General features: G+C 64.4%; 53 protein-coding genes, 1 pseudogene and 1 riboswitch (1 of these 55 only partly in view). Of the genes and pseudogenes, 30 read left to right on the top strand and 24 right to left on the bottom strand.

Features of this window, described 5'->3' with window-relative positions; all coding sequences use genetic code 11:
* A protein-coding gene (locus tag L6D80_RS02830; RefSeq protein WP_176514004.1) for an NADH:flavin oxidoreductase/NADH oxidase family protein crosses the window boundary here: on the bottom strand, window positions 1-799 show its 5' portion. The gene continues 437 nt to the left of window position 1, outside the view; the window shows 799 of its 1,236 coding nt (coding positions 1-799); its start codon is at window positions 797-799; the stop codon falls past the left edge of the window.
* A gap of 111 nt (window positions 800-910) precedes the next feature.
* Here L6D80_RS02830 and L6D80_RS02825 point away from each other — a divergent pair, with 111 nt between their 5' ends.
* Window positions 911-1,345, top strand: a complete 435-nt coding sequence (locus L6D80_RS02825; protein ID WP_054899540.1) for a MerR family transcriptional regulator — start codon at window positions 911-913, stop codon at window positions 1,343-1,345.
* A gap of 55 nt (window positions 1,346-1,400) precedes the next feature.
* Here L6D80_RS02825 and L6D80_RS02820 read toward each other — a convergent pair whose 3' ends face one another.
* Window positions 1,401-1,607 carry a hypothetical protein gene (locus L6D80_RS02820; protein ID WP_054899539.1) on the bottom strand — a complete coding sequence of 69 codons (207 nt, stop codon included), beginning with the start codon at window positions 1,605-1,607 and terminating at the stop codon, window positions 1,401-1,403.
* A gap of 211 nt (window positions 1,608-1,818) precedes the next feature.
* Between L6D80_RS02820 and L6D80_RS02815 the strand changes: the two genes are divergently transcribed.
* Together L6D80_RS02815 and L6D80_RS02810 are read left to right on the top strand one after the other, a co-directional pair.
* On the top strand, window positions 1,819-2,607 hold the full coding sequence (locus L6D80_RS02815; RefSeq protein ID WP_176514002.1) for a lipopolysaccharide biosynthesis protein: 789 nt from the start codon (window positions 1,819-1,821) through the stop codon (window positions 2,605-2,607).
* 86 nt (window positions 2,608-2,693) lie between these two features.
* Window positions 2,694-3,194, top strand: coding sequence for a methylated-DNA--[protein]-cysteine S-methyltransferase (locus tag L6D80_RS02810; protein WP_054899538.1), 501 nt, complete (start codon window positions 2,694-2,696; stop codon window positions 3,192-3,194).
* A gap of 15 nt (window positions 3,195-3,209) precedes the next feature.
* On the opposite strand, the gene L6D80_RS02805 is transcribed toward L6D80_RS02810, so the two are convergent.
* From L6D80_RS02805 to L6D80_RS02795, 3 genes are all read right to left on the bottom strand, one after another.
* A complete protein-coding gene (locus tag L6D80_RS02805) occupies window positions 3,210-3,452 on the bottom strand; it encodes a hypothetical protein (RefSeq protein ID WP_054899537.1) in 243 nt (80 codons plus the stop codon).
* Entirely contained in the window at window positions 3,449-4,192 is a 744-nt protein-coding gene (locus tag L6D80_RS02800; RefSeq protein WP_054899536.1) for a carbon-nitrogen hydrolase family protein, read from the bottom strand. The genes L6D80_RS02805 and L6D80_RS02800 overlap by 4 nt, the downstream gene beginning before the upstream one ends.
* 78 nt (window positions 4,193-4,270) lie before the next feature.
* Window positions 4,271-4,786 carry a DUF3016 domain-containing protein gene (locus L6D80_RS02795; protein WP_054899535.1) on the bottom strand — a complete coding sequence of 172 codons (516 nt, stop codon included), beginning with the start codon at window positions 4,784-4,786 and terminating at the stop codon, window positions 4,271-4,273.
* Window positions 4,787-4,859: 73 nt separating this feature from the next.
* Here L6D80_RS02795 and L6D80_RS02790 point away from each other — a divergent pair, with 73 nt between their 5' ends.
* The gene (locus tag L6D80_RS02790) at window positions 4,860-5,585 is read left to right on the top strand and encodes a metallophosphoesterase (protein WP_176514000.1); all 726 of its coding nucleotides are present in this window, start codon (window positions 4,860-4,862) and stop codon (window positions 5,583-5,585) included.
* Here L6D80_RS02790 and L6D80_RS02785 read toward each other — a convergent pair.
* Entirely contained in the window at window positions 5,533-6,147 is a 615-nt protein-coding gene (locus L6D80_RS02785) for a LysE family translocator (RefSeq protein WP_176513998.1), read from the bottom strand. The genes L6D80_RS02790 and L6D80_RS02785 overlap by 53 nt on opposite strands.
* 77 nt (window positions 6,148-6,224) lie before the next feature.
* A complete protein-coding gene (locus tag L6D80_RS02780) occupies window positions 6,225-7,040 on the bottom strand; it encodes a helix-turn-helix transcriptional regulator (RefSeq protein ID WP_176513996.1) in 816 nt (271 codons plus the stop codon).
* Window positions 7,041-7,171: 131 nt separating this feature from the next.
* On the opposite strand from L6D80_RS02780, the gene L6D80_RS02775 reads away from it, so the two are divergent.
* A complete protein-coding gene (locus tag L6D80_RS02775) occupies window positions 7,172-7,795 on the top strand; it encodes a LysE family translocator (protein ID WP_054899531.1) in 624 nt (207 codons plus the stop codon).
* Here the strand turns inward: L6D80_RS02775 and L6D80_RS02770 are convergent.
* The 9 genes from L6D80_RS02770 to L6D80_RS02730 form a co-directional block, all read right to left on the bottom strand.
* Window positions 7,792-10,113: an autotransporter family protein gene (locus L6D80_RS02770; RefSeq protein WP_176513994.1), complete on the bottom strand. Its 2,322-nt coding sequence runs from the start codon at window positions 10,111-10,113 to the stop codon at window positions 7,792-7,794. The genes L6D80_RS02775 and L6D80_RS02770 overlap by 4 nt on opposite strands.
* A 138-nt stretch (window positions 10,114-10,251) precedes the next feature.
* The gene (locus L6D80_RS02765; protein ID WP_054899529.1) at window positions 10,252-10,527 is read right to left on the bottom strand and encodes a peptidylprolyl isomerase; all 276 of its coding nucleotides are present in this window, start codon (window positions 10,525-10,527) and stop codon (window positions 10,252-10,254) included.
* 116 nt (window positions 10,528-10,643) lie between these two features.
* Window positions 10,644-11,123 (bottom strand): serine protease inhibitor ecotin, encoded by a 480-nt coding sequence (gene eco / locus L6D80_RS02760; RefSeq protein WP_054899528.1) that lies wholly within the window; start codon window positions 11,121-11,123, stop codon window positions 10,644-10,646.
* A 55-nt stretch (window positions 11,124-11,178) separates the two neighbouring features.
* A complete protein-coding gene (gene hbdH / locus L6D80_RS02755) occupies window positions 11,179-11,949 on the bottom strand; it encodes a 3-hydroxybutyrate dehydrogenase (protein ID WP_054899527.1) in 771 nt (256 codons plus the stop codon).
* A gap of 81 nt (window positions 11,950-12,030) precedes the next feature.
* Entirely contained in the window at window positions 12,031-13,047 is a 1,017-nt protein-coding gene (locus L6D80_RS02750) for an ABC transporter permease (RefSeq protein WP_176513992.1), read from the bottom strand.
* Window positions 13,047-14,105, bottom strand: a complete 1,059-nt coding sequence (locus tag L6D80_RS02745; RefSeq protein WP_054899525.1) for a microcin C ABC transporter permease YejB — start codon at window positions 14,103-14,105, stop codon at window positions 13,047-13,049. Before L6D80_RS02745 ends, L6D80_RS02750 begins: the two co-directional genes overlap by 1 nt.
* Window positions 14,102-16,027, bottom strand: a complete 1,926-nt coding sequence (locus tag L6D80_RS02740; protein ID WP_176513990.1) for an extracellular solute-binding protein — start codon at window positions 16,025-16,027, stop codon at window positions 14,102-14,104. The genes L6D80_RS02745 and L6D80_RS02740 overlap by 4 nt, the downstream gene beginning before the upstream one ends.
* A 13-nt stretch (window positions 16,028-16,040) precedes the next feature.
* On the bottom strand, window positions 16,041-16,322 hold the full coding sequence (locus tag L6D80_RS02735; protein WP_054899523.1) for a peptidylprolyl isomerase: 282 nt from the start codon (window positions 16,320-16,322) through the stop codon (window positions 16,041-16,043).
* 80 nt (window positions 16,323-16,402) lie between these two features.
* Window positions 16,403-17,464 carry a 3-deoxy-7-phosphoheptulonate synthase gene (locus L6D80_RS02730; protein ID WP_054899522.1) on the bottom strand — a complete coding sequence of 354 codons (1,062 nt, stop codon included), beginning with the start codon at window positions 17,462-17,464 and terminating at the stop codon, window positions 16,403-16,405.
* Between the two features lie 649 nt (window positions 17,465-18,113).
* On the opposite strand from L6D80_RS02730, the gene benA reads away from it, so the two are divergent.
* The 12 genes from benA to L6D80_RS02670 all read left to right on the top strand — a co-directional run bounded on the left by benA (window position 18,114) and on the right by L6D80_RS02670 (window position 30,169).
* The gene (gene benA, locus L6D80_RS02725) at window positions 18,114-19,472 is read left to right on the top strand and encodes a benzoate 1,2-dioxygenase large subunit (protein ID WP_176513988.1); all 1,359 of its coding nucleotides are present in this window, start codon (window positions 18,114-18,116) and stop codon (window positions 19,470-19,472) included.
* Entirely contained in the window at window positions 19,469-19,954 is a 486-nt protein-coding gene (gene benB / locus L6D80_RS02720; RefSeq protein ID WP_176513986.1) for a benzoate 1,2-dioxygenase small subunit, read from the top strand. The genes benA and benB overlap by 4 nt, the downstream gene beginning before the upstream one ends.
* A 69-nt stretch (window positions 19,955-20,023) precedes the next feature.
* Window positions 20,024-21,037 carry a benzoate 1,2-dioxygenase electron transfer component BenC gene (gene benC, locus L6D80_RS02715; RefSeq protein WP_054899520.1) on the top strand — a complete coding sequence of 338 codons (1,014 nt, stop codon included), beginning with the start codon at window positions 20,024-20,026 and terminating at the stop codon, window positions 21,035-21,037.
* A gap of 46 nt (window positions 21,038-21,083) precedes the next feature.
* Window positions 21,084-21,845 (top strand): 1,6-dihydroxycyclohexa-2,4-diene-1-carboxylate dehydrogenase, encoded by a 762-nt coding sequence (locus tag L6D80_RS02710; protein WP_176513984.1) that lies wholly within the window; start codon window positions 21,084-21,086, stop codon window positions 21,843-21,845.
* Window positions 21,846-21,899: 54 nt separating this feature from the next.
* Window positions 21,900-23,222: an MFS transporter gene (locus L6D80_RS02705; RefSeq protein ID WP_054899518.1), complete on the top strand. Its 1,323-nt coding sequence runs from the start codon at window positions 21,900-21,902 to the stop codon at window positions 23,220-23,222.
* Window positions 23,223-23,252: 30 nt separating this feature from the next.
* Entirely contained in the window at window positions 23,253-24,374 is a 1,122-nt protein-coding gene (locus L6D80_RS02700; protein ID WP_176513982.1) for a muconate cycloisomerase family protein, read from the top strand.
* Window positions 24,375-24,389: 15 nt separating this feature from the next.
* Window positions 24,390-24,680: a muconolactone Delta-isomerase gene (gene catC, locus L6D80_RS02695; RefSeq protein WP_176513979.1), complete on the top strand. Its 291-nt coding sequence runs from the start codon at window positions 24,390-24,392 to the stop codon at window positions 24,678-24,680.
* A 39-nt stretch (window positions 24,681-24,719) separates the two neighbouring features.
* On the top strand, window positions 24,720-25,634 hold the full coding sequence (catA, locus tag L6D80_RS02690; RefSeq protein WP_176513977.1) for a catechol 1,2-dioxygenase: 915 nt from the start codon (window positions 24,720-24,722) through the stop codon (window positions 25,632-25,634).
* A gap of 117 nt (window positions 25,635-25,751) precedes the next feature.
* Window positions 25,752-26,951, top strand: coding sequence for a benzoate/H(+) symporter BenE family transporter (locus L6D80_RS02685; RefSeq protein WP_176513975.1), 1,200 nt, complete (start codon window positions 25,752-25,754; stop codon window positions 26,949-26,951).
* A gap of 54 nt (window positions 26,952-27,005) precedes the next feature.
* Window positions 27,006-28,256, top strand: a complete 1,251-nt coding sequence (locus tag L6D80_RS02680) for an OprD family porin (RefSeq protein WP_176513974.1) — start codon at window positions 27,006-27,008, stop codon at window positions 28,254-28,256.
* A 149-nt stretch (window positions 28,257-28,405) separates the two neighbouring features.
* Window positions 28,406-29,491 carry a metal-dependent hydrolase gene (locus L6D80_RS02675; protein WP_176513973.1) on the top strand — a complete coding sequence of 362 codons (1,086 nt, stop codon included), beginning with the start codon at window positions 28,406-28,408 and terminating at the stop codon, window positions 29,489-29,491.
* A 3-nt stretch (window positions 29,492-29,494) separates the two neighbouring features.
* Window positions 29,495-30,169 (top strand): TraX family protein, encoded by a 675-nt coding sequence (locus L6D80_RS02670; protein ID WP_176513972.1) that lies wholly within the window; start codon window positions 29,495-29,497, stop codon window positions 30,167-30,169.
* Window positions 30,170-30,185: 16 nt separating this feature from the next.
* Here the strand turns inward: L6D80_RS02670 and L6D80_RS02665 are convergent, their stop codons facing one another.
* The 3 genes from L6D80_RS02665 to L6D80_RS02655 form a co-directional block, all read right to left on the bottom strand.
* Window positions 30,186-31,196, bottom strand: coding sequence for an aldo/keto reductase (locus L6D80_RS02665; RefSeq protein ID WP_176513971.1), 1,011 nt, complete (start codon window positions 31,194-31,196; stop codon window positions 30,186-30,188).
* A gap of 121 nt (window positions 31,197-31,317) precedes the next feature.
* Complete coding sequence (locus L6D80_RS02660; protein WP_054902574.1) at window positions 31,318-32,838, bottom strand: FAD-dependent oxidoreductase; 1,521 nt, start codon at window positions 32,836-32,838, stop codon at window positions 31,318-31,320.
* Between the two features lie 132 nt (window positions 32,839-32,970).
* A complete protein-coding gene (locus tag L6D80_RS02655; protein ID WP_176513969.1) occupies window positions 32,971-34,299 on the bottom strand; it encodes an MFS transporter in 1,329 nt (442 codons plus the stop codon).
* A gap of 163 nt (window positions 34,300-34,462) precedes the next feature.
* Between L6D80_RS02655 and L6D80_RS02650 the strand changes: the two genes are divergently transcribed.
* Entirely contained in the window at window positions 34,463-35,560 is a 1,098-nt protein-coding gene (locus L6D80_RS02650) for a sugar diacid recognition domain-containing protein (RefSeq protein ID WP_176513967.1), read from the top strand.
* A 111-nt stretch (window positions 35,561-35,671) separates the two neighbouring features.
* Window positions 35,672-36,811, top strand: coding sequence for a glycerate kinase (locus L6D80_RS02645; protein ID WP_176513965.1), 1,140 nt, complete (start codon window positions 35,672-35,674; stop codon window positions 36,809-36,811).
* Between the two features lie 9 nt (window positions 36,812-36,820).
* On the opposite strand, the gene L6D80_RS02640 is transcribed toward L6D80_RS02645, so the two are convergent.
* Both L6D80_RS02640 and L6D80_RS02635 read right to left on the bottom strand, forming a co-directional pair.
* On the bottom strand, window positions 36,821-37,996 hold the full coding sequence (locus tag L6D80_RS02640; RefSeq protein WP_176513963.1) for an MFS transporter: 1,176 nt from the start codon (window positions 37,994-37,996) through the stop codon (window positions 36,821-36,823).
* Window positions 37,997-38,027: 31 nt separating this feature from the next.
* Window positions 38,028-39,407: a 3-deoxy-7-phosphoheptulonate synthase class II gene (locus L6D80_RS02635; protein WP_176513961.1), complete on the bottom strand. Its 1,380-nt coding sequence runs from the start codon at window positions 39,405-39,407 to the stop codon at window positions 38,028-38,030.
* 295 nt (window positions 39,408-39,702) lie between these two features.
* On the opposite strand from L6D80_RS02635, the gene L6D80_RS02630 reads away from it, so the two are divergent.
* The 7 genes from L6D80_RS02630 to asnB are packed head-to-tail and all read left to right on the top strand — an operon-like array spanning window position 39,703 to window position 47,639.
* The gene (locus tag L6D80_RS02630; RefSeq protein WP_176513959.1) at window positions 39,703-41,019 is read left to right on the top strand and encodes an AMP-binding protein; all 1,317 of its coding nucleotides are present in this window, start codon (window positions 39,703-39,705) and stop codon (window positions 41,017-41,019) included.
* Window positions 41,016-42,731 carry a prenyltransferase/squalene oxidase repeat-containing protein gene (locus L6D80_RS02625; RefSeq protein ID WP_176513957.1) on the top strand — a complete coding sequence of 572 codons (1,716 nt, stop codon included), beginning with the start codon at window positions 41,016-41,018 and terminating at the stop codon, window positions 42,729-42,731. The genes L6D80_RS02630 and L6D80_RS02625 overlap by 4 nt, the downstream gene beginning before the upstream one ends.
* 9 nt (window positions 42,732-42,740) lie before the next feature.
* On the top strand, window positions 42,741-43,148 hold the full coding sequence (locus L6D80_RS02620) for a hypothetical protein (RefSeq protein ID WP_176513956.1): 408 nt from the start codon (window positions 42,741-42,743) through the stop codon (window positions 43,146-43,148).
* Window positions 43,145-43,429 (top strand): acyl carrier protein, encoded by a 285-nt coding sequence (locus L6D80_RS02615; protein ID WP_176513954.1) that lies wholly within the window; start codon window positions 43,145-43,147, stop codon window positions 43,427-43,429. Before L6D80_RS02620 ends, L6D80_RS02615 begins: the two co-directional genes overlap by 4 nt.
* A gap of 38 nt (window positions 43,430-43,467) precedes the next feature.
* Window positions 43,468-44,421 carry a class I adenylate-forming enzyme family protein gene (locus tag L6D80_RS02610; protein ID WP_220462621.1) on the top strand — a complete coding sequence of 318 codons (954 nt, stop codon included), beginning with the start codon at window positions 43,468-43,470 and terminating at the stop codon, window positions 44,419-44,421.
* A complete protein-coding gene (locus tag L6D80_RS02605; protein ID WP_054902563.1) occupies window positions 44,408-45,793 on the top strand; it encodes an amidase family protein in 1,386 nt (461 codons plus the stop codon). The genes L6D80_RS02610 and L6D80_RS02605 overlap by 14 nt, the downstream gene beginning before the upstream one ends.
* 10 nt (window positions 45,794-45,803) lie before the next feature.
* A complete protein-coding gene (gene asnB, locus L6D80_RS02600) occupies window positions 45,804-47,639 on the top strand; it encodes an asparagine synthase (glutamine-hydrolyzing) (protein ID WP_176513950.1) in 1,836 nt (611 codons plus the stop codon).
* Here asnB and L6D80_RS02595 read toward each other — a convergent pair.
* The gene (locus L6D80_RS02595) at window positions 47,628-48,599 is read right to left on the bottom strand and encodes a LysR family transcriptional regulator (protein WP_176513949.1); all 972 of its coding nucleotides are present in this window, start codon (window positions 48,597-48,599) and stop codon (window positions 47,628-47,630) included. The genes asnB and L6D80_RS02595 overlap by 12 nt on opposite strands.
* A 270-nt stretch (window positions 48,600-48,869) precedes the next feature.
* On the opposite strand from L6D80_RS02595, the pseudogene L6D80_RS02590 reads away from it, so the two are divergent.
* Both L6D80_RS02590 and L6D80_RS02585 read left to right on the top strand, forming a co-directional pair.
* Window positions 48,870-49,505 (top strand): annotated as a pseudogene (locus L6D80_RS02590) (SDR family NAD(P)-dependent oxidoreductase); the annotation flags it as partial.
* A complete protein-coding gene (locus L6D80_RS02585; RefSeq protein ID WP_371263314.1) occupies window positions 49,485-50,594 on the top strand; it encodes an SMP-30/gluconolactonase/LRE family protein in 1,110 nt (369 codons plus the stop codon). The pseudogene L6D80_RS02590 and the gene L6D80_RS02585, both read left to right, overlap by 21 nt.
* Here the strand turns inward: L6D80_RS02585 and L6D80_RS02580 are convergent.
* Window positions 50,584-51,534 (bottom strand): site-specific integrase, encoded by a 951-nt coding sequence (locus L6D80_RS02580; protein ID WP_176513947.1) that lies wholly within the window; start codon window positions 51,532-51,534, stop codon window positions 50,584-50,586. The two genes, L6D80_RS02585 and L6D80_RS02580, sit on opposite strands and share 11 nt — an antisense overlap.
* A gap of 98 nt (window positions 51,535-51,632) precedes the next feature.
* Window positions 51,633-53,948, bottom strand: a complete 2,316-nt coding sequence (locus tag L6D80_RS02575) for a putative bifunctional diguanylate cyclase/phosphodiesterase (protein WP_176513945.1) — start codon at window positions 53,946-53,948, stop codon at window positions 51,633-51,635.
* 139 nt (window positions 53,949-54,087) lie between these two features.
* Window positions 54,088-54,202, top strand: a riboswitch (TPP riboswitch).
* A gap of 79 nt (window positions 54,203-54,281) precedes the next feature.
* Between L6D80_RS02575 and L6D80_RS02570 the strand changes: the two genes are divergently transcribed.
* Together L6D80_RS02570 and tenA are read left to right on the top strand one after the other, a co-directional pair.
* Window positions 54,282-54,929 carry a TenA family protein gene (locus L6D80_RS02570; RefSeq protein WP_176513943.1) on the top strand — a complete coding sequence of 216 codons (648 nt, stop codon included), beginning with the start codon at window positions 54,282-54,284 and terminating at the stop codon, window positions 54,927-54,929.
* Window positions 54,926-55,591 (top strand): thiaminase II, encoded by a 666-nt coding sequence (gene tenA, locus L6D80_RS02565; protein WP_082422843.1) that lies wholly within the window; start codon window positions 54,926-54,928, stop codon window positions 55,589-55,591. The genes L6D80_RS02570 and tenA overlap by 4 nt, the downstream gene beginning before the upstream one ends.
* Window positions 55,592-55,716 lie beyond the last annotated feature (125 nt).

Here is a 55,716-nt window from a genome sequence, read left to right as displayed (position 1 = left end):
CCTGCATCGCAGGTGCCTCGTAACTGCCGCCTGACAGCTCTACCAGGTCTACCGGCAGTTCATTCAGCCATAACACTACCTGGCGCGCGTCGGCGGGTTCGAAACCGCCGCGCTGGAAGTCTGCCGAGTTGAGCTTCACGGCCACGGCAAAACCTGGGGACACTGCTGCACGTACGGCCTTGACCACCTCCAGCAGCAAGCGCGCGCGATTCTCCAGGCTGCCGCCCCAGCGGTCCTGGCGCTGATTGCTCAGAGGCGACAGAAACTGGCTCAGCAGATAACCATGCGCAGCATGGATCTGCACACCGTTGAAGCCGGCCTCTTCGGCAAGGGCGGCGGTGCGGGCGAAACGGTGGATCAGCGCGGCGATTTCCTCTTCATCCAAGGCCCGGGGCAGGGGGAACAGCCTGGACAGGCTTCCCATGTCCAAGGCAATGGCCGAAGGTGCCACGGTAGGTTGGCCCAGGTGCGCGCGCATTTGCCGCCCCGGGTGGTTGATCTGCATCCAGAACTGCGCACCCTTGGCGCGGCCAGCCTGAGCCCATTGGCGAAAACGCTGCAATGGCTGGCTGTCATCGAGCATGACGCCGCCGGGACCGGTCATGGCGGCAGGGTCGATCATGACATTGCCGGTCAGCAGTAGCCCAGCGCCGCCCTCGGCCCACGCTTGGTACAAGCGCAGCAATTGATCGGATGGGGTCTGGTCCGGGTTGGCCAGGTTTTCCTCCATGGCCGCCTTGGCAATGCGGTTGGGAATGACACTGCCATTGGGCAGACGCAGGGGTTGGAAGGGGCGCATGGTGATCTCTCCAAAAAATGCCGTGCATCGGACCGGGCCGCGGCAGGGTTGGGTTTTGGAGAAGGCTAAGGTTAAAGTAAACCTTAAGGTCAAGAGGGCATTTTACCTAACATGAAAATTGGCGAACTGGCCCGGCGCACCGGGCTGAGTGCTTCACGCATTCGTTTTTATGAAGCCAGTGGGCTGATCGAAGCCCGGCGCCTGGGCAACGGCTATCGGGATTACCCCGAACAGGTGGTGCGGTCGCTGGAAATCATTACCTGTGGCCAGCAGGCAGGGTTCAGCTTGGAGGAAATGCGCACGCTCACCCAGGCATCGGGTGCCGGTGCCGCACGTCATGACCTGTTGCTGGCCAGCCTCAAGCGCAAAGTGGCGGAAATCGAAGCCATGCAGCAGCGACTGGCGCAGAACCGGGCGCAGTTGCTGGCGGTTATCGCGGGTATCGAGCGCAAGCCGCAGGGGATGGATTGCGAAGCGAACGCCGAGCGGCTCATTGCCGGATGGCAGGCGGGCGAGGACGAAGATGTACCCCACAGCACCCTCTGACACGCCAGTTCGGTAGCCTGCGCGGGGGTAGGGCAACCCACCCCCAACACAAGCGTCAATGCACCTCGCCGGCCAGGTTCATGCGCCGGCACTGCACTTCTGCCGCGGTCCTGCTCGGGTAGCTGGGCTTGAGCCGCTCCTTCGCATAGTTGTCGTAGATGTCGAAGCCTGCGCATACGGTAGCCGCACAGTACCTGCTACCGATGCGCAAGGACTCCTTTTCGAGGGGTACAGCCGGTACGATAACGAATCTCGGTTGCATACTTGGTGCCTCCCCAGGCAGAGCCCTAAGTATTAGTCTGGTAGCAGATAACCATCAAGGCGACTCATGAATAAAAGCGCGGCCTGCTGCCGACTGGCCAAGACGTTTTGAGACCCGCTGGTCGATTCGTGTAAGGTTTTTGTAAAAAAGGTCGCGGGTTGTTCAGGGGTGGTTATTCTGTTTTGTATAAACAAAACAGAAGATGTACCTGATGAACCCACTTCCGTCGCAGCTCAATGCTGAACGCGGGGCGTTCTCCAGTTTTGAGGCGTGTCGCAATACCCAGCAGGGTACCGTGGTGATTCTTGCGTCCGGCGCCTCCGCCCGGCATTTTCCGCTGGGTGAGTTCGCTCACCTGCCGATCATCGCCATGAACGGCTCCGTCGCGCTCACTGCCGCCTGTGCCGTGAAACCTTTTTTCTACGTGTGCACCGACAAGAGCTTTCGCGATCAACAGCCTGCGCTATTTGCCCTCGCGTTGCGTGACAGTGAACGCCTTGCCTTATGGCCTGAGCAGTTCGCGGGGGCCGACATCCCGCCGGGTACCGAGTGCTACCCGCTGCACAAGGCCGCCAATCCTGGGGTATTCGACTGCCTGCGCGGAGGCGGAGCCAGCCATGTCTGCAGCCGGGCGTTATGGAGCAAGCGAGGCCGTTCGATCGCGTTCAGCAAGGACCTTTCCATTGGCTACTACGATGCTCGCACGGTGGTGTATGTGGCCTTGCAACTGGCCTATCACCTGGGTTTCGAGCAGGTGCTGCTGGTCGGGGTGGACCTTGACCAATCGGTGGGCCGCTTCTATGAAACCGATGACGGCGAACATTCACCCTGTGGCCTCGATCAGCATTGGCACAGCCGTATCCTGCCAGCGCTGACCCTGATGGCCGAGCAGGTGATGGATGAACATTTTCGTGTGTACAACGTATCGGCCAGTTCCCGCATCCCCCCGGCGTTGGTCCCGCGGATCAACCTGGCAGAGGCTCGCCGTATTGCCGCATGAGCAATTGCTTGCGCAAGAAAGCGGGTGCGCAGGCCCAGGGGGCGGCGTTACAGTGCGCTGACTTTGCCACAGAACGAGAACGTCGCATGTCCAGCGCCTACACCTTCATGCCATCCCCAGTCGGCTGCCTGACGCTGGTGGCTCGCAACGAACGGCTGGCTGCCGTGCTATGGGAAGAGGAACGGGAAAACCGCGTGCGCCTGGGCGAGTTGCACCGCGATGACCAGCACCCGGTGCTGCGCGAAACCGCGCACCAGCTGGGTGAGTATTTCGCAGGCTCGCGCCGGTGTTTCGAACTGCCCCTGGACTTTGCCGGCACCGAGTTCCAGCGCCAGGTATGGGCGGCGTTGCTGACCATTCCCTTTGGCCAGACGCGCAGCTACAGCGACATTGCCCGCCAGATTGGCAACCCCAGCGCGGTACGGGCCGTGGGCGCTGCCAACGGACGCAACCCCATTTCCATCATCGCGCCGTGCCACCGGGTGATTGGCGCGTCCGGGGGGCTGACCGGGTTTGCCGGCGGCTTGCCGGCCAAGCAGTACCTGTTGGCGCTGGAAGGCCGCCAAAGCTTGGCGCTGGACGTGTAGCCGGGTGTGCCGCCCTCAGCTCAACCCGTACACAATCAGGCAAACGACCAAGGCCACTACTGACCCCGCCATCAGCGTGTACTGCCGGTGCGCCCGACGGGCCTGCGGCCTGACTTCGCGCAGGTATTGCCCGGGAGTCGGCGCATCGGGCCGGTGCCGCAACCCTTCGGCGATCTCAGCCAACTGGCCCTGGATCAACAGGCCAACCAGGTAGTAAGTAGCGGCAAAACTGGCCAACGTAAAAAGCAGGTACTTCATACAATAGAGGCATCCAGCGGCACGCCGAGGGCGCTGTTGTTCGCGATGTCGAGCAGGACCAAGCCTTCCTGTCGGTCGTCCAGAACGGCCAGCAGGTTGCCGTGGTTATCCCAGGCCGCCGAGCCGCCGGCACCTGTGAAGTTGTCGGTGGGGCCCACGCAGTTGGCCATGAGCACCGGGATACCCAGGCTGCAGGCGACCTGCCGATAGTGCTCATGGCCTTCACGAATGCCCTTGGCAGTCTTCGCCACGCTGACAAGGTAAAGCTCGGCGCCCAGCGCCTGTGCTGCTTCGGCATGGGTCATGAACATGGATTCATAACAGATGGCAGGCGCCAGCTGCCGCTGCCCGACCGCAAACACCATGGGCTGGTCACCCGCCGTGAAGAACGGCAGTTCGTCAGCATGCAGGCGTTGTTTGGCATACGTCAGGCGCGGTAGGCCAGGGCGCAGGATCGGCATGCCGATGCGGATGCCTTCGGCGGTCGACAGCGGCAGGCCTACGGCTGCCGTGATTCCCAGCCGGTCACAGAGCGCCTGCAGTGGCGTGAGTAGATCGGTGCTGGCGGGCAATGCCAGCGTTCGGGCCAGCGCAGGTTCATAGCCGGTCAGGGACAGTTCGGGGAACACCACCACGTCGGCACCTAGCGTCGCAGCCTGCTCGATACAGCGCAAATGGCGGCTGAGATTAGCGGCCAGATCGCCCTTTTGCGATGCCCATTGCACGGCACAGAGTTTCATCAATGCGTCCCTTCCCTGGTACAGGTCGAAGGCCCGAGCATACTACCGGCACGTTAGCCTGTACCAGTGAAGGGTAATTCACGAAGCCGGGTGGGCAGCGAAACGCTGGCGGAACCAGTCATCGAGCATGGCTTTCTCGGCGTACAGGCGGTCACTGTTGCTGGCACTGCGGCCAGGGCGGCTCAGGTACATCTTGTCGCTCACCCGCTCCTTGGCCTGCTGGTCGGGTTTGCCGGGCTGGCTCAGGGTGTAGCTCAGGTCGATGCTCGGCCAGGTGATATCGCGCATGAAGCGCACGTCGTAGGCGCGGCTGTGCCAGGGCTCGAAGCGGCCGGCCAGGTCGATGTCACTGATGTCGATGACCAGTTGCTGGCCGGGTTGCAGATAGCGCAGGCCAAGTTTCTGCAGGTACTGGGTGAGCGTCGTCATGACGTAGCTGTCGGCGCCGCGCTCGTAGCCTGCGCTGTCCAGGCTCGCGTCGCGAAATTTTTCCGGATGGTTGAAACGCACCTCGACCTGCGCAGCAGGGGTGCCTTGTGCCATGCTGTTGACTGATAGCGCCATGAGCACGGCACCGACGAGAGCGATACGCATGATGCACCTCCGGGGCGGGCTGCGGTCGCTCCATTTTACGCCTGCCAAGGGGCTGCGACAGAGGAAGATTGTAATGAGCCGGTTTCGGCGGGTAGCCGCCAACAGCAAGGGGCGTGACCTGGCCGTGGGTGATATCCACGGGCATTTTCGGCGCCTGGAGCAGTACCTGGCCGATGTGGCGTTCAACCCGGAAGTGGACCGGCTGTTCAGCGTCGGAGACCTGGTCGACCGCGGGCCGCACAGTGAAGACGCGCTTACATGGCTCGCCAAGCCCTGGTTTCACGCCGTGCAGGGCAACCATGAGGCGCTGGCGATCACTTACCTGCGTGGCGGGCGCCTGGACCTGGACATGTACCGTGCTGCGGGCGGTGGCTGGTTTCTCGACAAACCCCGATCGGAGCAGGAAGTGTTCGTCGAGCAGTTTTTGCAGTTGCCGATTGCCATAGAGGTGCAGACAGCGGCGGGTGCGGTGGGCCTGCTGCATGCCGACAGCCCGTTCACTGACTGGCCCACGTTGCGCGATAGCCTCCTGTTCGATGACGACCCCCACGTGCGCGAGGTGTGCCAGTGGTCACGGCAGCGCCTCAAGGACGCTGACACAACGCCCGTCGATGGGCTCAGGGCCTTGCTGGTTGGGCACACGCCCGTGTTGCAGGCCAGGCAGTTGGGTAATGTCTGGCACCTGGACACCGGCGGCTGGGCCAGCGGCTGTTTCAGCCTGATGGACCTGGCCAGCCTGACGCTGGTCAGCCCCGCAGCAGATGCACCAGCAGCGCAACGGCCAGGGCAACAAGCATGATCCCTGAAGCCCGTTCCAGCCAGGGCAGGGCGCGCGCGAAGCGCCGCAGCACGCGCTGGTTGCCGATGGCCACAGCGACCAGCAAGTCCCATAGCAGCACGACCGCGAACATCCACGCGCTATACAGCCACTTCCAGCCGGCGCTGCTGCTGGCGACCATGCTGGCGAGGCTGGCATAGAACAGCGCGTTTTTCGGGTTGAGGATACCCGACACCAACCCCATGCCCAGGCCACGCCACCAACTGGTGGTTGCCCGGTGCGTATGCACTGCGGCCAGCTCGGTCTGGCCGGCATGGCGTACGAACAGCGTGCCGATGTACAGCAGGTAGGCTGCACCGGCCAGTTGCAAGCTGATGAACAAGGTGCTGCCTTCACGCAGGATGGCCAGGCCCGCGAAGGCCACCGCGATGAACACGCCATTGGCCAGGGCAATGCCCAGGCAGGCACCGCTGGCGATCCGCCACCCGGCATTGACCGAGGTGCGGGCGACCAGAAAGAAGTCCGGACCCGGCGAGAGCAAGGCAAGGAAGTGGGCGAGGGCGACGATCAGGAACTGCTCCATGGGTAGGCTTTCTCAACGGGGAAAGCGGCAGTGTGGTGGCGGCCCGACGTGACGTATTGAAGAAAATTGCAGTGGTGTCAGCCCAGCCGGTATTGCCCTGGCGTCACGCCCACATGCGCCTTGAACACCCGCTGGAAATGGCTCTGGTCGGCAAAGCCCAGCTGGTAGGCCACCTCAGCCAGTGCCAACCCTTCACGCAGCAGTATGCGCCCTCGATTGACCCGGGCGTTGACCAGATAGGCATGGGGTGTAAGCCCGGTGGCGGCGCGAAACGCCCGGATCAACTGATAACGGCCCAGACCCGCCTGTTCGGCCAGGGTTTCCAGGCCCAGCGGCTCGGGCTGCTCGGTCTCGATGCGCTCAATCAGGCCCCGCAGCGTCGGCATTGCCAGCGTCGGGGCAGGGGCCGCGGCCAGTGCAGGATGTACCGAAAAGTCATGATCACCCATGAACGCCACGACCGCAGCTTCCTTTTCGGTGTTGTCAGCCGCGGAAAACAGCAGTGCATTGAGCGCACAAAACGCCCGATAAAGCGCCGGTGCGCCGCTGATACGTGCGGGGGCGCCGGGCTCGGCCGCCTTCAGCCCCGACTCCAGCCGCAAGCGCGCCAGCCAGTCGGCCCCTACATGCAGCATCTGGTAACTCCACGCCTGGCCGGGTTCGGGGTTGCAGGCGTGGACGCGACGCGCCGGCACCAGCACCAAGGTGCCGGGCGTCAGGCGCTGCGGCCCGCCGCTTGCACCGCTAAAGCGGCTGTGCCCGGCATCCACTGCCCCGATGGAAAAGGTCGGGTGGCTGTGCGCTTTATAGCAGGCACGGCTATGGCAGGCACGCCGGCTCTCGACCCAGGGCAATGCGGGGTCACGCCAGAGTTGGGAGCGGGTACTGGGCATGCAGAAGTCCTCGGCAAGGCCGCAAGCTTAGCAGTGCAGGGCGCCTGACCGTACAGTTTTTACCCGCGGCTGTACCTTGACCGCACCGTGCTCAGGCATCGACAGTAGCGGCAGATTTCCTGGAGAACAAAATGGACCTGTCGAGCCTGTTGCTATTCATCCCCGCCTGTTTTGCCCTGAACATGGCGCCGGGGCCCAACAACCTGCTGTCGCTGCATAACGCCAGCCGTTATGGCTTGCGTACCGCGTGCGTGGCTGGCGGGGGGCGCATCATCGCCTTCAGCGGCATGATCGCCCTGGCGGCGATGGGCCTGGCGGTGGTGCTGCACACCAGCGAATACCTGTTCCTGGTGATCAAGGTGGTCGGCGCGGCGTACCTGTTCTACATCGCCTGGCAACTGTGGCGCGCCCCGGTGGGCGAGGCCGTGGTGGCGAGCGATCACCCGCGTGGCACCTGGCGCTTGGCCCGGCAGGAGTTCTGGGTGGCGGCGGGCAACCCGAAGGCCATCCTGATTTTCACGGCCTTCCTGCCGCAGTTCGTGTCGGTGGGCAGCGCCACCCCGGTGAGCGAGCAGTTCCTCTGGCTGGGGGTGCTGTTCCTGTTGCTGGAATGGGCGGCGATCGCCCTCTACGCCGGCCTTGGCACCTATCTGCAGCGCTGGTTCAACCAGCCCGCGCCGCGCCGGCTGTTCAACCGCGTCAGCGCCGGGTTGCTCGGTTGTGCAGGCCTGGGCTTGCTGGCGGCACGTCGCTAGAACTGCCAGCGTACGCCCAGGTTCACGCCACTGGCTTGCTGCTGGCGGCTGTCCAAGTTGCTTGAGTACTGCACGCCGCCGTGCAGGCTCAAGGCCTGGTTCACTTGGGCAACCACACCTGTTTCGAGCTGTACCGAGGTGTAGCGGTAGTCAGTCTTGACCTTGTCCACGTTATCGAACACCAGGGTGTCCCTGCCGCCGTCGCCATGCCACAGGTTGAGCTGGGCGTAGGGTTGCAGCAGGCGGCCGCCGCTGCCGCTGAAGGCGCCCTCCAGGCGCACGCCCAGCCGCCCGGTCAGTTCGACCTGGGCGTCGTATGAAATACGCGAGACACTGTCGCTGGCACTGTCCAGCGAGACCTTCTGAGCGACCAGTTGCGCCTGCGGTTCCACGCTCCAGCGCTCGGCCACCTGGATCGGATAGCCGGCTTCCAGCGACGCGGTCCAGGCGTGGCCGTCGATGTTCAGCTTGTCACCGCGATCGGAGCGTGCACGGCCATCGAGCGCGGTGTATTGCACCACGGCATCAAGGTATGCCTGTTGCGGACCGACCAGCGTCCAGTAGGCCCCCGCGCTGTCGCCGTCGAGCTTGAGGTCACCCACGCTGCGGTCTTCGACCGCCAGGGCAAAGCCTTTGACATCAGCGTCCAGGCGGCTATGGCTGACGTACACCCCCATCTGCTGTCGGTAGCCGTTGTCGCCGACGTGCGCATACAGGTCTTGGCCAACCTTGAAACCATACACATCGCCCTCCAGGCGCGGGCTGACCGTACCGCTCCATTGCTGGCGCAGCCCACCGCCGTACGCTTGCCCCCAGGCGGCAGGAACGCCGCCCTGGCCGCTGAGCAACTGCTGATCCCCTTGGCGCTGGTGGAAAGTGCCCAGCGCCTGGCGGGCGATGATCGCCGCGCCGCGCGGCGCGGCGGCGTACACTGGCACTTCGGGGCGATACAGGGGCGCGCTTTCTCCGGCCACCGGCGCAGGCAGTTCGGCCTGGCCAGGCGCAGGGGCTGCCACCGGGGGCGTGATGGCCGGTGCCACCCCCGGTGTACCTTCTTCAACCGGTGGCGTTTGCGCTGCAGGGGGCGGGGCTGCGACCAGGGTGGAGCGCAGGAACCAGCTGTTCTCCGAGCCTGCGGTCACGCCCCCCTTGAACAGCCGGTAATCGAAGGCACCCGCAGACAGTGTCTGGGTCTGGACGAACGCGGTTGCAGTGCTGGTAGCGCCGTCGCGGGCCTCGACGACCTGGATGCCGTTTTGCGGCGTGGCAGCGCCGGCACCGCCCAGGTTGTTGACCAGCAGTTGGGTGCGGCCGCTGAGCGTGCCTTGGCTGACCACCAGACGGTCCGAAGGGGCGTTGTCCCCGGCCAGCACGCTGTTCACCCGTAGCACGCCGTCGTTGCCTTGGTAGTTGCCGTTGATGACCAGGCGGCCCTGGGCATCGTTACCACCACTCAGGTCGAGCATACCGGCGTTGATGACCATCGTAGGCTGCGACGGGTTGAACGCCGTTACCGTACCCTGGCGGGACAACAGCACGCTGCTGGCATCCAGGTTCAACGTGCCGGTGCCACTGTTGCTGTCGCCCAGGGTAAGCGTGTCATCGAGCGTGAGGCGGCTGTTGTCGGCCAGGCTGATCGCCTCCCAGTTGCGGTAAAGGGTACCGCCGAGCACCTGGCTGTTGGCAAAGCGCAAGCTGTCATTGCCGTCGCCACCGTCCAGGACAATGGTGAGGGTGTCGGTATCCAGATTGCTGATGTTCGCCTGATCGTTGCCCAGCCCCATGTCGACCCGGCCGCCGAGGGTGCCGCCAGACCAGTTGAATACATCATCGCCTGCGCTGGCCAGGACATTGCCGCGTAGGCTGCCGCCACTGATGGTGATGTTATCCACGCCACCGCTGGTGCTGATGTTGCCCCCAATGGTGCCGCCACGAAGGATGAGGGTGTCATTGCCGAAACCACTCACCAGGTTGCCATCGATGCGTGTTTCGACAGCGGTGTCCTGGGACATTTCAAAGTAGTTGTCGGCCAGCTTGAGGTCCACCCTGCCAATGCGGCCGCCGCTGAAAATGGCCCGGTCGCCATCCTCGAAGGCGCCGATGATGTGCCCGCCCGACATGTTGAAGGTGTCGTAGCCCTCACCCTGGTTCAGCGACTGGACCGTACCCCCGGTCATGGTGAAGTCGTCGACGGCCGGGGTTTGCGAAACAGCGCCCAAGGTGTCGCCGGCGGACACTGTCAGGTTCTGCCCATGGCTGGGCAATGGAAGGGTGAGCAAGGGCAGGGCGGCGATAGCAATCAGAGGGGTGTAACGCATTGGCAGGTCTCCGTGTCCGTTTGAACCCGGCCACTACCTGGATACGCCGATGGGCGCCGCTCCGGCCCTGTATGCGTTGTAGTTAAATACGCGCAGTACGGCAACTGGCAAAAATGCCAGGTGGCGCGCCGCTATCAATCAATCGCGATAGAACGTCTGCACCAGGTGATACCCGAACTTGCTCTTGATCGGCCCGTGCACCACACGCAGGGCCTTTTTGAAGATCACCTGATCGATCGCACCCACCAGTTGCCCCGGGCGCACCTCGCCCAAGTCGCCGCCACGCTTGCCTGACGGGCAGGTGGAGAACTTCTTGGCCAGCACGTCGAAGGCTTCACCGTTGGCGATGCGCTGCTTGAGCTTTTCAGCTTCGTCGGCGGTCTTGACCAGAATGTGGCGGGCTTGCGCTTTCATGGGGCACCTGTGTTTCGGGGCAAAAAAAGGGCGCATTATGCCTGATCGCGCGGCGCCCGTGCGGGCCTGCAACGGCTCAGGCACCCTGCGCCCGGTTATGGCAGGTCGCCGGAGCGTTACTCCACGTTGGCCTTTTGCACATCCTGCGATGCCGACCACACGCGATAACGCACCTCGATATCTTCTGGCACGTACACCACCACCGGCAGCTTGCTGTTATAACGCAGCATGAAGCCTTCACCGACCACCGGCACAAAGGCGGGGGTCTTCTTGTCGTCCAGGCAACCCATCAGGGTGCTGGCCGGGCCACCGACCTTGTCCAGTCGGTAGTAGCTGTAGCCCCAGCCTTCGAGCGTACGCTCCTCCAGGCTGCCGCCCAGACGCTGGAGGTTGCAGTCGACCAGCAGTGTCTTGCCCGCCAGAATTTCGAGCTTGTAGGCAGACTCATCGGCTTGCGCTGGGAGGTGGATGACCTGGCGGGTAAAGCCTTTTTCCGCCTCGGGGTAGGGGGCGACGTCCTTCAGGCTGGCAGCCATGGCTGGCGCAGTGACCGCCAGGGCCAAGGCAAAGATCGCGGACATTGGGGTTGGGCGCATAGGGCCTCCTTGCAGTTGAACGAATGCAAGACCAGCGCCAGGCCCTGGCGACCCGTTACCGGGCCAGCCAGCCGCCATCGACGTTCCAGGCGGCGCCACGGACCTGGCTTGCGGCCTCGCTGCACAAGAATAGTACCAGCTCGCCCAGGTGCTCAGGCGTGACAAAGGCCAACGAAGGTTGCTTCTCGGCCAGCAAGTCCGCCTGCGCTTGCGCCAGGTCGCCGCCCTGGGCAGCACGTTCGTCGATCTGCTTCTGCACCAGTGGGGTGAGTACCCACCCGGGGCAGATGGCGTTACAGGTGACGGGCGTCGTGGCGGTTTCCAGGCCCACCACCTTGGTCAGGCCAATGACGCCGTGCTTGGCGGCCACATATGCCGCCTTGCCGGTCGACCCCACCAAGCCGTGCACCGAGGCAATGTTGATGATCCGCCCCCAGTTGCGCGCCCGCATGCCAGGCAAGGCCAGGCGGGTACCATGGAACACCGCGGAGAGGTTGAGGGCGATGATCTTGTCCCAGCTCTCGACGGGAAACTGCTCGACGGGCGCCACGTGCTGGATGCCTGCGTTGTTGACCAGAATGTCGACGCCGCCGAACTCGCGCTCGGCCATGGCGAACAGGGCTTCGATCTGCGCCACATCGGACAGGTCGGCCGGGTGGTGAGCAGCCTTGACGCCATGGCCGGCAATCTCGGCCAGGGCGGGTGCCGGGTCGCCGAAACCGTTGAGCAGAATATCGGCCCCTGCCCGGGCCAGTACCTGGGCGATGCCCAGGCCGATGCCGCTGGTGGAGCCGGTGATGAGTGCAGTCTTGCCTTTAAGGGTCATGCGAGAGCTCCTTGGACATGCCGTGGACCGGAGAGGGGGAACCGCATCAGGTGCGTGCGCAAGCTGTGGCCTGGAGCCCACTTAACGCCGTGGGTCGAATGCCTCGCGCAAGGCGTCGCCGATAAACACTAGCAAAGACAGCACCACGGCCAAGGTGAAAAACGCAGTGAATCCAAGCCAAGGGGCTTCAAGGTGTTGCTTGCCCTGAGTCACCAGTTCCCCTAGCGAAGCACTTCCGGCGGGCATGCCAAAGCCCAGAAAGTCGAGCGCTGTCAGCGTGGTAATGGCTCCAGTGAGCATGAACGGCACGTAGGTCAGCGTGGCATTCATCGCGTTGGGCAGGATGTGCCGCAGCATTACCTGAGTGTCCGGCAGGCCCAGCGCGCGGGCGGCCTTGACGTACTCCAGGTTGCGCCCACGCAGGAACTCGGCGCGCACCACATCGACCAGGGCCAACCACGAGAACAGCGCCATGATGCCCAGCAGCCACCAGAAGTCCGGTTCGACGAAGCCGCTGAGGATGATCAGCAGGTACAACACCGGCAAACCGGACCACACCTCCAGCACCCGTTGCCCTAGCAGATCGACCCAGCCGCCGTGGTAGCCCTGCAGGGCCCCGGCGACCACACCGATGAAGACGCTGACCACGGTCAGGGCAAAGGCGAACAGCAGTGAAACCCGGGTGCCATACAGCACCCGTGCCAGCACGTCGCGGCCTTGGTCGTCGGTGCCCAGCCAGTTGCTGCTGCTCGGTGGGCTGGGGGTGGGGACCAGCAGGTCATAGTTGGGCGTGTCGGCGCTGAACGGGATGGGCGCGAACAGCATCCAGCCCCCCTGGCGCTGGATCAATTGCCGCACATAGGCGCTGCGGTAATCCGGCTGGAACGGCAACTGGCCGCCGAACTGCTGCTCGCTGTAGCGCTTGAGCGCAGGCACATACAGTTCGCCCTTGTAGCCCAGCAGCAAGGGCTTGTCGTTGGCCACCAGCTCAGCCCCGAGGCTGAGCAGCAACAGGCCGGCGAACAGCCAGAGCGAAACCCAGCCACGGCGGTTGCGGCGAAAACGTTGCAGGCGGCGACGTGAAACAGGCGAGAGCATCAGTGCGTCCTTGCGTCGAAGTCGATGCGTGGGTCGAGCAAGGTGTAGGACAAATCGCCGATCAGGCGTATCAGCAGGCCGGCCAGGGTAAAGATGAACAGCGTCCCGAACACCACCGGGTAATCACGCGACACCGCCGCCTCGTAGCTCATGCGGCCAAGGCCATCGAGGGAGAAGATCACCTCGATCAGCAGCGAACCGGCAAAGAACACCGTGATCAATGCCTGGGGCAGGCCGGCCAGCACCAGCAGCATGGCGTTGCGCAGTACATGGCCATATAGCACTCGGCGCTCGCTCAGGCCCTTGGCCCGGGCCGTGACCACGTACTGGCGGGATATCTCGTCAAGAAAGGCATTCTTGGTCAGCAGCGTCAGGGTCGCAAAGCCCCCGATCACCAGCGAGCCTACCGGCAGCACCAGGTGCCAGAAGTAGTCGGCGATCTTGCCTAGCAGGCTGAGCTGGTCGAAGTCGTCTGACACCAGGCCGCGCACCGGGAACCAGTTCAGTGACGTTCCACCGGCAAACAGTACGATCAGCAGCAAGGCGAACAAGAATGAGGGCAGGGCATAGCCGATCACGATCAGTGCGCTGCTCCAGGTGTCAAAGCGGCTGCCGTGGCGTACTGCCTTACGGATACCCAGGGGGATCGACACTAAATAGGTGATGAGCGTGGCCCAGAAGCCCAGCGACAAGGTCACCGGCAACTTGTCGAGGATCAGGTCGGTGACCTTGGCACCGCGAAAGAAGCTCTGGCCGAAGTCCAGCCGCGCATACTGGCCAAGCATTAGCCATAGCCGCTCAGGCGCGGATTTGTCGAAGCCGTACTGGCGCTTGATCTCTTCGATCAGCTTTGGGTCCAGGCCACGGGTGGCGCGTGATTGGCCGTGCACCACCTCCGCCCGGGCGCCCGGCGCAGCAGCGCCGATACCTTGCAGCCGCGCCACGGCCTGTTCGACCGGGCCGCCGGGGGCGGCCTGGACAATGGCAAAGTTGACCAACAGGATGGCCAGCAGCGTTGGGATGATCAGCAGTAGGCGCCGCAGAATGTAAGACGTCATGGTGCGGCCTTCTGGCGTTCGGCCATCTGTACGTTGGTCAGCGCCTCGGGGCTGACTTCCCACCAGGTGTCGAGGCCTTCGTCATAGGCCGGCTGGGTTCTCGGCCGGCCGAAGCGGTTCCACCACACGGTCGAGGTTCCCGGGGGGTAGTAGTTGGGGATCCAGTAGTAGTTCCACTGCAGCACCCGGTCCAGGGCATGGGCGTGCCGTAGCATGTCCGCTTCGCTGTTGGCGCGCACCAGGCCGTCGATCAGGCTGTCTACCGCAGGGTCCTTGAGCACCATGAGGTTGTTCGAGCCAGGATCGTTTGCTGCTGCAGAGCCGAAGTAGTTGTACAGCTCGGCGCCCGGCGACAAGGTCACCGGGTAGCCGGTGACGATCATGTCGTAATCCCGCGCCATTACCCGGTTGACGTACTGCGACGCGTCCACGTTGCGAATGTTCAGGGTGATGCCGATCTGCGCCAGGTTGCGCTTCCACGGCAGCAGCAGGCGCTCGATCCCGGACTGGCCATTGAGGAAGGTAAACGCCAGCGGCTGGCCCTGGGCATTGACCAGGCGGTCGCCGTCAGGGTGCCAACCTGCCTGCGGCAGCAGGGTCAGCGCTTGCAGCTGCTGCGCGCGGATGATCCCTGAACCGTCGGTCACCGGGGCGGTGAAGACCTGGCTGAAGACTTCGTCAGGGACCTGGCCCCGCAGTGGCTCGAGCAGTTGCAACTCGCCGGCATCCGGTGGGTTGCGGGCAGCCAGCGGGGTATTGGAGAACACGCTCTGCTGGCGGATGTACAGGTTGCGCATCATCTGCCGGTTGCTCCATTCAAAATCCCACAGCATGCCCAGGGCCTGGCGCACGCGGCGGTCCTTGAACGGCGCCTGGTCGAGGTTGAACACGAAGCCTTGTGCGATCTGTGGTTTGGCCGGCCCCAGGTGGGCGCGCTGCAGGCGGCCATCGTCCAGTTGGGCACCGTTGTAGCCCAAGGTGTAGGCGGTGGCGGAGAATTCACGGTTGTAATCGTAGCCACCGCCCTTGAGCACCTGGCGCGCCACTTCGGTGTCGCCGAAATACTCGATGCGGATCCGCTCGAAATTGAAGCGCCCGCGGCTGGCCGGCAGGTCCCTGGCCCACCAGTTCGGGTCCCGCTCGAAGGTGATGCTGCGGCCATTGTCGAGCCGGCCGATCCGGTAGGGGCCGCTGCCCACCGGCTTGTCGAAGCCGGCGCCGTTGGCAAAGTCGCGGCCCTGCCAGTCGTGCTCGGGCAATACTGGCAGGCTGGCGAGGTCCAGGGGCAGGGTACGGCCGTGGGGCTGCTTGAAGTCGAAACGTACCCAGCGCGGGCCTTCCACCGTGACCCCGGCAACATCGGCGAACTGCGTGCGGTACTTGAGGCTGCCCTTGTTCATGAGGGTGTCGAAGGTGAAGCGCACATCCTCGGCGCGCACTGGCGTGCCGTCGGCAAAGGTCGCCCGCGGGTCGATCTCGAAGCGCAGCCAGGCATCATCAGGGCCACGTTCCATGCGCCGGGCAATCAGGCCGTAGACGGTGTAGGGTTCATCGAACGAGCGTACGGCCAGCGGGGCGTACAGCCAGCCATCGACTTGGCTGACGCCGGTGCCTTTGTCGATGTACGGCAGGATGTGGTCGAACTGGCCAATCTCGATGGCCGAGCGGCGCAGGATGCCGCCCTTGGGCGCGTTGGCGTTGACGTAATCGAAGTGGCGGAAGCTTTCAGCGTAGCGGGGCGCTTCGCCGTAGACGGTGAGTGCGTGGGTAGGGGCGGCATGCGCTGCACCACCCAGGCATAGGAGGACAAGCCCCCACAGTAGCTGTGGAAGCAGGAATGCCCGCGAAGCGGCCCGTCTGGACAAAGGGATTGTCTGCAAAGGCGTATTCGCGGGTAAACCCGCTCCCACAAGGATGGTCATCGCCGGTGAGGACTTAATCCTGGCGGCTGGTCACTTCTAGCAGGTGGTAGCCGAACTGGGTCTTGACCGGGCCCTGCACGGTGTTCACCGGGGCGCTGAACACCACGGTATCGAATTCCTTGACCATCTGGCCTGGGCCGAACGAACCCAGGTCACCGCCTTGGCGGCTGGATGGGCAGGTGGAGTTGGCTTTGGCGATTTCAGCGAAGTCGGCCCCGGCTTCGATCTGGGCTTTGAGCTCGTTGCATTTTTCTTCGCTGTTGACGAGGATGTGACGGGCAGTGGCGCGTGCCATGGGGTACTACTCCTTGGGTGAAAAGGGCAAGCCTAGCGCACTTGCTTGGGGGTTGTCTCGCAAGGCTTGCCGTACGCGTCCTACATACGTGCCGCGGCCTCGCGCAGCAGGGTTTGCGTCGCCGTCCAGCCGAGGCAGCCATCGGTGATCGATACACCGTACTTCAGCGGGCCCTTGCCCAGGGCCTGGCAGCCATCGAACAGGTGGCCTTCGAGCATCACCCCGACGATCGACGTATCACCGCCCAGGCGTTGGGCCAGCACGTCTTCGAACACCGCTGGCTGACGGGCCGGGTCCTTGCCACTGTTGGCATGGCTGCAATCGACCATGATCCGCGCCTGCAGCCCGGCCTTGGCCAACCCCTGGCGGGCCAGGGCAATGCTGTTGGCATCGTAGTTCGGGCCTTTGTGCCCGCCGCGCAGGACCAGGTGAGTGTCCGGGTTGCCCAGGGTCTCGATGATCGCCGGGAAGCCCTGCGCGTCCATGCCGAAGTGGCGATGCGGGGCTGCAGCGCTGCGCATCGCGTCGCAGGCAATGGCAACACCGCCGTCGGTGCCGTTCTTGAAACCGACCGGCAACGCCAGGCCGCTGACCATCTCACGGTGAATCTGCGACTCGGTGGTGCGCGCGCCGATGGCGGCCCAGCCGAGCAAGTCGTCGAAGTAGCCCGCAGCCATTGGTTGCAGCAGCTCGGTGGCAATTGGCAAGCCACGCTCGATCATGTTCAGCATCAGCCCTCGGGACAGGGCGATGCCGGCATGCATGTCGTCGCTGCCGTCGAGGTGCGGGTCGTACGCCAAGCCTTTCCAGCCCACCGTGGTGCGTGGTTTTTCCACGTAGGCGCGCATCACCAGCAGCATCTTGTCGTCAACTTCGCGGCTCAGGGCGGCGAGGCGGTCGGCGTATTCCAGGGCAGAGCGCGGGTCGTGGATCGAGCACGGGCCGACGATGACCAGCAGGCGTGGGTCGCGGCCTTCGAGGATGGCGCGAATGGCCTGGCGGTGGGCCTGTACGTTCTGGGCATGTTCAACGCAAAGTGGCATCTGCTGCTTGAGCAGGTGCGGGCTGGGCAGGCGGCGGCTGACGGTGGTGTTGGCAGCGTGTGGCTGGGTCAGGGGCAGAGCGAGGTTCGAGGCTTGCATGGCGTAGGTTCCCTGGGCGGACGGCGGGTTCTGACCCGCTCGATCGGCCCCTATCGAGGTGTTCGACTGATCGTTGAATTCAAGTTGGCTGCAGCATTGCCACCGTGGACGGACCGATCGGAGGCGGCAGGCTGGCCCGAACGGGATTGGCTAAATCGCCAGGCGTAGGTGCTTGCGTAGTAATCAGTGGCGTAGTTCATGACTGTGTCCTCAATGTGAATCGGTAAAGTTCAAAGGCCTGAAAAGCAAAACCCCCGGTCGGGGAGCCGACCGGGGGTTTGAGTATTCTCATGTTCGGCGGCCCCTCGAAGGTGGGCGCCGTGTGGGTATCAGCGGCGCCTAGTGGCTAAACCAATACCCAAAATAAAAGCTGGCAGCAGCCTTGCAGCCGGCAACGGCCAGCACTGGGCGCAGGTGGCGACCGGTGTGGTTGGCGTGGTTGCAGGTATGTTTCGGCATGTTGCTCTCCAGTGAATGAGCCCGAGCTTACTTCAGGTCGGGCGAGGCATTCAATTGATAATTGCTATGGACGTGATCATTTGCCCTGCCTTGCAGAAAACGGATAGCGCTTTGCACGAAGCGGATATTGCCTCCCACGGGCAGCCCCTAACCTGAGCCGGTCTGAACAATAACAATGGAGACCCTGGCCATGTCCCTGGGATTCGACTACCTCAATGCCATGCTCGAGGACGACCGTGAAAAAGGCATCTACCGCTGCAAGCGCGAGATGTTCACCGACCCACGGCTGTTCGACCTGGAGATGAAGCACATCTTCGAGGGCAACTGGATCTACCTGGCGCACGAAAGCCAGATTCCCGAGAACAACGACTTCCTCACCCTGACCATGGGGCGCCAGCCGGTCTTCATCGCGCGCAACAAGGACGGGGTGCTCAATGCCTTCCTCAACGCCTGCAGCCACCGCGGCGCCATGCTGTGTCGGCACAAGCGCGGCAACCGTACCAGCTATACCTGCCCATTCCATGGCTGGACGTTCAACAACAGCGGCAAACTGCTCAAGGTCAAAGACCCCAGCAATGCCGGATACCCCGCCAGTTTCAACTGCGAGGGCTCCCACGACCTGACCAAGGTCGCCCGCTTCGAGTCGTACCGGGGCTTTTTGTTCGGCAGCCTCAACGCCGACGTCAAACCGCTGATCGAGCACCTGGGCGAGTCGGCCAAGATCATCGACATGATCGTCGACCAATCCCCCGAGGGGTTGGAAGTGCTGCGCGGTGCCAGCTCCTATATCTACGAAGGCAACTGGAAGCTGACCGCCGAGAACGGCGCCGACGGTTACCACGTAAGCGCTGTGCACTGGAACTACGCCGCCACCCAGAATCAGCGCAAGCAGCGCGAGGCGGGTGAAGAGATCAAAACCATGAGCGCCGGCGCCTGGGCCAAGCAGGGGGGCGGCTTCTATTCCTTCGACCACGGCCACCTGCTGCTCTGGACCCGTTGGGCCAACCCCCAGGACCGCCCGGCCTACGAGCGCCGCGAGCAACTGGCGGCCGATTTCGGCCAGGCCCGCGCCGACTGGATGATCGAGAACTCGCGCAACCTGTGCCTGTACCCCAACGTCTACCTGATGGACCAGTTCAGCTCGCAAATCCGCATTGCCCGGCCGATTTCGGTGAACAAGACCGAAATCACCATCTACTGCATCGCCCCCAAGGGCGAGAGCGCCGATGCCCGGGCCAAGCGTATCCGCCAGTACGAAGACTTCTTCAACGTCAGTGGCATGGCCACCCCCGACGACCTCGAGGAATTTCGCTCCTGCCAGACCGGCTACGGCGGCGGCAGTGGCTGGAACGACATGTCCCGGGGTGCGGCCCATTGGGTCGAAGGTGCCGACGAAGCGGCGCAGGAGATCGCGCTCAAGCCGCTGCTGTCGGGTGTGCGCACCGAGGATGAGGGCCTGTTCGTGCTCCAGCACAAGTACTGGCAGGACACCATGATCCGGGCGCTCAAGCAGGAGCAGCAATTGATCCCCGTGGAGGCGGTGCAATGAGCCTTCATGACACCGTGCGCGACTTCCTCTACCGCGAGGCGCGCTACCTGGACGATGCCCAGTGGGACCAGTGGCTGGAACTGTACGCCAGCGATGCAAGCTTCTGGATGCCCGCCTGGGATGACAACGATCGCCTTACCCAAGACCCGCAAAGCGAAATTTCACTGATCTGGTATGGCAACCGTGGCGGCCTCGAGGACCGGGTGTTCCGTATCAAGACCGAGCGCTCCAGTGCCACCGTGCCGGATACCCGCACCTCGCACAACATCAGCAACATTGAGATCGTCGAGCAGGACGAGGGCAGCTGCCAGGTGCGTTTCAACTGGCACACCCTGAGCTTTCGCTACAAGACCACCGACAGCTACTTCGGCAGCAGTTTCTACACCCTCGACCTGCGCGGCGAACAACCGCTGATCAAGGCCAAGAAGGTGGTGCTCAAGAACGACTACGTGCGCCAGGTCATCGACATCTACCACATCTGAATCGCAGCAACGCGAGCTGCCCGGGGTGCCCCTTGGCACCCACGGCCCGGCTCGCCCGCGAGGTGCAACATGAGCTTCCAGATCGCGCTTAATTTCGAAGACGGGGTCACCCGCTTCATCGAGGCCAGCGGCCATGAAACCGTGGCCGACGCTGCCTACCGCCAGGGCATCAACATACCGCTGGACTGCCGCGATGGCGCCTGCGGTACCTGCAAGTGCAAGGCCGAATCCGGGTGCTACGACCTGGGTGACAACTTCATCGAGGATGCCCTGAGCGGGGACGAGATCGCCCAGGGCTACGTGCTGACGTGCCAGATGCGCGCCGAAAGCGACTGCGTGGTGCGCATCCCGGCGTCTTCGCAACTGTGCAAGACCGAGCAGGCCAGCTTCGAGGCCGCCATCAGCGACGTGCGCCAACTCTCCGCCAGCACCATCGCCTTGTCGATCAAGGGCGAGGCGCTGAGCCGCTTGGCGTTCCTGCCGGGGCAGTACGTCAACCTCAAGGTGCCGGGCAGCGACCAGAGCCGCGCGTACTCCTTCAGCTCGTTGCCCAGGGATGGTGAAGTCAGCTTCCTGATCCGTAACGTGCCGGGCGGCCTGATGAGCCGCTTTCTCACGGGCCTGGCCAAGGCAGGTGACCCGATGAGCCTGGCTGGGCCGCTGGGCAGCTTCTATTTGCGGCCGATCCAACGCCCGCTGTTACTGCTGGCCGGCGGCACAGGCCTGGCGCCGTTCACGGCCATGCTGGAGAAGATTGCCGAACAGGGCAGCGCGCATCCGCTGCATTTGATCTACGGCGTTACCAACGATTTCGACCTGGTCGAGCTGGATCGCCTGCAGGCCCTGGCTGCGCGCATTGCCAACTTCACCTTCAGTGCCTGCGTGGCCAACCCCGACAGCCAGTACCCGCACAAGGGCTACGTGACCCAGCACATCGAGCCGCGCCACCTCAATGATGGGGATGTGGATGTGTACCTGTGCGGGCCGCCACCGATGGTCGAGGCAGTCAGCCAGTACCTGCGCGAGCAGGCCATCACCCCGGCCAACTTTTACTACGAGAAGTTCGCCGCAGCGGCAGCCTGAATTTCCTTGGCTCCCCCAGCGTTTGCGCCAGCATGGAGAAAGACTGATGAATTCAAGATTCCAAGGCAAAGTCGCCCTGGTCACCGGTGCCGCGCAAGGCATTGGTCGTGGCGTGTGCTGGCGGCTCAAGGCCGAAGGCGCGCAGGTGGTGGCGGTGGATCGCTCCGAGCTGGTCCACGAACTGGCCGGGGAGGGCATGCTGACCCTCACCGCCGACCTCGAACACCATGGCGACTGCGCACGGGTCATGGCCACGGCGGTAGAAACCTTCGGCCGCCTCGACATCCTGATCAACAACGTTGGCGGTACCCTCTGGGCCAAGCCTTTCGAGCACTACGAAGTCGCCCAGATCGAGGCCGAAGTGCGCCGCTCGCTGTTCCCCACCTTGTGGTGCTGCCACGCGGCGTTGCCGCACATGCTCGAACGTGGCAGCGGCGCCATCGTCAACGTCTCGTCGATTGCCACGCGCGGCGTCAACCGCGTGCCCTACGGCGCCGCCAAAGGGGGGGTTAACGCGCTTACCGCTTGCCTGGCCTTCGAGACCGCCGGCCGTGGTATCCGGGTCAACGCCACGGCTCCCGGCGGTACCGAAGCGCCGCCCCGGCGCGTGCCTCGCAACGACGCCGAACAAAGCGAGCAGGACAAGCGCTGGTACCAGCAGATCGTCGACCAGACCATCGCCAGTAGCCTGATGCACCGCTACGGCAGCATCGACGAGCAGGTCGGCGCCATCTTGTTCCTGGCCTCTGACGACGCCTCGTACATCACCGGTGTAACCCTGCCGGTAGGGGGCGGCGACCTCGGCTGACCGCCACCCCCGGCACGCTTTTCCTCCACAAAAACAACAAGAGAGACAGATGCCATGCGCACAATCGACGTGCACCCGATCATCGACAATGCCCGCTTCTCAGCCTTTCACTGGATGATCATGGCCTGGTGTGGGCTGCTGCTGATCTTCGACGGCTATGACCTGTTCATCTACGGCGTGGTATTGCCGGTGATCATGAAGGAGTGGGGCCTGAGCCCTTTGCAGGCCGGCGCGCTGGGCAGCTACGCGTTGTTCGGCATGATGTTCGGAGCCCTGGCCTTCGGCAGCCTGGCCGACCGCATCGGGCGCAAGAAAGGCATCGCCATCTGTTTCGCCTTGTTTTCGGGGGCCACCATTCTCAACGGCTTCGCCAGCAGCCCCAGCGAGTTTGGTATCTACCGTTTCATCGCCGGCCTGGGTTGCGGCGGCCTGATGCCCAACGCGGTGGCGCTGATGAACGAATACGCGCCCAAGCGCCTGCGCAGTACGCTGGTGGCGCTTATGTTCAGTGGCTATTCGCTGGGCGGCATGCTCTCGGCCGGGGTGGGTATTGTCATGCTGCCGCGTTTCGGTTGGGAATCGATGTTCTTCGCCGCCGCCATACCACTGCTGCTGTTGCCGGTGATTCTTTACTACCTGCCTGAGTCGATTGGCTTTCTGGTTCGCCAAGGGCGTACTGAGCAGGCGCGCACGCTGCTCAAGCGCCTGGCCCCAGGTTGCGATGTAATGCCCGGCGACCAGTTGCAAGCGGCCGAGCGCAAAGGTGAAGGCGGCTCGGTGCTGGATTTGTTCCGTAACGGCCTGGCTACCCGCACCTTGGCCCTGTGGCTGGCGTTTTTCTGCTGCCTGCTGATGGTCTATGCGCTCAGCGCGTGGTTGCCAAAGCTGATGGCCAACGCCGGCTACAGCCTGGGTTCGAGCCTGTCGTTCCTGCTGGCCCTGAACTTTGGCGGCATGGCCGGGGCGATTCTTGGGGGCTGGCTGGGCGACCGTTACAACCTGGTCAAGGTCAAGGTGGCGTTTTTCCTGGCGGCAGCGTTGTCGATCAGCCTGCTGGGTGTAAACAGCCCGATGCCGGTGTTGTACTTGCTGATCTTCATTGCCGGCGCCACCACCATCGGTACGCAAATCCTGCTGTATGCCGGTGCCGCCCAGCTGTACGGCCTGTCGGTGCGCTCCACCGGCCTGGGCTGGGCCTCGGGCATCGGTCGCAACGGCGCCATCGTCGGCCCGTTGCTCGGCGGTGCACTGATGGGCATCAACCTGCCGCTGCAACTCAACTTCATCGCCTTCGCCATCCCCGGCGCGATTGCCGCGCTGGCCATGGCCGTGCACCTGGCCAGCGGCCGGCGGCACGCCCAGGTGGCGGCAGCCTGACCCTTCGTTGTCTGAACTGGAGCATTTTGCATGAAAAGCCCGACCATCGAACGGCTGGACGCAATCATCGTCGACCTGCCCACCATCCGCCCGCACAAGCTGGCCATGCACACCCTGCAGCAACAGACCCTGGTGGTGCTGCGCCTGCGCTGCAGCGATGGCGTGGAAGGCATCGGCGAGGCCACCACCATCGGTGGCCTCGCCTACGGCTACGAAAGCCCCGAGGGCATCAAGGCCAACATCGACGCGCACCTGGCGCCGGCCTTGATCGGCCTGCCGGCCGACAACATCAACGCCGCCATGCTCCAGCTGGACACGTTGGCCAAGGGCAACACCTTCGCCAAGTCCGGCATCGAGAGCGCCTTGCTCGATGCCCAGGGCAAGCGCCTGGGCCTGCCGGTCAGCGAGCTGCTGGGCGGGCGCGTGCGTGACACCCTGGAAGTGGCCTGGACCCTGGCCAGCGGCGACACTGCCCGCGATATCGCCGAGGCCGAGCACATGCTGGAGGTGCGCCGCCACCGCGTGTTCAAACTCAAGATTGGTGCCAACCCGCTGCAACAGGACCTGGACCATGTGGTAGCGATCAAACGCGCACTGGGCCAGCGTGCCAGCGTGCGGGTCGACGTCAACCAGTACTGGGACGAGTCCCAGGCCATCCGCGCCTGCCAAGTGCTGGGCGACCACGGCATCGACTTGATCGAGCAGCCGATTGCGCGCCACAACCGCAGCGGCCAGGTGCGCCTGAACCAGCGCAGCCCGGCGCCGATCATGGCCGACGAGTCGATCGAAAGCGTCGAGGACGCGTTCAGCCTGGCCGCGGACGGTGCCGCCAGCATCTTTGCCCTGAAAATCGCCAAGAACGGCGGCCCCCGCGCCGTGCTACGCACCGCGCAGATCGCTGAGGCTGCGGGCATCGCGCTGTACGGCGGGACCATGCTCGAAGGCTCGATCGGCACCCTGGCCTCGGCCCATGCCTTTGTCACCCTGCGCCAGCTGACCTGGGGCACCGAGCTGTTCGGGCCACTGCTGCTGACCGAAGAAATCGTCAACGAGCCGCCGGTGTACCGCGACTTCCAGCTGCACGTGCCGCGCACCCCGGGCCTTGGCTTGACCCTCGACGAACACCGCCTGGCGCGCTTTGCCCGCCGCTGACCCTAGGAGAACACCATGCTGTTCCACGTGAAGATGACCGTGAAACTGCCGGCCGACATGGACCCGGCCAAGGCCACGCAACTGAAGGCTGACGAAAAGGAACTGGCCCAGCGCCTGCAACGCGAGGGCACCTGGCGCCACCTGTGGCGCATCGCTGGGCACTACGCCAATTACAGCGTGTTCGACGTGCCCAGCGTCGAGGCGCTGCACGACACGCTGCTGCAGCTGCCGCTGTTCCCCTACATGGACATCGAGGTGGACGGCCTGTGCCGCCACCCATCGTCGATCCACACCGACGACCGTTGAGCCAGGCCATTTGCACAAGAACAAGATGAGGTAACCGACATGACCGTGAAGATTTCCCACACCCCCGACATTCAGGCGTTCTTCAAGCAAGCCGCAGGCCTGGGCAACGACGATGGCAACCCGCGCCTGAAACGCATCGTCCAACGTGTGCTGCAGGACACCGCACGCCTGATCGAAGACCTGGACATCAGCGAGGACGAGTTCTGGCACGCCGTGGATTACCTCAACCGCCTGGGCAGTCGCGGTGAGGCCGGGCTGCTGGTGGCGGGGTTGGGCATCGAGCACTTTCTCGACCTGTTGCAGGATGCCAAGGATGAGCAGGCCGGGCTACGCGGTGGCACCCCGCGCACCATCGAAGGCCCGCTGTACGTCGCCGGCGCGCCCATTGCCCAGGGTGAGGTGCGCATGGACGATGGCAGCGAGGAGGGCGTGGCCACGGTGATGTTCCTCCAAGGCCAGGTCCTGGACCCGCAAGGCCGTCCCCTGGCCGGCGCCACGGTCGACCTGTGGCACGCCAACACCCGTGGTACCTATTCGTTCTTCGATCCGAGCCAGTCCGACTACAACCTGCGCCGGCGCATCATCACCGATGCCCAAGGCCGCTACCGCGCCCGCTCCATCGTGCCATCGGGCTACGGCTGCGACCCGCAGGGCCCGACCCAGGAGTGCCTGGACCTGCTCGGTCGCCACGGCCAGCGTCCGGCCCACGTGCACTTCTTCATCTCGGCGCCTGGGCATCGCCACCTGACCACGCAGATCAACCTGTCGGGCGACAAGTACCTGTGGGACGACTTTGCCTATGCGACCCGTGACGGGTTGGTGGGGGAGGTGGTGTTCCATGAAGACGCTGCGGGGCGCCATGCCTTGCTGAAGTTCGACTTCCAGTTGCAGAAGGCCCAGGGCGGTGCGGACGAACAGCGCAGCGGGCGACCTCGGGCGTTGCAGGAAGGCTGAGGCCCAATCGCCGGGAAGCCGGCTCTCACAGGCCCGGTTCAGCGGGTGTCGTGTGGAAGCCGGTTTGCCAGCGATCAAGGGCAATGTCCTTGCCATCCCACTGTCGAGAGAGCCCCCATGCAAACCTTGGTCAAGGACAGCTCTGTGTCCGCCATCGTCGCCGGTTGCATCGCGACGTTGATCTCCTATGCCGGCCCGCTGGTCATCATCTTCCATGCGGCTGAAGCCGCGGGCCTGTCCCATGGCCTGTTGTCTTCTTGGGTATGGGCCATATCCATGGGCAGTGCGGTGCTGGGTGCACTGCTCAGCCTGCACTATCGCGTGCCGGTGGTGATCGCCTGGTCGATACCAGGTTCCGCGCTGCTGGTGACCGCCTTGCCCCAGCTGGGTGTGGCGCAGGCGGTGGGTGCGTACCTGCTGGCCAACCTGGTCCTGTTGCTGATCGGCATAAGCGGGGCGTTCGACCGCATCATCGCGCGACTGCCGGGCTCGATCGCTGCCGGCATGCAGGCCGGTATCCTGTTCAGTTTCGGCATCGAGGTGTTCCGTGCCCTGCCAGTGCAGCCTGTGCTGGTGCTGGCGATGTTCACCACCTATGTGCTCATGCGCCGGCTGCACCCCCGCTACGCGGTGGCAGCAGTGCTGAGTGTCGGCGCAGCGGTGACCGTGGCCAGCGGAGCCTTTCGCAGCGAGGCGCTGGTGATGGCGCTGGCTTCGCCGCAGTGGATCACCCCGCAGTTCAGCCTGGCAGCCTTGTTCAGCCTGGCCTTGCCCCTGGTGCTGGTGGCGCTGACCGGGCAGTTCATGCCGGGCATGGCTGTGTTGCGCAACGCAGGTTACGCCACGCCAGCCAGCCCGTTGATCAGCGCCAGCGCCCTGGGCGGCGCGTTGTTGGCGCCGTTCGGTTGCCATGGGCTGAACCTCGCGGCGGTCACCGCCAGCCTGTGCACAGGCCAAGAAGCCCATGAAAACCCACGCCGGCGCTACGTCGCAGCCGTGGCGGGCAGCGCGCTGTACCTGCTGCTGGGCATCGCCGGGGCGACGCTGATGTCGCTGTTCGCCGCCTTTCCCGCCGCGCTGATCGCCGCCCTGGCCGGGCTCGCGTTGTACGGCGCGATCAGCGAAGCCCTGGTGCGCAGCCTGGCAGAGCCACAAGAGCGTGATGCCGGCGTGTTCACCTTCCTGGTCACGGCTTCTGGCGTGTCTTTCCTTGGTCTTTCGGCCGCGTTCTGGGGGCTGCTGTTCGGCTTGCTGGCCCATGCACTGCTGCGCCTGCGGCGCCCACCCGTGCCACAGGCCTTGCGTCGTAACCCCTGATCACTCGTATTCCCAACGCTTTACCCATAACAACAAGATCAAGAGAGCTTCGGAATGAACCAAACCCCTTGCGTCGCCATCGGGCTGACGCTGCTCAGCCAGCCGTTACTCGCTGCCGAAGGCGGCTTCTTCGAGGATGCCAAGGCCAGCCTCAGCGCCCGCAACTACTACTTCAGCCGCGACTACGCCGACATCGTGGGTGCCAACTCGCAATCCAGGGCCGAGGAGTGGGCCCAGGGTTTCATCCTCGACTTCAAGTCCGGTTACACACCGGGCACCGTCGGCGTTGGCGTGGACGCCCTGGGCTTGTTGGGTATCAGGCTCGACAGCAGCCCCGATCGGGTCAACACCGGCCTGCTGCCGGTGCATGCCGATGGTCGCGCCGCTGCCGAGTACAGCCGCCTGGCGCCAACCTTCAAAGCCCGGCTGTCGAAGACCGAGCTGCGGTTGGGCGAGTTGCAGCCTAACCTGCCGGTGCTGACCTTCAGCGATATTCGCCTGCTGCCGCCGACCTACCAGGGCGTTAGCCTGACCTCGTCTGAACGTGAGGGCCTGACCGTTCAGGCGGGCCACCTGAGGTCCACGCACCTGCGCAACGAGGGCGGTGATGGCAGGATGAACGCCATGCTGGGCCACGTGCCGCAGCGCCAGGCCGAGAGTGACGGTTTCAATTATGTGGGTGGCGACTACGCGTTCAATGCCAACCAGAGCAGCGTCAGCCTGTGGTACGGGCAACTCGAGGACATCTACCAGCAGGGCTTTGTCGGTTTGAAACACAGCCAGCCGCTGGGCGAGTGGGTGCTTGGCGCAAACCTGGGTTTTTTCACCGCCCGGGAGGATGGCGATGCGTTGCTGGGCAACATCGACAACCAGGCGTTCTTTTCGCTGTTGACGGCCAGGCACGGTGGCCACAGTTTCCACGTCGGCTACCAGGGTATCTATGGTGACAGCCCGTTTCCGCGGGTATTCGCCAATATCTCACCCTTGGGCAACGAGGTGCCGACCTACGAGTTCGCCTACACCGACGAGCGCTCCTATCAACTGCGTTATGACTACAACTTTGCCGCCATGGGAATTCCGGGGCTGACGGCAACCGTGCGCTACATCACCGGTAACAACGTCGACACTGGCCTGGGGTTTGAAGGCAAGGACCGGGAGCGCGATATCGACCTGGGCTATGCGGTGCAGAGCGGGGTGTTCAAGGGATTGGGGATTCGGGTGAGAAATGCCATGGCGCGTTCCAACTACCGCAGCGATATCGATGAGAACCGGTTGATCCTGGTGTACACCTGGCAGCTTCTCTGAGCTGCCACCGGTCCTGTCGCGGGCAGGCCGGCTCCCACAGAAAGCCACGCACCTGTGGGCGCTGGCTACGGGTTGTCACACACCTGCATTTGCACCCTTGAGCTGCAGGGGGGTAGGTTTCCTGTATTGCCCCTTCAGGAAACCCTCCTTTGGACTCAATCACCCAAGCCGTGCTAGGCGCCGCCCTTCAAGGCACGGTGCTCGGCCGTATCCAGGGCCGTCGCGCGCTGGCTTATGGCGCGGCGCTTGCCACCGTACCAGACCTCGATGTGGTCATCCGCTACGCCGACCCGGTGTCGCAGATGACCTACCACCGGGGTTTTTCCCACTCCATTTTCGTGTTGACCGGGCTTGCCCTGCTGCTGGCCTGGCGGGTCCACTCGCTAGCGTGCAGGCGATGGCCCGGCAAAGGCTACACGTGGCCCAGGCTGTTCCTGGCGTTTTGGCTGGTGCTGGTGACCCACCCGATCCTGGACGCGTTCACGGTATACGGCACTCAGCTGTTCTGGCCCTTGCAGGCCACGCCGCTCAGTTGGGCGGCGGTGTTCATCATCGACCCGCTCTACACCGTACCGCTACTGGCCGCTGTGCTCTACACCGCCATCAAGGGCATGAACGGCAACGCGCTGCGGTACATGAGCCTGGCGCTACTGTTGAGCACCGCCTACCTGGGTTTCGGGCTGGCCGGGCGCATGGCGGCCGAACAGCGTTTCCAGGCGGCCCTCGACCAGCAAGGCGTTACTGTGAGCCAGGTACGTGCCGTGCCCATGGCCTTCAACAGCCTGGTGTGGCGGGTATTGGCCAAGACCCCCGAGGGTGATTACTACGAAGGCATCAGCAGCGCATTCGACCGGGACCCGCCGGAAATGCAGCGCCTGCCGCTGAACCTTGACACCGCCAGGCAGCTCAGCTCAGCGCCCTTGCTGCAGCGCCTGCGCTGGTTCACCGATGACTGGCTGCGCTATGACCAGATCGGCGACGTATTAGTGGTTACTGACTTGCGCATGGGTATCCCCGGCAACTACACCTTCCGCTTCAACATGGCCCACCGCGACAGCCAGGGCCGCTGGGTGGCGGACACGCCGAGCCACTGGCAGAGGGCGGGGGGCGGCTCGATGTTCGATAGCCACGATCTGGCGTTGATCTGGCGACGCATCCTCGCCCAGCAACCGCCGCTCCCGCTGGCAGCCTGGACCGCCAAGTACCTGGGCCAAACCGCCGAGCCCGGGCGCTGACGCATGCGCTCGTCAGGCCTGGACCTGGTCAAGTGGACGGCGATACTGACCATGGTCGCCGACCACTTGCGCTACCTGTGGCCAGCCGCCGATGGCCTGTTCATTGTCGGCCGGTTGGCATTTCCGCTGTTCTGCTTGGCCATTGCCGCCAACGTAGCCCGTGCGCAAAGCATTCAGGCGCGCTATCTGGGGTGGATGCTCGCCTTCGCGGTGCTGTCCGAAGGGCCTTATCGCTGGCTGGACCCAGGCACCCAGACATTCAGCGTGATACCGACCCTCGCCTTGGGCTTGCTGGTGGCATGGGGCGTGCGAAATGCCCAGGTGTGGGCTCGCCTGGCCGGGCTTGTCGCCGCGTTGGTGGGGGCGTTGTACAGCCAGCATCTGATGTACGGCCTGCCAGGTGTGTTGCTGCCGGCGGGCTGGCTGATGGCCCGCCAGCTCGGCGGGCTCACCTGGTTGTTACCGTGCCTGCTGGCGATGGCGGGGAACCTGACCAACAGCTGGTTGCGCGGGCACTTGTTGGCGCCCGTCACGTTGCTGACCATGGCCGCTGCGTTGCTGGCCATTCCCGTGGGTTGCCTGATACTGCGCATCGAGCGCTGGCGGGTGCCTGCGGTGCGGCGCTGGGGCTACCTGTTCTATCCGGTGCATCTGCTGGTGATCAAAGTCCTGATGTAAGCCGGCCCGGTTGCATTCAACCCCGCGCCACCCGCCCGCTGATGAAATGCGCCACATCATTGAAGCCAGGCGTCGACGCATGCCCCGGTGTCACCAGCGAATCGATGAAGGCTTCGTCTTCTGCCGTGATCTTCACCGCCAGTGCACCACCGTAGGTGTCCCACTGCGCTTCGGTACGCGGCCCGACGATTGCCGAGCTGACCGAACGGTTGTTCAGCACCCAGGCAATCGCGAACTCAACCATGCCCACGCCCTTGGCCTGGACATACGCCTGAATCTGCCGGGCAATGGCCAGCGACTCCTGGCGCCACTCCACCTCCATGATGCGCTTGTCCTGACGCGCGGCGCGGCTGCCGGCCTGGGGCTCGGCACCCGGCGCGTACTTGCCGCTGAGCACGCCTCGAGCCAGGGGGCTGAACGGTACTACGCCCAGGCCATGGTAGGCGGCAGCGCTCAGTTGCTCGGGCTCGGCCTGGCGGTTGACGATGTTGTACAGCGGCTGGCTGACCACCGGCTTGGCCACCCCCAGGCGCTCGGCGAGGTTGCAGATTTCGGCGATGCGCCAGCCGCGATAGTTGGACACGCCCCAGTAGCGGATCTTGCCTTGCTGCAACAGGTCGCCGATGGCCCGCACGGTTTCCTCCAGCGGCACCTTGTGGTCCTCGCGGTGCAGGTAGTAGATGTCCAGGTAGTCCAGGCCCATGCGCGTGAGCGTTGCGTCGATACCGTTGAAGATGTGCTTGCGCGACAGCCCGCTGCGGTTGGGCAAGCCATCGGTCGGCCCCATGCCGACTTTCGAGGCGACGATCCAGTCCTGGCGATGGCGTGCCACTGCCTCGCCGACGATTTCTTCGGAGCGGCCAGCGTTGTACACGTCCGCTGTGTCGATGAAGTTGATGCCCTGGTCCCAGGCCTTGTCGATGATCCGTAGCGAGTCCTCGGTGCTGGTCTGCTCGCCGAACATCATGCTGCCCAAGGTGAGCGCGGAGACTTGCAGGCCACTGTGGCCGAGGGGACGGTAGATCATGGCAAGGGAATCCTTGAGGGAGTGTGATCGGGTTGTTTTACACAGAACTGGCCGCCATTGAAAGGCCCGGGCCCGCTCTGGCACCGGCCTGTCGCCAGGGAGCCGGCGACAGGGCAGCGCTTCAACCGATCAGCTCAAGGGCCTGGGCCAGGCTCAGCGGCCGTTTCAGCCGCTGAGACAACTGCGCCATGGCGTCCGAATACCCCATGGCGATGACCGCTTCGACCTGATCCGCCACACACTGCAAGGCAATGAAATCGCCGTTCTCCGGAGCCCCGACAAACTCGATCCGGTTCCAGTCACGTGCATGCCCCAGCACCTCGTAGGTGCGCCCATGCTGATAGGTCCAGAAAAACGGTACGTCTGCGTAACGGCGCTGCTCGCCCAGCATGTTGCAGGCGGCGATCACGCCATGCTGCTGGGCCAGGCGCCAGTGCTCGATGCGCACCGGGCGGCCGGCGAGGGGGAAGGTGGCGATGTCACCCGCGGCCCACAGGCCTTCCCCGGCCTGCAACGCTGCGTTCACCGTCAACGAGCGGTCGTCGGCCAACGGCAGCCCTTGAATGAAGCCCGTCGCCGGCTTCACCCCGGTGCCCAGCAGTACCAATGGCGTTTCCAGCTGCTCACCATTGGCCAGTAGCACGGCTTCGAGCTTTCCTTCCCCAAGGAAACGTTCGACTTCGGTAGGGCTATGGAACACCACGCCCTTGCCCTCATGCAATTGGCGAATGCAGCGCCCGACGCGCTCACCCAGTTGCCTGGCCAAAGGCACCGGGTGGCGGCTGACCACATGCACCTGCGCGCCATAGCTGCGCAACGCGGCGGCGGCTTCCAGGCCTATGAAACCGTCGCCCACGATCACCACCGGTTGGCCAGGCTCGGCGGCATCGAGCAGGCGAGCGGCATCTTCACGCGAGCGCAGTGTCATCACCCCTGGCAGGTCGACCCCCGGCAGATCGGGTCGTTGCGGCTTGCCGCCGGTGGCCAGCAGCGCTGCGTCATAATCGATGCGGTGGCCATCAGCGAGGGTAATCTGGCGCTTTTTCACATCCAGCGCCTTGACCTTGCCTACGCGCCGGTCAAGCTGACCCTGGCGCAGTTGGCCAGCGTCCAGCAGCGCCGGCACTTCGTCAGGGGGCATCTGCCCGGCAATGACGAATTTGCTCAGCGAAGTACGGTCATAGGCCGGCTGGCGTTCCTGGTCGAGCCAGATCAGCTTGCCAGCAAAGCCATGCGCCAACAGGGTGGCCACGGCTGCCGCGCCTGCAGCGCCGGCACCGACGACCACAAAGCAGCGAGCATCGCTATGGCGGGGTGGTTCCACCCGTGGCAGCGGCAGGTCATCGACCCACACTTCGCCATCCTTGACCCATGCCCGATAGCGACGCAGGTCGGCCAGCGCGGGCGGCTCACAGACCGCCCCCTCATCGACGGCAAAGGCAGCCTTGTGCCAAGGGCAGACCAGCAAGCCCCCACAGATCAGGCCTTCGTCCAGTGGGGCCCCGGCATGGGGGCAGTTGCCCTGGTAGGCGTGCACCTGGTCACCTTGGCGGATCAGGATCAGTTCTTCACTGCCAGCCTGGACGCGCAGGGGACGTTTGGGGTCGAGTTGTTCCAGACGAGCCACGGCGTACTGGGTCATGGGGCTTCTCCAAAGGGGCCTTTGGAGCATTTGACGCTGGAGGGGCAGGGGAGCTGCGTTGACCTGACGATCGGAGGGAAGGGTTGGCGCAGTGCGGGCCACCTGCCTGGACAGGTGACCCGCGAACGCGTGTCAATGGGACTTGGCGACGCTCAACGCGCCGGCACGCGAAACCCGCAATGCCACCAGGCTGCCGAGTACGATCAAGGCCGCCAGGGAATACAGCGCCGCATCGGTCGAACCGGTCTGGTCCTTGATGAAGCCGACCAGGTAAGGGCTGAGGAAGCCTGCCATCTGCCCCACCGAGTTGATGATCGCCAGGCCCGCGACGGCGGCACTGGCGCTGAGCAGCGCGGTGGGCATGGGCCAGAACATCGGCAGGCCGGTAAGGGCGCCCATGGTGGCGATCGACAGGCCGAGGATGGCGATGGGCGGATTACCCGCAAAGTTGACCGCAATCAGCAGGCCGACGGCGCCCATCAGCATCGGCACCACGAGGTGCCAGCGGCGCTCGTTGCGCAGGTCTGCCGAACGCCCGCACAGGATCATGAACACCCCGGCCAACAGGTACGGGATGGCGCTCAGCCAGCCGATCAGCAACGGGTTGTCGAACCCCATGTTCTTGATGATCGACGGCAGCCAGAAGTTGATCGCGTAAACGCCGCTCTGGATGCAGAAGTAGACGAAACCGAAGGTCCAGATCAGCGGGTTGGTCAGCACGGCGAACACGCTATCGCCGCTGGTGGCCGGTTTGCTGGCGGCATCGGCTTTCAGGTCGGCCTCGATCAGCTGGCGTTCAGCGGGGCTTAGCCAGGGGGCTTTCTGGTAGCCATCGCTGAGCAGGCCAATGGCTAGGATGCCCAGCACAACGGTAGGCACGCCCTGGATCAGGAACATCCACTGCCAGCCGGCCAGGCCATGCTGGCCAGCGGCGAAATGCTCCAGGATCCAGCCGGAGAATGGCCCGCCCAGCAGGCCCGACACCGGGATCGCCGACATGAACAGGGCCATGATGCGGCCACGGCGGTCCGCCGGGAACCAGCGCGAGAGGTACAGCACCACGCCGGGGAAGAAACCGGCTTCAGCGGCACCGGTCAGCAGACGCAGGGTATAGAACTCGGTAGGGGTGGTGACGAACAGCAGGCAGGTCGAAAGGGTGCCCCAGGCGATCATCATCGCTGCGATCCAGCGCCGCGGGCCGAAGCGGTTGAGCGCCAGGTTGCTCGGCAGGCCGCAGAGCACGTAGCCGATGAAGAAAATCCCGGCGCCGAGGCCGTAGACGGTTTCGCTGAACTTGAGCGCATCGAGCATCTGCAGCTTGGCGAAGCCAACGTTGACACGGTCCAGGTAGTTGAACAGGTAGCAGATGAAAATGAACGGAATCAGCCGCAAGGTAATGCGCCGGTAGAGCGCGTTGCGGGTGATGTCTGTGCCTTGGTCAGGGGCAGGGCTGTGTGCCATGATCGGGATCTCTGTTGTTATGGTTGTCGCCGCGTCGCCTGTGCCGGCGCTCGCCCTGATGAGTCTCGGGGAGTGCGACGCGCCTGTCTTTGTGCTTTTGCACAGCCATCGCCCTGCGCAGCTGTGCTGGCGAACAAAGCCTAACACCCTTAAGGATCACTGCATGTTCGAGCTGGACCATGACCTGGCGCAAGATATCGTCGACCGGGCGATGGCGATTCTGCCGTGCAATGTCAATGTCATGGACAGCCAGGGGCTGATCCTGGGCAGTGGCGAGCCGGAGCGTATCAACACCCGCCACGAGGGTGCCCAACTGGTCCTGGCCAACGGCCGGATCGTCGAACTGGATGCCGACGCCGCCAGGTGCCTCAAGGGCGTGCAGCCTGGGGTCAACCTGCCACTTATGCTCGATGGGCGGCTGATCGGCGTACTCGGCCTGACCGGCGACCCGCTGCAACTGCGCACCTACGGCGAGCTGGTGCGCATGACGGCCGAGATGCTCCTGGCGCAGCGCCACCTGCAGGTGGAGCAGCAGTGGCGACGCCAGCGTTGCGATGACTTGCTGGCGTTGTTGCTGGGCGGCACAGGCGATTCGCCCCGGCTGGTGGACGAAGCCCGGCAACTGGGCCTGAAGCCGCAACTGCCGCGGATACCCTGTCTGTTCGAGCTGCGCACGGGGCCAACGGGTGAGGCCCTGGCTGCCTGGCTGATGAGCCGCTACCCGGACAGCTGGTGCGTAAGCCCTGCGCGGGATTCGTTGCTGTGGTGCCGGCCCGCAGGGGTGGTGCTGGACGAAGAGCGGCTGTTCGACCGCGTGCAGCGCAGCGGCTGGGAGATCGACCGCCTGGCGCTGGGCAGCCCGGCGCAGAGCCTGGAGCAGTTGCGCCGTGGCTACCGTCGGGTTCGCGACTTGCTTGCCTATGGTCGCGAAGTGCTACCTGGCGAACGGTTGCTGAGCCTGGCGCGCTACCGCCTGCCGGCACTGCTTTGGCGCCACCGTAACGAAGATGCGCTGGATGAACTGCTCGAGCCGCTGCAACGTATCCGCGCCAGGGATGTCAGCGGTCAATTGCTTGCTACCTTGCGGGCCTGGTGCGCGCATGATGGCCAGAGCCAGGCCTGTGCCGATGCCCTGGGCATCCACCGCAACAGCCTGCGCTACCGGCTCGAGCGCATCGCCGAGCTGGGTGAGGTCGACCCGTTGCGGCTTGAAGGCATGCTGAGCCTGTACCTGGGGTTGCAGCTATTGCCTGCACAGTGAACGTATAGAAAGGCATTTGCCCAAACCGCGCCTGGACCCTTTTGTGCATTCGACCGAGGTCGTCACGCCATGCAGCTGTCAGCATGCCGCTCATCTGGACAGGAGAATCCCATGAAGATCGTCATCGCCCCCGACTCGTTCAAGGACAGCCTCGACGCTGCCGGTGTTGCCCATGCCATCGGCAAAGGGCTGGCTGAGGCGCTGCCGGATGCCGAACTGGTCGAATGCCCCATGGCCGATGGCGGCGAAGGCACCATGCAAGCGATTGTTGCCGCCAGCCAAGGCGAGCTGCGCCGACAGACCGTACGTGGCCCGTTGGGGCAGCGCGTGGAGGCCGGTTGGGGCTGGCTGGCGCACAGCCGCACCGCAGTCATCGAGATGGCCCAGGCCAGCGGCATCCAGCTGGTGCCCAGCGCCCAGCGCGATGCCTGCCGAAGCAGCACCTGGGGTACTGGCGAACTGATCGCCGCGGCGCTGGCCGCAGGTGCCCGGCGTATTGTCCTGGCGATTGGTGGCAGTGCGACCAACGATGCCGGGAGTGGCATGTTGCGGGCGCTCGGCCTGCGCCTGCTGGACGCCGACGGGCAGGCACTGGAAGAGGGTGGTCTGGCCTTGGCCAGGCTGGCACGCATTGATGCCAGCGATCTGGACCCGCGCCTGGCCGAAGTCCAGGTAGAGGTCGCCGCCGACGTCGACAACCCGCTGTGCGGCCCTAACGGCGCGTCTGCGATTTTCGGCCCGCAAAAGGGTGCCACCCCCGAACAGGTCAAGGCGCTGGACCAGGCCCTGGGCCACTTTGCCGACCTCTGCGCAACACTGCTGGGGCACGATGTACGTGAGCAACCAGGGTGTGGCGCTGCGGGAGGGATGGGCTTTGCTGCCAGGGCGTTCATGGGCGCGCAGTTCCGCCCAGGGGTTGAGGTGGTGGCGGAGCTGGCTGGCCTGGATGCGCTGGTGCAAGGCGCCGACCTGGTAATCACCGGCGAGGGCCGCTTCGATGCCCAGACCCTGCGCGGCAAGACCCCCATGGGCGTAGCGCGGGTTGCCAAGCGCCATGGGGTGCCAGTAGTGGTGTTGGCCGGCACTTTGGGTGACGGCTATCAACAGTTGTATGCGCACGGCATCGATGCCGCGTTTGCCCTGGCCAATGGGCCGATGACCCTGGAGCAGGCGTGCGCCGATGCAGCCCAGTTGCTGCAGGCGCGCGCCGGCGACATCGCCCGGGTATGGCGGTGCGCCAAGGGGTGTTGAACGTCTGCGTCAGCCCTGCGCTACCAGCGGCTTGGGGGCACGGGGTTGAAGCATTAGCATACCCAGCCCGATCAGCGCTGCCACGCCCCCTGCCAACGGCAGGTAGATCAGGCCGATGCGCTCGATCATCCAACCACCCAGCCCGCCGCCCAGCGCTGTACCCAGGTTAAAGGCGGCGATGCTCAACCCCGACGCTACCCCCGTGGCATGGGGCGCCACTTGCTTGGCCAGGTTGAGCAGGCGCAGGGTCGCCAGGGTGACGATGGCAAAGAACACTGCGCCAAGCCCCCCCACCAGAAGCACCACCGCCCACGCCTGCTCGCGCCCCAGGAACAGCAGTCCCAGGTTCGTGGCCAACAGCGCCAACGCCACCTTGAGGCTGGTGTCTGCCGCGAAGCGGTCGGCGCACTGGCCGCCAAGCAGATTGCCCAAAATAGTGGCAGCGCCGAACACCAGCATGGCCAGGCTCAGCAAACGCACACTGCCATGGGTTACCTGCAACACGAAGGGCGACACGTAGGTCAGGAACGAGAACGTGGCCACGCTTACCAGCACGGCGATGCCGGCGGCCGCCAGCACAGGCCGCTGCATCAACGCGGCAAGACCCGCCAGGCGCCCGCCAGGTGGCAAAACCGGCGCGGCCTGGCGCGGCATCAGGCGCAGCAGCCCCAACAGGCTGAGCAGGCCCAGCACACCCAGGGCGACAAAGATGGCCCGCCACGACCACAGGCTACCGAGCAACGTCCCCAGCGGCACACCCAGGGCCAACGCCAGGGTCAGCCCCAGCCAGACAAGCGATAAGGCTCGGCCGGCACGCGGCGGTTCGACCAGCTTTACCGCTACGTCAGCGGCTACCGCCATGAACACCCCGTGGGCCAGACCGACCACGAAGCGGGTCAGGTTCAACGCGCTGAGCTGTTCGGCCCAGGCGAGCGCCAGGCTGCCTACGGCTAGCACCGCCAGGGTCAGCAGCAATGCCGTGCGCTCGCGCCAACTGAGCAGCGCGGCGGTCAGCAGTGGCGCACCGATGGCGGCGCCCAGGGCATAGGCGGCAATGGCCGAGCCTACCGCGGTGGTGGACGCCCCCAGGTCTTCGGCCATGGCTGAAACCAGGCCTGCGACAATGAACTCAGAGAGCCCAAAGGTAAAAGTGCACAACGAAAACACATAGATGACGATTGGCATAGGTTGAACAGGGTCTTGTGCAAGTGGACGTTCAAGGGCGCTGTCGCCAGGCGCCGGCGTCGAGGCTGACGCGCAACGCCAGCTCCAGGGACTGGTCACGGTTGAGCCGCGGGTCAACCTGGCTCAGGTAGCGCCGGCCCAGGTCTGCAGCCTGCAGCCCGACAGCGCCGCCCAGGCACTCGGTGACCGCATCACCACTGGCCTCCAGGTGCAGGCCACCCAGGACTGAACCGTGGCGCCCGTGCACGGCAAAGGCCTCGGCAACCTCTGCGAGAATGTCGTCGAAGGCGCGGGTCTTGGTACCGCAGGGCAGGGTGCGGGTGTTGCCGTGCATCGGGTCGCACAGCCACAGCACCTGCGCACCGGCAGACCGAACCGTTTCGATCAGTGGCGGCAGATGGTCCTGGATGTGTGATGCGCCCAGGCGGTGGATCAGGGTCAGCCGCCCCGGTTCGTTGCTCGGGTTAAGCCGTGCCAACAAGCGCAGCAACTGCGCAGGCTTGGTGTCGATTCCCACCTTCACTGCCAGGGGGTTGGCCAGGCCGCGCAGGTACTCGACATGGGCGCCCTCTGGCTGGGCGGTGCGCAAGCCGATCCACGGCAAGTGGGTGGCCAGGTTGAACCAGCGGCCATCGGCGTGCCGACGGGTCAATGCGTGTTCGTACTCCAGCAATAGCGCTTCATGGGAGACGTACATCTCGCGGTGCAGGAACTCGCCCGGTTGCGAACCCGCCAAGGTGCGCATGAAGCGCAGGGTCCCGTGTACCTCTGCCAGCAGTGGTCGAAACCGCTCGGCATCGGCGGCTTGATCGAGCCAGCGGACTGGCCAGCCCTCGGCTTGCAGGAGGTTGTCGATGCCCGCTGCCTGCACGCTGTGCAGGTGATCGAGGGTCAGGGCCGAGTGGGCATGGGCCTGTAGCATCCGCTGAGGATCGGCCCGCCGTGCCTCGGGGCTGAAGGCATGATGGTTGACGATATCGCCCCGATACGCCGGCAGGCTCACCCCGTTGCGGTTTTCCATATCACTGGAGCGCGGCTTTGCATATTGCCCGGCCAGGCGGCCGATCTGCACGATGGGCAGTTGCAGCCCATGCATCAGTACCTGGCTCATCTGCTGCAGCAGCGCGACCTGCCGCGTGCTGTGGGCAAGGTCGTTGTGCTCGAAACGCTCGGCGCAATCACCCAGTTGCAGCACAAAACGCCGCCCTTGCTGCGCTTGGGCAAGCAAGGCCTTGAGCTGTAACACACGTTCGGCGGCCACCAGCGCAGGGCGCTTGCCAAGTGCATCGAGTGCCAGGCCCAGGGCCTGAGGGTCGTCATAGGCCGGCTGCTGCAAGGCGGGACAGCTACGCCATGAGTCGGTCGTCCAGGGTGCCTCGGCATCCGGCACTGTGGCGGTGGGGGTCAGCATGGTGTGTCTCTCCTGAGAGGGTCATCGCTCGATCTGCCCGAGAAGCAGGTGGCGGCGATAGTGCGCAGGGCGGACACACCTTGGGAAATACAATAAATATCTTTGTCTGATATCTGACCAGAAACAGGGGGCAAATCCTGCTTGTTGTCAGTTAATGCCTACTCATAAATCAGAATTTTCGGGCACAAAATGCTGATTAATACTTAGCGACTATCACCGCAGGTTTCAATTTAATATTTTACTTGGGCCGGTCGCTCGCCAATTCTCTGCGCTGCTTATTCGAGAGGGCGAGTCGATGTTAGTTCACAGCGACCAGGATTACGGCGTGCTGAAAGACGCAGAACGCGAGCTTCAGCTGCACGTGGGGCATATCCCCGACGCCGCTTTTTATGACCGCAAGTTGCAAGCTGTATGGGCGCGGGCAAAAGGCAGCGCCCAGTACGCAGATATTGGCGACTACAGTTTCACGGCCTTCCAGCAATTGCCGCCAACGGCCAAGGCATTGCTTAAAAGCCACCCGCTGAAGTTCTGCGCAGTTGAACTTGGCGACGCCGCCAAGTACTACGCCACCACTGGCACTACCGGCGAGCCAACGCCCACCCCGCGCTTGAAAGAGGACATCATTTGGAACGCGGTCAGTGTCGCCAGCCACTGGCGCGCGGTGCTGCGCCCAGGCGCCCGGGTGGCCAACCTGATGCCTTCGGACATCGTTCCGGTGGGTGACCTGATTGCCAATGTCTGCGAGTACCTGGACGTTTCCCATGTACGGCTCTACCCGTTCACCACGGGCATCACCGACTGGGAGCGGGTCTGCAAGACCTTTGATACCTACCGGCCGACGGTGCTGTTCATCGCCCCTGGGGTGCTGGTGCAATTGACCCGCTACCTCAAGCAACGCGAGTTGTTGCAGGCCTTTGCCGAATCAGTGCGTTCGATCATGTTGCTTGGCGAGGTCAACACCCAGCCGTTCCGTGAGCGCCTGGCCCGTTGGTGGCAGTGCGATGTGTTCGATGCCAGTTACGGCAGCACCGAAACCGGCACCTTGGCGGCAGTAGGAGGTGACCTGCAGATGCGCCTGGCCACCGCCACCAACTATTTCGAACTGATGCTGCCCGATGGCCGGCTTGTTACCCCGGCCCAAGGGCTGACCGGCCGCCTGGTCGTCACGCCGTTGAACCTGTATGCGCGGCCGTTGCTGCGCCTGGACACCGGCGATAGCGTCACCATCACGGCGCCTTGGGAACCGGGCCGTGCCAGCCCAAGCCTGCTGATCAACGGCCGCGACAGCGACAGCATTGTCGTGGCCGGGGTAGGCCTTGAAATCCGTGCGGTGGAGGAGGTGGTGTACGGCACCTGCGACGCCACCGGTTATGTGATCGAAGTGGACCGCGAGCATGACAGCGCTGCACTGATTCTCGAGCGTGACGTGGGGTGGGACAACAGCCAGGAAGCACAGCTGCAGGCCCGCTTGCTGGAGCGTTCCGAACAGCAGATGGGGCTGCGCTGGAGCCGCGTGTTGTTCGTGAACAACTTGTCGGCGCTGAACAAGAGCGGGGCATCGCAAAAAAGCTGGAAGAAGACCAACCTGCGTTTTGTCGGAGGCCAGCAATGAGGCCGCCGCGTTTCCCCCAGGGCGACGGCCTGGGCAATGGTCAACCGGATTTGTGGTGCACCTATGCCGCGATTCGCACCCTGGCCTGGGTCGAGCGTCTGGATCAGGTCGATGCGCCGGTGCTGCACCGCTATATCCAGTCTCGGCGTAACCGCGACGGTGGCTTTGCCTGGAGCAAGGGCATGCCATCAGATGCGTGGGCCACCTTCTACTGCACCGAGACGCTCAATGACCTGGGCATTGAGGTGGAGGGCTGCGACCAGACTGCGGCCTGGATCCATACGTTGTTCGACGGCGAGGCTTATGCCATGTGCCCCGGGCAGACCGCCGATGTGTGGGCCAGCCACTATGCGCTGCGCACATTGATCGAGGTCTGCCAGGGCCAGGTGCAGGATGCGCAGCCGCTGTATGCCTGGCTCGAAGGCTTGCAGTGCGCCAACGGCGGCCTGAGCTGGTCGGCCGACTTCGCTCGGCGCGACCTGGCCGATACCCGGGCCTGCTTCTATGGCGTGATGGCCGCACGGGCCTTGACGCGTCAAGGCTTGCCGGCTCCGCAATGGGATCTGCCGCGGCTGATCGGCTGGTTGCAGGCGCAGCAGATGGACTGCGGGGGCTTTCGCTTCAGCGAAGCGGCCGATGTGCCGTGCCTGTGGGCGACCTATCGGGCGACGGCCAGCCTTGCGGCATTGCAGGCGCAACCCCTGGGCCGCCAGCAGTGCGCTGCATGGATTGACGGCCTGCGTGGCCCTACCGGCGCCTTCGTGCGCTGGGCCGGTTATGACGGTGAAGATGTATGGGCAGCGTTCTGCGCGGTGGGGTCGCTGAAGGCGCTCGGGGAGCCAGTGGCTCACCTGGCTGACCCAGTGGCTGCGTTCATCGCTACCTTGGCGATGCCGCAGGGCGGCTATACCTATCGCCAAGCCGATTCTGCGGCGGACGTGCTCTGCAGCGCCGCGGCAGTGCTGGGCGGGCGCTTGCCTGCGGCGCAATGCGATGCAGCCTTGCGCTGGATCGAGGGCTGTCAAATGCCCAACGAGCCGGGGATCATGTACATGCCTGGCCGCGGCGCCGAGGTGCGCTGCACCAATTGGGGCCTGGCGGCCGGTGCCTTCTGCGGCCAACCTGGGCCACGCAAGGCGATCGGCCACTGGCTGGCTTCGCTGCAAAACCCCGACGGTGGCTTCGGCTTCTGGGAAGGGCGTGGCTCGGACATGGTCTCCACAGCGTCAGCGGTGTCGATTTTGCGTCAGCTGAACGATGACTGCGCAGTGGACCTGGCAGGCATCGAGCGTTACGTGGCCAGTTGCCGCCAGGCACAGGGCTACGCCTCGTTCCCCCGTGGCGAAACTTCCTTGCGTGCCGGGCTACAAGCCTTGAGCTGCCTGGCCTACATCGGCCACCCGGTCGACCAGGCCACTGCCGAGCTGCTGGCCGCGCACAAAGTCCGCCAGGGCGGCTTCGCCAACCAGGGGCAACGTATTCCCGACTTGCTCAGCACTTACCAGGCCATCGCACTGGCGGCCGACCTTGGCCTGCCGCTGGACCTGCCGCACCTGCGGTTCTTCCTCGACAAGGTGCGCGGCGAAGCAGGCCACGCCTGGTCGCCGTTGTTCCTGCAGGGGGTGGATGCACTGTCAATCTGCTTGGGCCGCCTGCTGGAAGACGTTAGCGCTGGCCGCCGTCAGCGGCTGCCCAGCTTGCAGCTATCGTGAGGAACCAGCATGCCCACCATCACGGTTTCCTGCGCGCCGCTGCAACCCCTGCAACGCAAGCGCCTGGCCTTGGCCTTCACCCGCCAGCTCAAACAGCTGGGTGCCGAAACGGCCCATTGCCTGGTGTTTTTCGACACCTTGTCCGAAGCCAGTGTATTCAGCGCCGGCATGCCAATGCCCATTGCCGACCGCAACGGCGCACCGGCGCAGTTCCATGTGCGTATCACCCTCTCGGCGGCGCGCGACAACCTGGCCCATCAGGCGCTGGCCGAGGGGCTGCACCAGTGCCTGCGCACGCCTTACCCGAACGCATTCATTTACCTGCATTTCGACCCGATCCTGCCTGAGCATGTGTTTTTCAGCGCAGGTGCGGAATTGATCAACGCAGCCCAACAACAAGGAAAGACCGGCTCGTGAACGACCTCAGTATTGAACAGCGTATTCGTCAGACCCTCGGCCAACTGCTTGGCGAGGAGGTCGACACCATCGACAGACGTGACAGCTTCCGGGAGTTTCTCGGCGAGCGCTTCGACAGCCTGATGGCCGTGGAAGTGATCACCGCCATTGAGGGGTGTTTCGACATCGAGGTGGATTACCTCAGCGACGACGTGCGTTTCTGGTTTGAAACCTTGGAAAAGATGGAGCAGTTCGTCGCGCAGAAACTGGAAGACCAACTGACCCTGCAGGCCGCCGAGTGAACGCCGAGCATCTGTTTACCACCTCAGGTTCCACAGGCATGCCCCGGCAATGGTTGCGCAGCAGGGCGCAGATGGAGCGCGAGGCGGCCTTGATTCTGGGCCGCTGGGCGCCTGGGGCGCGAGAGATTTTTTCGTTCGCGCCCACCAGCCATAGCTACGGCATGATCCTGGGCGAAGTCGGGGCCAGGGTGATGAACGCCCAGCTGCAGGCCTGTTCGCTGGAGCAACAGCGCCTGCCCGTACTCGATGGAGACGGGCCGTGCGTGATCCTCGCCATCGCCAGCACCTGGCGCGTGCTGCCGGCGCTGCTGGCGAGGCTGGCGGCCCGGCGTTCGGTGCTGGTGCTGCACAGCGCCTCGTTGCTGCCTCCGGGCGCGCTGGCCACCGTGCAGCAGCATGCGGGGCCACAGGTACGGTTCGTCGAGTTGCTCGGCTCTACCGAGACCGGCGCACTGGCCTACCGCGAACTGGATGGACAGAGCACTGCCGAGCAGGCCTGGACACTGCTCGATGACGTCACCCTGCTCAGCGCTGTAGGTCAAGTGTGCGGCCTTGAAGTGGCCAGCCCGCGCATCGCCCGTGAGCCTGGCCAGGCGTTACCTGCGGCCACGCACCGCTGCGATGACCAAGTGCTGGCGCTGGATAGCCGGCGGTTCGAGTGGCTGGGCCGGTCCAGCAGCCTGATCAAGGTCAATGGCGTGCGCCTGGACCTGGCACGCCTGGCCAGTGAACTCGGTCAGCGCCTCGATTGCCCGGCGCTGGCCTGCGTGGCGGTGCGCGATGCGCTGCGCGGCGAAGCGTTCGAGGTGCTGTTCAGCGGCGCGACACTGACGGAGCGAGCGGTGCTGGACGCCTTCAGGGCGCTGCCGCCAGGCCATCCGCGCCCCGTCGCAGTACGCCATGTCACCGACCTGCCTTTATCTGCCACCGGCAAGCCCCAGCCTTGGGCGGCCAACATTTCTGTCAAGGAATACACCCATGACCCACGCTAACACGCAGGACACCATTGCCCACTACCTCTCCAACTGCGGCCCTGATGCCAGCAGCGGCCGCGTGCAGCCCGAGTACCTTGGGCTCAGTCTGCGCAAACGCCATGAACTGCTGCAGCGCAACCCCGCGCTGGCAGCCGAGTGGGCGGCGGAGTACGCCCCCTGGCACGTGCATGCCGACAGCCATTACCGTTGCCTGACCAGCACTCGCACGGCCGAGGCGCCGTGGTATCGCCTAGGTGTCAAAGACACCGTCGACGTCGCCGGCCTGCCGACCCGCCTGGGCCTGCGCAGCTACCGCCACTACCCGCAGCGAAGCGCCGACGCACTGACCTTTCTCGACCCGCGCATTGCCTTGACCAGCAAGGTGGCCACCACCGAACTGAACATCGCCTTTGGCGCAGGCTGCCGCAACCCGCATTACCCAACCATCGACCCGTCCGGCTCCAGCACCGGGTCGGCGGTGTCGGTGGCTGCCGGGCTGTGTGATATCTCCCTGGGCACCGATGTGCTGGGGTCGGTTCGCTGGCCGGCATCGCACTGCGGCATGGTCGGCTTGCGCATGACCCAGAAGGCTACGAGCTTGGCCGGAGTGTTCCCGTTGTCGCCGCGCATGGATGCCCTGGGCTGGGTCACCCGCAGCGCCGACGATCTCGACCTGCTGTTCCCGCTGCTGGGCCTGGAGCCCTTGCTGGGCCAGCAGCAACCGCTCAAAGACCGCTACCGGGTCGGTGTACTTGAACACGCACTGGACCCTTCGCTGACCAGCCAGGCGATGCTGGCCATGCTTGGCCAGGCCTGCAGTGCCCTGGCAGACCTGGGCATGCCCGCCCGTGAAGTCGCTATGCCTGAGCTCTGGGCCTGCCGTGGCGATGCCTGGCAGTTGTGCGCACGGGATGCCTGGTTGGCTTGCGCCGCCTGGGCGCGCCGGTTCGATTGCGAACTGCACTGGTCGACGCTCAGTGCGCTCAAGGTGGGCGAGGGCGTGAGCGACAGCGACTATCAGCGCATTCACCAGCGCATGGACAGCGTACGCGCCGGTATCGATGCGTGGTTCGACGCAGCCCAGGTGGATTTCGTGGTATTCCCGATGGACCCCAACCGCCCGTTCGACCGGCGCAATCCGCAGCCGGGTGATTCGACTATCCCGTCGCCGGCTGATGAGGGCTATGAGCAGAAGATCAGCTTCACCCCGCTGGCCAGCTTCAGCGGCCTGCCGGCCATCACCGTGCCCATTTGCCTGAGTGCCGATGGCAAGGCCCCGCTGGCCGTGCAGGTCATGGGTCGGCGCGACAGCGAACGGCAGCTGCTGGATATCGCCAAACGTCTTCAGGCGGTGATCGGCCTGCTGCCGACCCGTCGTCTTCAGGTGTAAGGAGCACACTATGTGTGGAATCACAGGCTGGGTGGACTACACCCGTGACCTGGCCCAGGCCGGCCAGGCCCTTGGCGCCATGACCGATACGCTGGCCCTGCGCGGGCCGGATGCCAGCGGCACTTGGCAGCACCGCCATGCATTGTTGGGCCACCGCCGGCTGGCGATCATCGACCTCAGCGGCGGCGTTCAGCCGATGATCTATCGCTGCAGCAACGGCCAGGAGGTGGCGCTGATCTACACCGGCGAGGTCTACAACCATAACGAACTGCGTGAGCGCCTGCGCCAGGCGGGCCACCAGTTCCATACCCGCAGCGATACCGAGGTGGTGCTGCACGCCTACCTGGAATGGGGCGAGCAGTGCTGCCAATACCTGAGCGGGATGTTCGCCTTCGCCGTCTTTGACGCGCGCGACGGCCACTTTCTGCTGGTGCGTGACCGGCTTGGGGTCAAGCCGCTGTACTACGCACGCCACCAGCAGGGGCTGCTGTTCGGCTCCGAGATCAAGGCGGTGCTGGCCCATCCGGAATACAGCCGGGCACTGGATGTTGTCGGTCTGGTCGATGCCCTGAGCCTGTCGCGCGGCACCGCGCGCACGGCCCTGCGAGGGGTCGACGAACTGCCGCCCGGGCACTGTCTGTCATGGCGACCCAACGGGCGGCTTAAGATCAGCCGCTACTGGCAGTTGCAGCGGCGTGAGCATGAGGACGACCTGCCAAGCACCGTCGCGCGTACCCGTGAGCTGCTCGGCAATGCCCTTGGCGAGCAGCTGTACGCTGATGTACCTGTGTGCTCGCTGCTCTCGGGCGGCCTGGACTCGACCATCCTCACGGCCATGGCGCAACAACGTGTGCAGACCGAGCAGGGCGGCAGAGTCAATTCGTTCTCGGTAGACTTCGTCGGCCAGGCCGAGCAGTTTCAGAGCGACGAGTTCCGCCCCGAGCGCGACCAGCCTTACGCGCTGGCGGCTGCCGAGTACATTGGCAGCCACCACCAGACCATTCTCATCGACAACCGCGAACTGGTGGCAGACCCTGCACGGATGGCGGTGTACCGGGCCAACGACTCGGCAGCGACCTTTGGCGACGTCGACACCTCGTTGTACCTGCTGTTCAAGGCGATCCGTGCGCACTCGACCGTGGCGATCTCCGGAGAGGCGGCAGATGAGGTGTTTGGCGGTTATGCCTGGTTCCGTGACCCACACGCGGTGGCGGCGCAACGCTTCCCGTGGCTGTCGCGCATGCAGTTGCTGCAGCCGGAGCTGATCAATCCAGAGTTCAACCGCCTGTGCGACTTTGCCAATTATCAGGACAGTTGCTACCACCAGGCGTTGGACAGCGTCGAGCACTTGCCGGGCGATAGCCCGCAAGAGCGGCGCATGCGCGAGATCTGCCACATGCACTTGCAGCGCTGGCTGCCAATCCTGCTCGACCGCAAGGACCGCCTGAGTATGGCGGCCAGTCTTGAGGTGCGAGTGCCGTTCACCGACCATGCGCTGGTGGAGTACGTCTACAACGTACCGTGGGCGATCAAGGGCAAGGACGGCCAAGAGAAGTGGCTGCTCAAGCAGGCGTGTGCCGATATCCTGCCGCCGGCGGTGCTGCAGCGGCGCAAGAGCCCGTACCCGACCTCGGCCAACCTGGCCTACGAGCGGTTCTTGCGCGAGCGTACCCAGCAGTTGTTGAACACGGTGGGCAGCCCGGTGTTCCAGGTCATCGACCGTGGTCGCCTGGCCGGTGAACTGCGCCAGCCCGAGGGGTATTTCAACTCGCAACTGCGGCGCAACAACCTGGAGACGGCGCTGGCGCTGGATGCCTGGTTGCGCGAGTACGGTTTAACGGTGTAGTTCGCGTGGGTCGCTGCCATCCAGGATCACGGGGTTCTGGATGGTATCGGCAAAGCGCCGGGGGGCCCCCAGGTCCAGCATGGAAATGAAACTGCCCAGTGCCGGGGAGGCGTTCTGGAGGTTCCAGTTCATGTACAGGCCCATGGTGGGCGTCGGCTGGTCCTTGATCGGCCGGATCGGGCGGAACTGCACCCGGTCGCGCAGCGTGGAGTAGGCAATCGACTCCGGCACCAGCGCCACACCAAAGCCGCAGGCAACCAGGCCGATCAGGGTGTGGATCTGCGCCGCCTCCTGCACCACCTTGGGGTAGAAACCCGCCGATTCGCACAGCGCGATCAACTGGCTGTGGTAGCCGCTGCCCAGCGCCTGCGGGGTAAATACGAAGTCTTCTTCGGCAAAATCGCGCAAATCGACCATCGGCTGGTGCGCCTTGGCGTGGCTGGCGGGCAGGGCCATGACGATCTGCTCGTTCAGCAGCAGCCGCGATTCGATGGTGTCGGGGGGCATGGGCAGCTTGCGCATGAAGCCGATGTCGGCCTCACCGGCCATCAACGCCTTGGCCTGGGAGGCTGAGGGCATTTCGCGAATGGTCAGCCGCACGTTCGGGTAGATCTCGCGGAATTTCTTCAGGGTATTGAGCAAGGATTCGTAGTAGGCGATGGAAATGGCCGTGATGGTCAGTTTGCCGCAGATGCCTTCGGAGACGTTGCGGGCGTACTCGATACCTTGCTCGAGCTCCTTGAGCGTGCGATAGGCAGTTTCCAGGAACGCCATGCCCGCAGCGGTGAGCTTGACGCCGCGCTTGTTGCGCAGGAATAGGCTGAAGCCCAGCTTCTCTTCCAGTCGGTTGATCGCCTGGCTCAACGGTGGCTGTGCCATGTGCAGACGGATGGCTGCCTTGTGAAAGTGCAGCTCCTCGGCCACGGCAATGAACTGCCTGAGCAAACGTGTCTCGATCATTCTACGTTCCTTCATCGAGTCGAACTGGTGCCAGGAAGGCATTCTCCGGCGGCCGACCCTGCAAGGCGGCCATCATAGTGCGTGGCATCGCGGCGACAAAGCCTCTGCTGCAAACGGCTGCTGTAGGGGATCGCGGCATGGGTGCAGGCAAATCGGCGGGGGATGGGTCGGACGTGATATCCCGGAGATATCAAAGTTGCATGCTTTTAATATTAAGTCATTGATTTTTTTATTGTTATCGTAAAAAAAGGAGAATCGGAAGGGCCCACAATGCCAAGTACAGACCCATTCAAAGACAAAGTCGCCATCGTCACCGGTGCCGCCCAAGGGCTTGGCCTGGATTACGCCATGGCCCTGGCGGCGCGAGGTGCGCGGGTGGTCATCAGTGACCTGGGCACCGACCGATCGGGGGAAGGTCAGGACCCGGCAGCCGTCAGCGTTGCCCTGGCAACCATGAAAGCCAAGGGGTTCGACGTGGTCGCACACGTTGGCCACCTGGAAAACGAAGACGAATGCAGGGCGTTGGTAGAATTGGCCATCGCCCAGTTCGGCGCGCTGGATATCCTGATCCACAATGCCGGCTGGGTCGACTACCAAGGCATCGAAACCCAGGAGCAGGCGTTCCTCGAGCGCGCGCTGGGCATCAGCGTGCACGCCCCGGTGTGGCTGGCCAAGCATGCCTGGAAGCACCTCAAGGCGGCCGAAGCACCCCGGATTGTGCTGACCACCTCGGACCGCGCCATGTACCAGCGCTATGCCCAGCCAGGCCTGGTGGCCTATTCGGCGGGCAAGATGGCCCAGGTTGGCATCATGAACGCACTGAGCATGGAAGGGCTGGAGCACGGCATTCTGGTCAACGCGATCTCGCCGGTGGCCAAGACGCGGATGTGGGGGGTGACCCAGCCTCCGGAAGAGCTCAAGCCCGAGTGGGTCACGCCGGGTGTGTTGTACCTGGCCAGCCCGCTGTGCAGGGACACTGGCTATATCTTGCGGGCCAGCAATGGCCAGTTCACCGCCACACGCTTCAGCGAGAACAGCGGGGTCAGCTACCCGCGTGACCTGGCTCGAGTGGAGGCGTCCAGCCTTGCCGAAGTGGCCGAACGCTGGAGCCGCATCAAGGAATGTCACTACGTGCCGATCAAGGTCGCCAACACCCGCGCCGACCTGGGCGAAAGCCCGGTCTGGGATGCCCGCACAGGCGCGCTGTACTTTGTCGATATCACGGGCGGACGCATCCATCGGCTGCTGCCGGACGGCGAAGTGGAGATGCTATACGAATCGGCCGCACGTATCGGTGCCCTGGCGCTCACCAACCAGGGCAACCTGATCTTCACCGAAGATGCCAGCGTAGCCATTCTTGATGTAGAACCACGCCGGGTGCGCCAGTACTCGGCACCGGTGCACCACCGCTCGAGCTACCGATTCAATGACGGGGCCTGCGATCCGCAAGGGCGGTTCATCACCGGCCTGATGGACGAGGGGCCCAGCGGCAAGACCGGCGCGCTGTTCCGCTTCGACGGCGAGCTGCACGATGAAGTGATTCACGACGGCATGTCGTTACCCAATGGGCTTGCCTGGTCGGAAGATGGGCACACCGTATTCTTCGTCGACTCCGTTGCCCGTTCGATCTACCGCGCCGAGTACCAGGCCGATGGCAGATTGGAGGACGTGAGACTGTTCGCTGAGACGCCCGCCGAACTGGGGCGCCCGGACGGTATTGCCCTGGATCGCGAAGGTGGGCTGTGGGTGTGTCAGTTCAATGGCAGCTGTGTGCTGCGCTATGACCGCGACGGGCACTTGACCGACCAGGTGGTGATGCCGGTACCGCGCCCGACCAGTTGCTGCTTCGGTGGCGACGGCTTGGGCACGCTGTTCATCACCACCGCACGGGTCGGCATGTCACCCGCGGAACTGCGCCACTACCCGGACGCCGGCGACCTCTATGCGATACGCCCGGAGGTGGGCGGTATCGCGCGTCACGCTTTCAAGGAATAAGCGCCTGCCCCTGGCTGGCCGGTAATACGGCCAGTTCGCCAAAGCGCTGCGCCGCATCAATGTAGCGCAGCGCCGATTTGGCATCCTTCCAACCGACGTAACTCATCAGCGACTTCAGCTCCCAGCCGTTGGCCGTCGCCCAGGTGGCGAAGCCGCGGCGCAGGGAGTGGCCGGTGTACAGTGCCGCGGGCACTTCGGCACGCTCCAGCATGCGCCGCAGCAGGCCAACCAGGCTGTTGCTGTTGAGCGGTGTATCACTCAGGTTGCCCCAGCGGTCGAGCTTTCGGAAAACCGGGCCATGGGCAATACCAGCCACTTCGATCCATTGCAGGTAGGCGGTGACCGGGCACAGCGCCTTCAGCGCCGGGGTGCGGTGCTGTACGCCAAGTGCTTCCCGGTCACCTTTGCTGCGCGGCAGGAACAGGGTGATGCCGACACCGGCTTCGGCCTGGACATGCTCGACGCGCAGGCGCGCCAGTTCATCCCCGCGAAAGCCACGCCAGAACCCCAGCAGCAACAGCGCGGCGTCGCGCCGGGCGCGGCGCAAGGCCCGCAAGTCGTGGTGTTCACGGGCCTGTCGGGCCTCTTCCTCGAAGCATTCGGCCGCACGTTGCAGGTGCTGCAGCAACAGCGGCGCGGCCTGTTTGGGGGGCGTCGGGTGCAAGGTGCGGATGCCGCGCAGTACTTGGCGGACCAACGGGGCCTTGGTCGGGTCGGGGAAGCCCTGGCTGATGTGCCACTGGCTCAGGGCTGCCAAGCGCTGGCGCAGGGTGCTGACAGCGTGCTGTTCGGCATGGTCGGCCAGATAGCGGGCAATGCTGTCGGCCGTGGCCGGCAGAAAGCCGCCCCAATGGGCCTCGAAATGCTCAATGGCCGCTTGGTAACTGCGCCGAGTGTTGTCGCGGGTGGCGGCGCGGACGTAGCGCTCGATGTCGGTCATGGTCGGTGGGGTGGCGGTTGATCCTCACACCATAATGCTTATTGGCTTGTCTGTCCCGGCCCTGTGGCCGGTGACTTCGCTCACGCCGCCCGTTTTGCTCACAGCACACAGGGCTTTAATTCCGCGCCATTGAACGGCGGGTAGTCACGCAATTGCGCGGCCGACAAGGGCCGGCTGAAGTGGTAGCCCTGGGCGACATCGCAGCCGGCAAGCTTCAGGCACACCACTTGCTCGCGGGTTTCGACACCTTCGGCCACCACCTCCAGGCCCAGGCGCTTGGCCAGGATGATGGTTGAAGACACAATCGGGCTGTCGTCATGGCTGTTGGACAGTGGCGCAATCAGCGATCGATCGATCTTGAGCTTGCTCAGCGGCAGCGCCTGCAAATGGGCGAAGCCGGCATAGCCACGGCCAAAATCGTCCAGGCTGATACCCAGGCCCGCCGCGCGCAGGCGGTGCAGATGGTCGACCGCGGTACCCTCCGGGTCGAGGATCGTGGTTTCGGTGATTTCAAGTTCCAGGCGCTGCGGGGCGATGCCATGGGCCTGCAGCTCGGCCAGCAAGCGGTTGCTGAAGTCGACCTGGCGCAGTTGCAGGGCAGAAACATTCACCGCCAGGCGGCTCTCCCGGCCCTGCGCGCTCCAACGAGCCAGCTCTTCGCAGGCCAGGCGCAACACTTCCCAGCCCAGGTCGATGATAAAACCGCTGCGTTCGGCCAGGTCGATGAAACGGTCAGGGTAGAGCAGGCCGAACTCCGGGTGGTCCCAGCGCACCAAGGCTTCGTAGCCCAGCACCTGCTGGGTATCCAAACGTATTTGCGGCTGGTAATGCAGCACGAACTGGCGCTCGGTCAACGCGTTGCCGAAGGCTTGCTCCAGGGTAAAGGCCTGGATATCGGAAAGGTTCAATGACGGGTCGAAGAAGCGATACTGGGCACGGCCGGCCTGCTTGGCCGAGTACATCGCCGCGTCGGCGCAGCGGATCAGGCTGTCGATTTCCTGGCCATCACGCGGGCAGATGCTGACGCCGACACTGGGGCTGGTATTGACCTCCTGGCCATCCAGCGCGTAGGTAGCCGACAACTTCTGCACCAGGTTGCGCACCCAGGCATTGATTTGCTCTTCGCTGCGCTCGCCGGCCAGCAGCACGACGAATTCGTCGCCACCAAAGCGCGAGGCTTCGTCGCCCGGCTCGAGCAGGCGCTGGATGCGCCCGGCCACGGCCTGCAGCAGCAAATCGCCGATCTTGTGCCCGAGCGAGTCATTGATCGACTTGAAGCGGTCCATGTCGATGAACAAGATGGCCATCAGCCGGCGTTTACCGCGCTGCCGGGTCAGCACCGTGCCCGCCACCTCGACGAACTGACGACGGTTGTGCAAGCCGCTGAGGTGATCGGTGGCGGCGGCATGGCTGCTGCGTCGGTGTTCGTCCTCCAGGCGCCCGATCAGTTGCTGATTGACCTGCTGCGCAAGCTCCAGGGCGCTGAACGCCTCCTGGCGCTTGCGCAGCAGCCGCAACGTCCACGCCAGGCTGGCGAGGATCATCAAGGTCATGCTCAGGTTGAGCCAGAACTGGCGTGAGTAGGCCAGGGCAGAGGCCGCCAGAATTTCATCGTAGCGTTGGCTGACGACAATGCTGAAGCCACGTTCGGCGACACGGCGGTACAGGCTCTGATAGGCCTCGCCAGAGGCATATTGCGTGAGCTGCCCTGATTCGACGCCTGCGTCGGGCACGCCTGGCTCGAAGCTGTCGCCGGCCCCGATCACGCCATGGGTGTCGATGCGCAGCCGCTCCTGGCCGTCGTCCTGCACCAGGCGTATCAGCCCGGTGGTGCCTAGGTCGATATGCTGGAACAGTACCGCCAGGTAGCCGATGTCGAGTTGCACGAGGAGGATGGTGTCGATTTCACGGCTTGGCAGGCTGGTCAAGGGCAGCAGGAAGGGCAGCCGCCAGTTCGGTGTGTCGGACGGGGCCACACGCGGCAGGAACGCTTTGAAACCATAGCGGGCGACGTGCACGTTCAATTGCTGCAGCCAGGGGGCTGGCAGCACGGGGGCTTCGTCGCCGTGGCTGGCCGAAAGCAGGCGGCCGTGCCGGTCATAAAGGCCCATGCGCTTGAACACTGGGTCCTCGGCCAGCAGCCGGGCGAGGCTGAGGTTACCCTGGTGCAGCACCTTCATATCCTCCTGGGTCACCCGGCCGACGGCCTGTGCGCGGTCTACCAGTTGGCGCAGGCTCTGGGCAACGATGCTGGCCAGGTTCAGGTGCTCAACGGCCTTGGCGGACAGCGCGTCCTGGCGCGCGGCGGCCTTCTGGGCGAAATGCACCCCCCAGAGAAAGGTCAGGGTGGCTGCGCAGAGCATCAGGATCAACAGGCGCAACAGGCCTGTAGACGAGAGAGAACGGCGGATCACTGCTGGTATTCCCGACCCGGGGTGAAGGCGGAAAAATACGACAATAAGATGACAGCATAATGACTAGTGGCGATGTGCCTTTAGCCTTGTGGGCGTCGATCAGGCCAGTGGCAACGGCCGTCGATCTGCTGTATACCTGCACTCCACCAAGGGGAGCCCGGCAACGGGCTGAGAAACCGCTGGCAACTGCAGCGCGGTGACCCTTCGAACCTGATCCGGATCATGCCGGCGAAGGGATGGGACTGCCGACCTGCCTTTTTGCCGGCCTCACTGCGAGGCCGCTCCATGCCCCACTCGAACGGTCTCGCTGTCACCTCAATGGAGGACAGCACCATGACCGAACGTTTCACCCAAATCCTGCGCCGTCAGAGCGAACCGACCTGGTCGGCTGCCGTGGGCCATCGCTTCGTCACCGAGCTCTGCAACGGCAGCGTGGCCGACCCGTTCATGATCCGCTACCTGGTTCAGGACCATCGCTTCATCGACAGCTTCCTGACCTTGCTCGGTGCGGCGATCGCCACCGCCGACACCTTTGAGGCTCGGTTGCGCTTCGGTCGCTTCGCCGGCATGATCTCGAGCGACGAAAACACCTATTTCCTGCGCGCGTTCGAAGCCTTGGACGTCAGCCCCGCGCAACGTAACGAGCCCGTGGACAGCGGGCCGACTGCCGGCTTCAAGGCCATCATGCGCGAAGCGGCGGCTACCCGGTCCTATGCGGCCGCGTTGGCGGTGCTGAACGTGGCAGAAGGGCTGTACCTGGACTGGGCCAGCAAGGCGCCGAAACCACTGCCGGCCAACTTCGTCTACGCCGAGTGGATCACCCTGCACGACAACCCGGCATTTGCCGAATTCGTTGCCTTCCTGCAGGCCGAACTGGACCGGGTAGGGCCACAGGAGGCAGCACTGAGCAGCGACTTCTACTCACGTACCGTGGCGCTGGAGCTTGCCTTTTTCGACGCCATTTACGATGAGGAAGCCTGAGCATGGATATTTTCGAGCGTCTCAAAGCTGCAACCGCGCCGCAGTGGGCCCGCTATGTCGACCACGATTTTGTGCGGCAGATGGGTGAGGGCACCTTGGCCGAGGAGGCATTCCGCACCTACCTGGTTCAGGACTACCTGTTCCTGATCCAGTTCGCCCGTGCCTGGGCGCTGGCGGCCTATAAAAGCAGGACCCCCGCAGATATCCGCGCCGCCCAGGCTGGCCTGGCAGCCATTCTCGACGAGACCGAACTGCACCTGCGGCTTTGCGCGCGTTGGGGGCTGTCGCAAGCCGATATCGCAGCCGCTCCGGAGCATCAGGCCACGGTGGCCTACACCCGCTACGTGCTCGACTGCGGCGCCGCCGGCGACCTGCTGGAGCTGCATGCAGCCTTGGCACCGTGTGTAATTGGCTACGCCGAAATCGGGCGCGTGCTGGCCGAGCGGATCGGTGACCTGAGTGACCATCCTTACCGCGAATGGATCGGGGAGTATGCCGGTGAGGCCTACCAGGACGTAGCGGCGTCGGCGCGCAAGCACCTCGATGACCTGGCGGCGCGCAGCATGACTGAGCAGCGCTTCATCGAGCTGGCCGCGATCTTTGGCCAGGCATCGCGGTTGGAGGCCGACTTCTGGCAAATGGGCCTCGACAGCCAAGGTTGATGCGCTTACGCGCTGCCTGGCGCTTTACAGCCTCAACAGTAAATGGGTACCACGCGGTACCCATTCACTGCCCGCTTTAGCCCCGCACTATAAGGTCGCGCCGCCCCGGCGCCGACCTGCTCCCC

Origin of the sequence: Pseudomonas ceruminis, assembly GCF_021602025.1 — a bacterium.
GTDB classification, from domain to species: domain Bacteria; phylum Pseudomonadota; class Gammaproteobacteria; order Pseudomonadales; family Pseudomonadaceae; genus Aquipseudomonas; species Aquipseudomonas ceruminis.
This window is presented reverse-complemented; position numbering and strand designations above follow the sequence as displayed.

Bases quoted from the DNA above. Each gene is read 5' to 3' on its own strand.
- L6D80_RS02820 (WP_054899539.1), bottom strand. From the start codon at position 1,607: ATGCAACCGAGATTCGTTATCGTACCGGCTGTACCCCTCGAAAAGGAG.
- L6D80_RS02805 (WP_054899537.1), bottom strand. From the start codon at position 3,452: ATGAAGTACCTGCTTTTTACGTTGGCCAGTTTTGCCGCTACTTACTAC.
- catA (WP_176513977.1), top strand. From the start codon at position 24,720: ATGACCGTGAAGATTTCCCACACCCCCGACATTCAGGCGTTCTTCAAG.
- L6D80_RS02815 (WP_176514002.1), top strand. From the start codon at position 1,819: ATGAACCCACTTCCGTCGCAGCTCAATGCTGAACGCGGGGCGTTCTCC.
- L6D80_RS02810 (WP_054899538.1), top strand. From the start codon at position 2,694: ATGTCCAGCGCCTACACCTTCATGCCATCCCCAGTCGGCTGCCTGACG.
- benB (WP_176513986.1), top strand. From the start codon at position 19,469: ATGAGCCTTCATGACACCGTGCGCGACTTCCTCTACCGCGAGGCGCGC.
- L6D80_RS02635 (WP_176513961.1), bottom strand. From the start codon at position 39,407: ATGCTGACCCCCACCGCCACAGTGCCGGATGCCGAGGCACCCTGGACG.
- eco (WP_054899528.1), bottom strand. From the start codon at position 11,123: ATGCGCCCAACCCCAATGTCCGCGATCTTTGCCTTGGCCCTGGCGGTC.
- L6D80_RS02705 (WP_054899518.1), top strand. From the start codon at position 21,900: ATGCGCACAATCGACGTGCACCCGATCATCGACAATGCCCGCTTCTCA.
- L6D80_RS02795 (WP_054899535.1), bottom strand. From the start codon at position 4,786: ATGCGTATCGCTCTCGTCGGTGCCGTGCTCATGGCGCTATCAGTCAAC.
- L6D80_RS02580 (WP_176513947.1), bottom strand. From the start codon at position 51,534: ATGACCGACATCGAGCGCTACGTCCGCGCCGCCACCCGCGACAACACT.
- L6D80_RS02595 (WP_176513949.1), bottom strand. From the start codon at position 48,599: ATGATCGAGACACGTTTGCTCAGGCAGTTCATTGCCGTGGCCGAGGAG.
- L6D80_RS02655 (WP_176513969.1), bottom strand. From the start codon at position 34,299: ATGGCACACAGCCCTGCCCCTGACCAAGGCACAGACATCACCCGCAAC.
- L6D80_RS02750 (WP_176513992.1), bottom strand. From the start codon at position 13,047: ATGCTCTCGCCTGTTTCACGTCGCCGCCTGCAACGTTTTCGCCGCAAC.
- L6D80_RS02745 (WP_054899525.1), bottom strand. From the start codon at position 14,105: ATGACGTCTTACATTCTGCGGCGCCTACTGCTGATCATCCCAACGCTG.
- catC (WP_176513979.1), top strand. From the start codon at position 24,390: ATGCTGTTCCACGTGAAGATGACCGTGAAACTGCCGGCCGACATGGAC.
- L6D80_RS02645 (WP_176513965.1), top strand. From the start codon at position 35,672: ATGAAGATCGTCATCGCCCCCGACTCGTTCAAGGACAGCCTCGACGCT.
- L6D80_RS02800 (WP_054899536.1), bottom strand. From the start codon at position 4,192: ATGAAACTCTGTGCCGTGCAATGGGCATCGCAAAAGGGCGATCTGGCC.
- L6D80_RS02650 (WP_176513967.1), top strand. From the start codon at position 34,463: ATGTTCGAGCTGGACCATGACCTGGCGCAAGATATCGTCGACCGGGCG.
- L6D80_RS02740 (WP_176513990.1), bottom strand. From the start codon at position 16,027: ATGACCATCCTTGTGGGAGCGGGTTTACCCGCGAATACGCCTTTGCAG.
- L6D80_RS02665 (WP_176513971.1), bottom strand. From the start codon at position 31,196: ATGATCTACCGTCCCCTCGGCCACAGTGGCCTGCAAGTCTCCGCGCTC.
- L6D80_RS02625 (WP_176513957.1), top strand. From the start codon at position 41,016: ATGAGGCCGCCGCGTTTCCCCCAGGGCGACGGCCTGGGCAATGGTCAA.
- L6D80_RS02790 (WP_176514000.1), top strand. From the start codon at position 4,860: ATGAGCCGGTTTCGGCGGGTAGCCGCCAACAGCAAGGGGCGTGACCTG.
- L6D80_RS02735 (WP_054899523.1), bottom strand. From the start codon at position 16,322: ATGGCACGCGCCACTGCCCGTCACATCCTCGTCAACAGCGAAGAAAAA.
- L6D80_RS02730 (WP_054899522.1), bottom strand. From the start codon at position 17,464: ATGCAAGCCTCGAACCTCGCTCTGCCCCTGACCCAGCCACACGCTGCC.
- L6D80_RS02710 (WP_176513984.1), top strand. From the start codon at position 21,084: ATGAATTCAAGATTCCAAGGCAAAGTCGCCCTGGTCACCGGTGCCGCG.
- L6D80_RS02775 (WP_054899531.1), top strand. From the start codon at position 7,172: ATGGACCTGTCGAGCCTGTTGCTATTCATCCCCGCCTGTTTTGCCCTG.
- L6D80_RS02685 (WP_176513975.1), top strand. From the start codon at position 25,752: ATGCAAACCTTGGTCAAGGACAGCTCTGTGTCCGCCATCGTCGCCGGT.
- L6D80_RS02670 (WP_176513972.1), top strand. From the start codon at position 29,495: ATGCGCTCGTCAGGCCTGGACCTGGTCAAGTGGACGGCGATACTGACC.
- L6D80_RS02770 (WP_176513994.1), bottom strand. From the start codon at position 10,113: ATGCGTTACACCCCTCTGATTGCTATCGCCGCCCTGCCCTTGCTCACC.
- L6D80_RS02640 (WP_176513963.1), bottom strand. From the start codon at position 37,996: ATGCCAATCGTCATCTATGTGTTTTCGTTGTGCACTTTTACCTTTGGG.
- L6D80_RS02780 (WP_176513996.1), bottom strand. From the start codon at position 7,040: ATGCCCAGTACCCGCTCCCAACTCTGGCGTGACCCCGCATTGCCCTGG.
- L6D80_RS02700 (WP_176513982.1), top strand. From the start codon at position 23,253: ATGAAAAGCCCGACCATCGAACGGCTGGACGCAATCATCGTCGACCTG.
- L6D80_RS02630 (WP_176513959.1), top strand. From the start codon at position 39,703: ATGTTAGTTCACAGCGACCAGGATTACGGCGTGCTGAAAGACGCAGAA.
- benA (WP_176513988.1), top strand. From the start codon at position 18,114: ATGTCCCTGGGATTCGACTACCTCAATGCCATGCTCGAGGACGACCGT.
- L6D80_RS02570 (WP_176513943.1), top strand. From the start codon at position 54,282: ATGACCGAACGTTTCACCCAAATCCTGCGCCGTCAGAGCGAACCGACC.
- L6D80_RS02785 (WP_176513998.1), bottom strand. From the start codon at position 6,147: ATGGAGCAGTTCCTGATCGTCGCCCTCGCCCACTTCCTTGCCTTGCTC.
- asnB (WP_176513950.1), top strand. From the start codon at position 45,804: ATGTGTGGAATCACAGGCTGGGTGGACTACACCCGTGACCTGGCCCAG.
- L6D80_RS02605 (WP_054902563.1), top strand. From the start codon at position 44,408: ATGACCCACGCTAACACGCAGGACACCATTGCCCACTACCTCTCCAAC.
- benC (WP_054899520.1), top strand. From the start codon at position 20,024: ATGAGCTTCCAGATCGCGCTTAATTTCGAAGACGGGGTCACCCGCTTC.
- L6D80_RS02765 (WP_054899529.1), bottom strand. From the start codon at position 10,527: ATGAAAGCGCAAGCCCGCCACATTCTGGTCAAGACCGCCGACGAAGCT.
- L6D80_RS02680 (WP_176513974.1), top strand. From the start codon at position 27,006: ATGAACCAAACCCCTTGCGTCGCCATCGGGCTGACGCTGCTCAGCCAG.
- L6D80_RS02660 (WP_054902574.1), bottom strand. From the start codon at position 32,838: ATGACCCAGTACGCCGTGGCTCGTCTGGAACAACTCGACCCCAAACGT.
- L6D80_RS02620 (WP_176513956.1), top strand. From the start codon at position 42,741: ATGCCCACCATCACGGTTTCCTGCGCGCCGCTGCAACCCCTGCAACGC.
- L6D80_RS02825 (WP_054899540.1), top strand. From the start codon at position 911: ATGAAAATTGGCGAACTGGCCCGGCGCACCGGGCTGAGTGCTTCACGC.
- L6D80_RS02585 (WP_371263314.1), top strand. From the start codon at position 49,485: ATGTGGGGGGTGACCCAGCCTCCGGAAGAGCTCAAGCCCGAGTGGGTC.
- L6D80_RS02610 (WP_220462621.1), top strand. From the start codon at position 43,468: ATGCCCCGGCAATGGTTGCGCAGCAGGGCGCAGATGGAGCGCGAGGCG.
- hbdH (WP_054899527.1), bottom strand. From the start codon at position 11,949: ATGACCCTTAAAGGCAAGACTGCACTCATCACCGGCTCCACCAGCGGC.